The following is a 44277-nucleotide window of genomic DNA, read 5'->3' as shown; positions in this document are numbered from 1 at the left end:
AAACCATCTACGCCGGGTTATATGTAGAAAAACGTTCTTACCCCGTATGGGAAAATCCTGAACTGTAGCCTGTGGAAAGAAGCCCTTGGAATGAAGCTTGGCATCGTTATATCCATCAGGAAGTGTATTTAATTCCGTGAAGTAAAAGTGCAGTTCTTCGCCTTTAATCTCGTGCTTTGTTAAATCAAAATAGGTTACTAGTACTTCAGGAAGTAATAAATTGGCTATCGCTAATAATGAATCTGAGGACATCGAAAATCTTTATTTCAAAGTTCCCTCAATTTTAGTTACTCCACAACTTTTTGTGTTGAGCCGATCAAGGATCATTCTACAAAGTTACGTGTGAATTGAAATAGAATTATGGTTTTTGTTTAAACTGGATAAGGAATAATTCAAGCCTGTCATATCTAAAAAAACAAAAGCCTCTACATTTCTGTAAAGGCTTGTTTTGACTAAGCTCCTCTTCTTGGGCTCGAACCAAGGACCCTCTGATTAACAGTCAGATGCTCTAACCAACTGAGCTAAAGAGGAATTTATGTCTTGCCATTTTCGAAGTTTTACTTCTCAAACCAACCACTTAGGTTGCGTAGGCGGGTGCAAATATACTGTATTTTTAATTCGGACAAAACAAAATAAATGATTTTTTGAAAAAAAATTGAATCACAATTTTATTATAGCTTCATCCTCGTTAAAATAGCAAGTGCCGAAATCCTATTAACACCTATTCAAACACCTAAAAATCAAGTGTTTTAATTTACTTTTTTCTTGATTTTTTCAATTACTAAAGCCATTTTAATTTCTATTAACTTTTTAAAACGTCAACCCTTATTAAAAATTCTGTAACTTTATTTTTTTGGAATCGAATGTACATCTAATGGTATTATTACATATTTTTATTTTCCGCGTTTCTAATAAAATACCTCTCTTTCACTTAAAAGAATTAACAAACAAATTAAATTATTTTGAGCGACACTTTAAAAGTAACAATCATTCAAAGCGAATTGCACTGGGAAAATGCAGATGCCAATCTAAAAATGTTTTCTGATAAAATTCAGAATATTGAAACGGAAACCGATTTAATAGTTCTTCCCGAAATGTTTTCGACAGGTTTCTCAATGAATGCAGCCCACCTAGCTGAACCTGAAAATGGCAAAACTTTTCAATGGATGGTTGCGCACGCAAAAAATTACCAGACCGCAATTACAGGGAGCGTAATTATAACTGAGAACGAGAGGTTTTACAATCGTATGTTTTTTGTCTTCCCAGACGGAAGTTTTAAAAAATACGATAAAAGGCATGCGTTCACTTATGCCAAGGAAGACGAAATTTACACCGAAGGAACCGAGCGTTTGGTGTTAGATTACAAGGGCTGGAAGATTTGTCCGTTGATATGCTACGATCTACGTTTTCCCGTATGGGCTAGAAACACCAATGATTACGATGTATTAATTTACGTTGCTAATTGGCCTAAAAAACGAACTGTAGCGTGGGAAACCCTGCTACGAGCACGGGCTATAGAAAATATGACATACTGCATTGGAGTAAACCGAGTAGGACTTGACGGCAACAACCACGAATACGTTGGCCATTCTGCGGTTTACGACGTTTTAGGAAAACAAATTTCCTCATCAGCTTTCGACGAATTTATCGAAACAATCATTTTGGAAAAGGATCATGTTATAAAGAACAGAAACCAATTTCAGTTTTTGAACGATCGAGATGCTTTTAAACTCCTATAATTATAAATAGGGGCGTAAACATCTTTCGAATTACTTCAGTATGAAAGTTTCGTTTAAACTCCAATTGGCACGAACTTCAATTAACGTAGGATAGTAAATTATTTGTTCTGGCTCTAACCGGTTCAGGAAGTTTCCTGTGTCCCATCTTCCGTTTTGGCTATCGTCATAAATAATTCGCAAATAATATTTGTCTGGCGCAATTTCATCAAAAAACACTTTCTTTTTATCTGTTTCCTGGTCAGGCAATAAATTTAAATATTCCTCGGCTACGACTTCGTATTTTCTATTCAGCATTTGGACAATTATCGGAAACCTGTTTACATTAACCAGGTTTAAACTTAATGTTCCTTGATCTGAATTATTCGGGGTGTTAATATTGAACTGTAGCGTATCATTCGTTTGATCAAAAAAGTCGGTTAAGGCTCCTGGGAAAAGCTTTATAGCATAACCTTGATCCTCACTTTTTGGAAAAGCAACTTCAGCCAAATTATATTTTTGATTTAGCCTAACAATAGGTTTTATAAATGAAGAGTCTTTAGTTATAACCTGAAATTTTTCAAGGTCAAATGAGACCAATGGAGTATTGGCTCGGAGCTTAAATGTATCTTTTCGTTTTAATGTCCCGGTCTTGACTGCCGAAATATTCAGCGAATCTTTAAAAAGATCCCGCACTCGAACTGTCGCTGTATCAAGAACCGATTTATTTGAAACTTTAAATACCAAGGAGTCGGCATCAAAATTCGGTTTAAACCAATAGTGTAGTGTGTCTTTCTTTTCATCTTTAAATACCCTAAAATCATAATCAGAAGGAACCTTAGAAAGCATTTCGATGCCTACACCTTCAGCACGTCCTTCATATCCAAAAATGATATGATTTTTACCTACGTGATTCGGTCTGGATAGCTTATAATCAGGGGTTTCTTTGAAAAGCGTCAATAAGTAGGTAGAATCGGAAGGTATTGAAATTGCTTCTTTCACAAAGCCAATTTTATCGGTTTTTGGCTGAAAAATATAATCGTTATTTTTATCCTTTAACGCCATAAGAAAGTACTTCCCTTCCTTCAAATTGGTGAGTTCAAAATATCCAGTACTATCCTGAGTAATTGTTACGTAGGTCGGTTTTTCAGAATAAACCAAAGAATCCTTATAAGTTTCATTAGCTTCATATAAAACAATAGTTGTTGGAATTTCTGGCGCTACCAATTGTGCATCCCTTACCCGTCCGGCAACCTGTAAGCTATCGATATAATTTCCTGTTGAAAAAACATATTTAAAATATTCAAATTCGTTTCCTTCATTATTGTCAATTATACTTTTTCCGAAGTTAAAAGCGTAAGTTGTATTTGGCTTTAAAGTGTCGGTGATTTTTATTTTTAGAGTTTTTGAAGTGTTGAGTGGGGTAATTATAGGACTGAATTTCATCGGGGGCGAAATAACCAATTGCTTATCGATATCTTTCAGTTTAATGTACTCGTCAAAACGAATTTCAATTTCGTCTCCCTTAAAATTGATACTGTAATTTTCAGGGCTACTTCTTACAATAACTGGTGGAATAGTATCTCGTGGCCCACCTGATGGCGTTCCTTTTTTAGCACAATCTACAAACGACAGACTGAGTAAAAACAAAATGGGAATATAAAGTAGGCGGTGTTTCAAATTGAAGCCTTGTTTGTTGTTTGTCATCCTAATTATAAGGTGAATCTAGGTCCAAAAATACACAATAACCAATAACTACCGAAGAATATAATGCCCGTGTAATTTGTTTTTATTGAGAAGAATTAATTGCAAAAAAATGAAACGAAGATTATGATGTTTCCAAAAACAATGTTACGAAGTAGCAATGGTAGCTATGCTTATTTTTACATTTTCGCCTTGTAGCAATTGCATTGCACAGTTTTCCAGGGTAGCACCTGTGGTAATAATATCGTCTACCAATAAGATATGTTGATTTTTAACGTCCTCTATTTTTTGGTTAAAAAACACCGCTTCTGAATCAAATCGTAAAATTCGATTTTTAAAAACTTGCGAACCCGATTTTGAAATCTTCACTAAAATATCATCTCGATAGGGTACTTCTAAAGCGTTGGCAAGCTCCTTTCCAAATCCTTCTACTTGATTATAGCCACGTTTTTTTAACTTCTGCCCATCCAATGGTACTGGAATAACCATATTTACTTCTCGATATTTCGGGTTTTCCGAAAGTTCTGCCCCCAACCATTCACCAAAAAAAGAACTTAATTCCTTTTGCCCTCTATATTTTAACCTGTGCATGAGCTCTTGAGTTAATCCTCTTTTCTGAAATTGAACGAGCGCTGTGGCATTTTCTACCGGAAATCGTCCGTAAAATTTGTTCTTAAGGAAATCATTTTCTACATTGTGAAAGTTTGCCAAGGGAATTTGATGTCTACATTCCACACAAAGTAGCTTCTCTCCCTGAGAAAGTATATCTTCGCAGCCCTCGCATATCCTTGGAAAAAGCAGATTTAACATATTTTAAGAATTTTTACCATTTCATAAACACTCGTATTTAATTTACCTGTATACATTTACGTCTAAAAGCAAATCTATTATACATGAACACTGATAACGAAAATAATAGTGGCAAATTCAAGATATTGGTAGGGGTACTATCAATTCTATTAATAGCTTTAGCTGTTTACACAGTCACCTTGTTCAATGACAACAAATCAAAAATTTCTACCCTTGAGAGTCAAAAAGCCGATATTGAGGAAGAACTTGAAGATTTGATTGCAAATTATGATGACATAATCAAAGATAACGAATTAAAGGACAAAGATTTGCTAGCGGCTCGCGAAAGAATATCAGTTCTTTTAGATTCGGTGAAAGATGCACAAGCTAATGTTACCTTAATTGAACGATATAAAGCAGAAATTAGCAAGTTAAAGAAAGAACGTACCAAACTTTTTAGAAAAGCAGATAGTTTAATAGCCGTTAATGAGAGGTTACTACTTCAACGCGACAGCACTTCTTCAGAGCTTGAAAACACGCGTTTGGTTATGGATTCTGTAAATCAAGAAAACCTTGCTATGAACGAAACTATTAAAAAAGCAGCAAGACTTCGAGCTACTGATATGCGCGGAGAAGCTGTTATTATTAGAAATAGCGGAAAAGTTGTAGACACAAGACGTTCAAGCCGTGCAGATAAAATTAGAGCCTGTTTTACCCTTGCCCCAAATGCTGTAGCCGAAAAAGGAAACAGAGTACTGTATGTACAGGTAATCAACCCAAAAAATAACGTTATGGGCGATAAAGCGGTCAAACAATTTGAAGAACAAAATTTAACTTACAGCGCATCTACGAACGTTTTTTATGAAAATGATGAGTTAGACGTATGTATTTTAATTAATGCTACCGATGCAGATTTAATTCGTGGTCAATACACAGTTAATTTATTTGATGGCGAAAACCAAATTGGAACTACCACAATGGATTTAAAATAACACCTTATCTAACTGATTTAAAGAAACATATTGCAAACTATTTATAAGAACCTCAAAAACCGATTGTTTAGTTTTTGAGGTTCTTCTATTTATTGTCAAACCCTTTGGGAGTTAGGGGGCTTTTCATATTTTTGCTAACTATGGCAAACAATGACGATCAATTTAAAAAAGTAGTATCCCACGCACGGGAATACGGCTATATCTTCGCTTCTAGTGAGATTTACGATGGCTTAAGTGCTGTCTATGATTATGCCCAAAATGGGGTAGAATTAAAGAAAAACATTCGCGAGTATTGGTGGCGCAGTATGGTGCATATGCACCAGAACATCGTAGGGTTAGATTCCGCGATTTTGATGCACCCAACAACCTGGAAAGCTTCCGGCCACGTTGATGCTTTTAGCGACCCATTAATAGACAACAAAGATTCCAAAAAAAGGTATCGTGCAGATGTTTTAATTGAGGATTACGCAGAAAAGCTTAATCAAAAAGCACAAAAAGAAATTGAAAAAGCTAAAAAACGCTTTGGTGACAAGTTTGATGAAGAAGAATTTGTATCGACAAACCCGAGAGTAATTCGGTATCTTGAAGAACAAAGAACTGTGCTGGAGCGAATGGCAAACTCTTTAGAAAAAGAAGATTTGGCAGACGTAAAAGCTTTAATTGAAGAGCTTGGAATCGCTGACCCAGATACTGGATCAAAAAACTGGACAGAAGTACGCCAGTTTAACCTAATGTTTGGAACAAAGCTAGGAGCTTCCGCAGAACATGCAATGGATCTTTACCTGCGTCCAGAAACGGCTCAAGGTATTTTTGTAAACTTTTTAAATGTTCAGAAAAGCGGACGAATGAAAATTCCGTTTGGAATTGCCCAAACAGGAAAAGCATTTAGAAACGAAATCGTAGCGCGTCAATTTATATTTAGAATGCGTGAGTTCGAACAAATGGAAATGCAATTTTTTGTGCGTCCAGGCGAAGAACTTAAATGGTATGAATACTGGAAAGAAATGCGTTTAAAGTGGCATCTTTCATTAGGAATGGGTGAAGAAAATTATCGCTTTCACGACCACGACAAACTGGCTCATTACGCAAATGCCGCAGCCGATATCGAATTCAATTTTCCTTTCGGATTTAAAGAATTAGAAGGAATTCATTCCAGAACAGATTTCGACTTGAAGGCTCACGAAAAGTTTTCAGGAAAAAAACTGCAATTTTTCGATCCAGAACTCAACGAAAGCTACGTGCCTTACGTAGTAGAAACGTCAATAGGTTTAGACAGAATGTTCCTTGCTGTTTTATCAAATTCACTTCAAGACGAAACCCTCGAAGACGGCAGCACACGTACAGTTTTAAAAATACCCGCTATTTTGGCGCCAGTAAAAGCTGCTGTACTTCCGTTGATTAAAAGAGATGGACTTCCAGAGGTTGCTCAGCAAATAATCGAAGATTTACAATGGGACCACAATGTTATTTATGATGAAAAAGATGCTGTAGGAAGACGCTACCGACGTCAAGACGCCGCAGGAACCCCATTTTGTATTACAGTAGACCACCAAACGCTTGAGGATGGCACGGTAACTATTAGACATCGCGACACTATGGAACAAGAACGCATCTCGAAAGACGAGGTGTCAAATAAAATAAAAGAAGCCATTTCATATAAAAAATGGCTTCAGTAAAAATTTTGTTCATAATTCAATAATCTAAAAAAGGAGGATAATTTATATCTTCCTTTTTTATTTGAATTTTTCAAAATATATTCAAAAGTATCACTTCTAAAGAGATCGATTTCAAACGAAATATTACGAACAATTAATATAGATTTAACCCACAAGCAGATGCGGATAGCGATGAATTAGTTAATTTTGAGTAAATCTCAAACGTAACTTACAATAATATACCTCTATATTACAACTAGTTGATATACCGTAATTTACATTTATTCGTTAAAAATTTAATAGCATAGACAAATGAAGTACGATCAAATTTCCAACAAACTCTTTATAAAAAACCGAAAAAACTTTATGACTCAAATGAAGCCTAAAAGCTTGGCGGTTTTCAACAGCAATGATATTTATCCTATTGGAGCAGATAGCACGATGCCATTCCAACAGGCACGTGATATTTTCTATTTAAGCGGTGTTGACCAAGAAGAGAGCATTCTGGTTCTCTTCCCCGATGCGCCAAACAAAGACCACCGCGAGATGCTTTTTGTTCGTGAAACCAACGATCATATTGCTGTTTGGGAAGGCGAAAAACTAACCAAGGAAAAAGGGTTTGAAGTAAGTGGAATTAAGTCGGTTTACTGGTTAACCGAATTCGATAAAATCTTCTTTGAAGTAATGACGCAAGCAGAGCGCATTTACTTCAACACCAACGAGCATTACAGACAAAATGTAGAAACTGAAACCCGCGAAGATCGTTTCATCAAAAAAACAAAAGCTAAATTTCCCGCACACAGTTGGGAACGAAGCAATCCTATTTTGCAACGATTACGATCAGTTAAGGATCAAATAGAATTGGATTTGATTCAACAAGCTTGCTCAATCACTGAAAAAGGATTTAAAAGAATCTTGAATTTCGTTAAACCAGGCGTTTGGGAGTACGAAATTGAAGCAGAATTTATGCACGAATTTCTTCGCAACCGTTCAAGAGGGTTTGCTTACACGCCAATCATAGCAAGCGGTAACAATGCGAACGTACTTCACTATGTTGAAAACAACCAAAAATGTAAGGAAGGCGATTTAATATTACTCGATGTTGGTGCCGAATACGCCAACTATTCAAGCGATATGACGCGTACCATTCCTGTAAGCGGTAAATTCACCAAGCGGCAAAAAGAAGTTTACAATGCTGTTTTAAAGGTGAAAAATGACGCTACTAGCATGCTTGTTCCTGGGACTTATTGGAAAGAATTTCACGTAGAAGTAGGTAAAATGATGACCTCAGCGCTATTAGATTTAAAGCTTTTAGACAAAGCCGACGTGAAAAATGAAGATCCAAATTGGCCTGCTTACAAAAAATATTTCATGCACGGCACCAGCCATCATATGGGCTTAGATACGCACGATTACGGCTTACTTTGGGAGCCTATGACAGAAAATATGGTTTTTACCGTAGAGCCAGGAATTTATATTCCCGATGAAGGATTTGGAGTACGCTTAGAAGACGATGTTGTTATTCAAAAAAACGGAGAACCTTTCAACCTGATGCGCAATATTCCTATTGAAGTGGATGAGATTGAAGAATTGATGAATAAATAAGTCTAAGAACCATAATTATAAAGACCTCACATAGCGATTTGACTTTGTGAGGTCTTTCATTTACCGTATGATTTTCAATTTCAAAAATACTCCGATAAATTACAATGTTGTGGGCGATGGTCCAACAATGATACTCTTACATGGTTTTCTAGAAAGCTCAAAAATGTGGGATCCACTCCTACCCGAGTTATCAAAAAACGGAAAAATCATCACCATTGACTTGCCCGGAATGGGAAAAAGCGGTGTTGTTTCTGAAATTCACTCAATGGAATTAATGGCTAAAGGTGTTGAGGCTGTTTTAGAACACCTTCAGGTTTCAGGAGCTACATTTATTGGACATTCAATGGGCGGATATGTAACATTGGCCTGCGCAGAAATGTTTCCGAATCGAGTTGGGAAAATGGTGCTCTTAAATTCATCTCCTGTCGCAGATTCCGAAGAACGAAAATTAAACCGAAATAGAGCCATAAAGATAATCGACAAAAATCCCCGTGCCTTTATTAGCATGGCAATTGTGAACTGGGCTGGAGAAGCTACGCGGGAAAAATTCTCAAAAGATCTTGAGCACGCCAAAAACAACGCTTATTTATTTCCAGTTGAAGGAATAAAGGCTGCACTAAGAGGGATGCGAGATCGAAAAGACCGAACTGAGATTTTAGAAGAATTTCCTAGAGAAAAATACATGTTTCTTGCCGAAGACGATCCAATAATCCCAGTTCAAGCCAACATAGAACTTGCAGAAAAATGCGGAGCAAAACCAATCATAGCTTCAGGTGGGCACCTCAGCATTATTGAAAATTTAGCAGCCGTTCGAGCATTTTTACTTTCGGTATAAATTATGCGAAAAGCATTAGTTTCTTCTTAATCTTTATTTTCAAGTGGGTTCCAGCCTCGTGCGATTAGCGGAATTTTAGTATTTGCACGGGTTATCAAATGTGTTCCCTCCTTTTCTTCAGTCATATGACCAATTATGGTAAGATGCGGATTACCTTTAACTTTCTCGAAATCTTCAGTTTTTATGGTAAACAGCAATTCGTAATCTTCGCCTCCGTTGAGCGCAATCGTTGTACTGTCTATATTGAATTCTTCACAAACCGTAATTACTTGCGGATCTAACGGAATTTTATCTTCATATAAATTACAACCAACTTCTGAATTTTTACACAAATGAATTATTTCTGAAGAAAGCCCATCACTTATATCAATCATCGATGTTGGTTTTACACCCAACTCTTTTAATAATGCTGGAATGTCCTTTCTGGCTTCAGGTTTTAACTGTCTTTCCACCAAATAAGAATAGGGTTCTAAATCGGGCTGTGAGTTTGGATTTACTAAAAACACTTGCTTTTCGCGCTCCAACACTTGAAGTCCCATATACGCCGCACCTAAATCGCCGGTTACCACAAGAAGGTCATTAACCCCTGCGCCACTTCGAAGGATAGCTTCACCTTTTTTAACCGTTCCAATGGCCGTAATGCTAATTAGCAACCCTGTCGTTGAAGAGGTAGTATCTCCTCCCACAACATCTACATTGTAAAATTTGGATGCAGCGGTAATTCCTGCATATAATTCTTCTAAAGCTTCTACAGGAAAACGATTGGAAACAGCAATTGAAACCGTGATTTGTGTAGGTTCGGCATTCATCGCATATACGTCTGATAGATTGACTACAACTGCTTTATACCCTAAGTGCTTTAACGGCATATAGCTCAAATCGAAATGTACATTCTCGAGTAAAAGATCTGTTGTAATAACCAATTCCATTTTAGAATCGCAAGCTATTACTGCAGCATCGTCGCCGATGCCTTTTACTGTAGATTTTTGGTTAATAGTGAAGTTTTTGGTTAGATGGTCAATAAGTCCAAATTCACCAAGGTTCTCGATTCCACTAGTTTCGTTTTCTCTATTTTCAAACATTTTGAATACATTTACGATTTCACGCCAAAAGTACGGCATCCCCTTCAATAAATGAAAGCTATTGAGAGATATGGTTTTAGTAGTTTATCTAAAACGCAATTTGTTATTTCTTAAATTAAAATAATGAAAGCCTGAAGTCTTTACTTCGCCAAAATCCCATCATTTGCTAAAACAGGAATTGGCACTACTTTTTCATCCGAAATACTATTGGATTCAAAAATAAATTTTCGTTCAAAGAGTGTATTTTCTGCAAAAAAAGTAACTAGATATTCATTGGTAAATTCTAAAACCTCATTAGCAATAAATTCAACTTTTACAGAATTCTGAGACTGGATATCTCCCAAGTTTTGACGAATGGTTGATGTTTTACGGTCAGCGTCACTACCTCTTGAAATTACTAGAACCATTGAAATTTCTTCTTTACGATTGTTGACAACATAAACATTCCAAAATTGATCGGTTAGCTCTTCATTCCATTCCTTAACCGCTACTATATGTACGTTTTCTACTTGAGGTATATCAATATCTTTTCGCATAATTAATCTTCAATTTTCCACATAATCCACACAATCAATAAGGCTATTAGCATGACTCCTAAAGAAATCCCTCCTAGCACTATTTTTATAGCTCCTACAATAAATGTAAGCACAGCGATTATAATTGCAACTATAACCAAAAAGGCAATAACAAGATATTTTTTCATAGTAATTTGGTCTTACGTTTATTTAAAGTACACTTTTAAACTGTTCCAAAAAGCGAACATCATTTTCACTGAACATTCTAATATCTGGAATTTGATGTAAAAGCATTGCAATACGGTCGATTCCTACTCCAAAAGCGAACCCTGAATATATTTCAGGATCGATGCCGCAATTGATAAGCACATTGGGGTCTACCATTCCACAACCACCAATTTCAAGCCAGCCAGTACCTTTTGTAATTCTGTGATCTGCTTCGGTTTCCAGTCCCCAATAAACATCTACTTCGGCACTTGGCTCTGTAAACGGGAAATATGACGGGCGAAGTCGGATTTTTGATTTTCCGAACATTTCAGAAGTGAAATATTGTAATGTTTGTTTTAAATCGGCGAAACTAACGTCTTTGTCTACATACAACCCTTCCACTTGATGAAAAAAGCAATGCGACCGGGCGGAGATAGCTTCATTCCTATAAACACGGCCTGGTGAAATAGTACGGATAGGCGGTTTGTTGTCTTCCATATAACGAACCTGCACAGATGAAGTATGCGTACGCAGCAAAATATCTGGATTTGTTTGAATGAAAAATGTATCCTGCATATCGCGTGCTGGATGGTATTCAGGCAAATTCAAGGCGGTGAAGTTATGCCAATCGTCTTCCATTTCGGGTCCTTCAGAAACGTTGAAACCAATACGTAAAAAGATATCGATAATTTTATTTTTTACGAGAGAAATAGGATGTCGTGAACCCAATGGAATCATTTCGCCTGGTCGAGAAAGATCACCATAAATTCCTTTGGCTTCAGCCTTGTTTTCAATAGCTTCTTTTAGAGAATCTACTTTTTCCTGAGCCGCATTCTTAAGGGTGTTTATAACTTGACCAAATTCCTTTTTTTGTTCGTTTGGCACGTTTTTAAACTCAGCAAAAAAGCTGTTCAAAATTCCCTTTTTTCCTAAATATTTTATCCGGAAATTTTCTATTTCTTCTTTATTAGTTGAGGAAAATGCTTCAACTTCGGAGATGTGATTTTTTATAGTTTCTATCATTTCAGATATTTATTTCTTGACCACGAATTCACGAATGATCAGATGTGTTATATTTTATTACTTCTGAATAATTACTAATTTATTTCGTCGATAAAGACTTGTGATAAATTCATTGTCTCATTAATCATAAAAATAAAAAATAAGAATGCAAAAGTAAAGAATTCAAAAACCCAATTCTTTTTTCTTTTGATAATTCTACGACTTAAATTTTAAGATCAAAACGGTTCAAGCGAAGTGAATAAGGGTTAAACCAAAATCACTATGCTATCACCTCCTTCTCCACAAAATACTGCACAATCGCTTCCTTCATTAAAACACTTTGCTCTCCAGCTTTTAGTGGTGGTAGTTGCTCTAAAACAGTGTAATGTGGCCAACCTTCTTCATCGAAATAGTCGAACTCATAATACCCATAAGGTTCTAAAAGTCGACAAATTGCAATGTGCATTAGGTTTAATTTTTCGTCTTTTTTAAATTTTCTATGAAGCTGCCCTAATTCCTGTAAGCCAACCAAATATATAATTGCATCCAAATCTAAAGTATCGCCATCGGCAAATCGGTCGCTCAGCAGTTTTACCACAGCTTCCCATTGTATTTTTAATTGTTCGTCGCGTGCCATTCTTCTTTATTTTTTGCAAAGATACGTTATCCACTTCTGAATTCTATTTTATGATTTCTGAAATGAAATATCCGTTATTAATTTTATTGTATATCCGTTTATTGCCAACGAAGAAAAAATTATACGAGTATCTGCGCCCCGAGCGTTAGTGAACTGGCACAGCAAACCAGGCGAACCAAAAACCTGATAATGCGAAAGATACCCCACAGATTAGGCCGATTAACGCAGAATAAAAAAAGTATTTGCTATTTGACACTTCATATAAAAGCTGTTGTAATGTCACAATTCACAACATTATGATATTTTTCGGATAATCAATTAATTTTTAAACTCACAGCGGAACGAGAAACTAAATGTTCCAAACCCGTACAGAACCCTTCGTCTTCGGTCAAGATATAGCATGCCCTTTGAAAAACAAATATTACAGACAGATGAAAAATACTATATTTATGAAAAATTTAAAATAAATGAATACCATCGACATTATTCTTGGTTTGATACTGGTTATTGGTTTTTATCTCGGTTTTAAAAAAGGATTACTGCGGGTGCTTGCATCTTTAATCGGATTAGTTGCAGCAGTATATTGCGCTATATATTTTTCAGATTATATTGAGGTTTATATTGTACGCTGGTTTGATTGGAGTGAAGATTTAACTCGCTTAGCCTCGTTCTTAGCTACATTTTTTATTGTGATTTTTATTTTTGCACTTGCAGGAAGGGTCTTAACCAAAGTCGCAGATTTTGCGATGATGGGACTTTTCAATAAATTATTGGGCGGCGTTTTTAATGTCTTGAAAATTGTTTTTTTGCTGAGCGTTATTTTTATGTTCGTTAATTCCTCCGAAAATTACAGCATCCTAACTCCCGAGAAACGTGACGCTTCAATACTGTACAATCCCATAGCAGCATTGGCACCAGCAATTCTACCAACGATTGAAAAACATATTGATGAATTTGACATTGAGGAAAGTTTAGAATTTCCAAGGGATACAACTTCAGATACCTTGCAATAATTAATTTGAAGTTGTTTCATGCCTCGTTAACCGCAACTCATCTCCCATATAAATAAGGATGGTTTGTGAAACTGAATACCCCATTTCTGAAAGTGAGTCTGAATAACCTCCCAATTGCTCATTATGCCAAGATTGTGGACTTCCAGTTTTGTAATCAATAATAGTTGCCGAACCGTCTGGATGAATGTTTATTCGGTCTGGACGAAGCACTTCTCCGCCTGAAGTAATAATGTCGCGTTCACAATAAACCGTATCTAATCCATTAAATAGAACTTCTAACTCCGGATGATTAATGATTTTTTGAACATTCCTTTTTAGTGTATTGAAATCCTCTTCGCGAAGTATGGAACGTTCTTTCAAATGCGCTAAAATTTTGGAAGCATCTTCTTGAACTTTTATTTTGGCCATAGTTTCGTGAAGCAGATTTCCTTCTAGAATTGCACTTGCCAATTCAAATTCTTGTATTTTCGAATCTGTTGGAACTAAAAACAATTTATGGTCTTTAGGGTCGCTGGAAATATAACTCGGAGTGGTTTGAGAAACGCTTCTTTCTTCTTTCACCACTTTTTCAGTATTCTCGCCAAATTCATAAATATATTGGTCAGCGTCCCATAGTGCCTTGCTTTTTAGGAATTCCATAAAAAGATGGTTGTAATTTAGAGGAATTCCATCTTTAGGCTCGGACGGCATTTCTGCCAACACATACAGTTTTTCAGCAGCTCGTGTAAGGGTTACATAGAGCATGTTGATGTTGTCCAGCTCCAATTCGCTTCTGTGTTCATGATACAAAAACTCTCCGATTGCACCGTAATTCGCTATTTCAGATTTATAGTTTATTAAAGCTTCGGTAAAATTGAATGCTTCATTTTCTAATGGGTACCAGAGCGTGTCCCATTTCGCATCATACAATTGAATATCGGCAAAAGGAAAAATTACCACAGGAAATTCCAATCCTTTAGATTTGTGAATAGTCATCAACTGTACAGCGTCAACTCCTTCACTTGCAGGGATGGAAGCCGAATCCTTTTTCGTTTCCCAATAATCCAGAAACAAGCCTTTATCCGCCATAGGTTGCGCACCAAATTCGAATACAAAATCCATAAATCCGAAGAGGTAGGCGTCGGCGGTTTCAGACAAATTGAACTGTCGAACTCCGTATTCAAAAGCTTCATAATTGGAAAGGGAACGGAAGTGCTTTAAGTTGAAATCAATTCCATATTCACTTAAAGTTTTTTGAAATTGTCCTTCAGATTTACCAATGAATTTGTAAAAGAAATCGTGTTTCTCTTCCAAAATTGCCCAATGATCGTGCAACAAGTCTAATAATTGAACTTTCGCTTCTTCGTTATTTGGATGAAGGGCAAGCGTAAGGCTCAATATCAAAATCTGGACTTTGGCTGAACTTTTAAGCAGTAAAGTTTCCGAAGAAATCACAGGAATTCCCTGTTCCATCAAATAGGAGCCTAAGTAAATTCCATCGGCTTTCTTTCGCGTTAAAATACAGATGTCGTTTGGCGCATAGTTTTTATCGAGAACTTCCAAAATTGTTTGATGCACTCTTTTAGAATAGACTTCTAGATTTAGAGATTTGCTTTGCTTCTCGATAAATTCCAAATTTACATATCCTTCTTTTTTGTGATTTCGATGTTGTTTGTTTCCTGAAACGTAAAGGTCTTGATGATTTTCACTTGCAAAATACTGAGAAATGAAAGTGAAAAACTGATTGTTGAAATCGATTATTTCCTCACGACTTCGATAATTCGTGTCCAATGCCATCACATTTTTAGTTTGTGACGGAAATGGATTTTCCTTGTCATAAATCGCCATGAATTGTTCTGGCAAACCTCCGCGCCATCGATAAATGGATTGCTTGGCATCGCCCACTAACAGCAAACTTCCAGGGATGTTGTTTTCCTTTTGGGCAAGTGCATTGTCTATCAACGGAATTAAATTTTCCCACTGTAGCTTAGAAGTGTCTTGAAATTCATCAATGAAAAAATGGCGATATTTTTCACCAAGTCGCTCGTAAATAAAAGGAGCTGGCTGATTTTTTATTTCCGTGTTTATTAAAGAATTAAATTCAGAAATAGGAAGAATATTCTTGTCGTTTTTAATGTTTTCAATTTCTTGATTCACCAAACTAATTACGGAAAGTGGTGTAATATTGTTAAGAATGTTATCGTATAAACTGAATTCACCTACCCTTTCTTTAATTTTTAAATAATTAGAAAGAAGGTCTGGAACAATACCCTCGATTATTGAAATAATTGAAGGATCTTCTTTTGCTTTGTAAAGACTTTTTCCAGTTTCTAAATTCTCCTGAAGCTTGTTGCCATAGACATTATAGTTTCCAGACTGTAATTTTAAAAAGTGATTTGGCAACGTGCTCCTCATGAAGTTTGAATGTTCCAATCCACTTTCCTCAATAAGCTGAAGGGTTTGGTTGGCAATAGCTTCAATTTCACCTTCGATATTTTTTCGCTTTTGAAACAATGTTCGTTTAAATTCTGAAAAATCATCCAATGACTTTTCTTTCAAAAGTGAAACGTGAGCTGCATTGGTTTCATCATAAATAAGTTTGGACGCTTGCACAATATCCCGGGCAATATCATACGATTTATCATCGTCCGTTTTTTCTAATGCAAAATCTAATAAAACACTAGTAATTTTGGGATTTTCGCCAGTTTTACTTAGAAGGGAATCTACAGCTTCTTGTAATAATTGCTGCGTATCTAAGGTAACTTCAAAGTTTTGGCCTAGTTTTAAATCTCGGGCAAAAGTTCGGATTAGTCGATGGTTAAAGTGATCGATTGTCTCCACACTAAATGCGCCGTAATTATGAAGTAAATTCCGAAGTATAGCTTTAGAACGGGTCTGAATTTCATCAAAATTAAGCCCTGTTTCTTCAGCAATTGCAGCCATAATAGGCGTTGGCGAAACAATGCTATTATCTTCGGAAAAATTTATCAAAGTCTCTACCAATCGCTGTTTCATTTCTGCCACAGCTTTATTGGTAAACGTAATAGCTAGCAGGTGTTTGTAATACCCGTCGTTGCCCGAATCGAAAACCTTTTTCAAGTATTCTTTAACGAGCGTAAATGTTTTTCCGCTTCCGGCAGAGGCGTTATAGATTAAAAATGGGGCTGAAGTTTCCAAAAATAGATTTTTGACTAAATTACAAGTTTTTATCGCTCAAAAGTTGAGTTTTTGTCTTGAGAAATCAAAATCTTATAAAATCTATAACACTTTAAAAAGAAGATATTGCATAGATTTGTGAATCTGAGTATTAATCAATTAAAAAACTATAAATTATGTCATTCGAATTACCAAAATTACCTTACGCACACGATGCGTTAGAACCAAATATCGACGCTCGAACTATGGAAATTCACCATGGTAAACACCATAACGGCTATACTAATAACTTAAATAGTGCCATTGAAGGTACAGACCTAGAAGGAAAATCTATAGAAGATATCCTGAAAAATCTAGATATGAGCAACAAGGCTGTCCGTAACAATGGAGGCGGTTTTTTCAACCACAGTCTTTTTTGGAAAGTAATGTCTCCAAACGGAGGTGGAAAACCAAGTGGAGATTTAGCAAAAGCGATTGACGATTCATTTGGAAGCTTTGATGCTTTTAAAGAAAAATTCTCAACAGCCGCAAAAACTCAATTTGGTTCTGGATGGGCTTGGCTTTGCGTTCATAAAGGCGGAAAGTTAGAAGTATGCGGTACTCCAAACCAAGATAACCCATTAATGCCAGATACTGGTTGTGGTGGTTACCCAATTTTAGGACTGGATGTTTGGGAGCACGCTTATTACTTAAAGTATCAGAACTTGCGTCCAGATTACGTTTCAGCATTTTGGAATGTTGTAAACTGGGATGAAGTTTCTGCTAATTACGCAAAAAACAAATAATTAGATATTTCTAATTATTAATAAATCCGCTGAAGGTGAAAATCTTTCAGCGGTTTTTTTTGTGTTATTTTTACAAATAATGAAGTATTGAACTTAATAGAATTCAAAAACTTTCTTGAAGCTGCATTTTAATTAAACACAACCTTATTATGAATAAAATCCCATTTGCTTCAATTGAATATGAGCTTAAAAAGCGGCATCAATATCCTTATAAATGGTTCCGAAAGCAAAATGACGAATGGGATCGCTATACCAAGTTTATATATCAGACTCCTAATTGGCAAACGTTAATTCAAAAAATTTCCCGTGTTGCGGAATCCGAAAAATTGGATAAACAACAAATTTTTCAATATGCTGCAAACCGATGGTATAATTTCTGGAGTGCAAAAGCGGTAGAACAAATTTTCACTCAGCTAGAAGGAATCGAACCAGCTTTGGATGCAAGAGATGCTGAAAAGGATTTTTATTTATTCGGCATTCCCTTCGATCATAAAACCTCTGTCTTTCCCAAACGATTCAATAATAGTTTTGATTATGCCCAAACCCACAAACCTGAACTGATAGAATGGCTTTACAAAAATCAAAGTACCCAAAAACGCTATCATCTTAAAAACCGACTGTTTCTTATCGTTTATGACAGTTCTGGTGCGCATTGGAAATTAAAAGCGGAAATCGCATTAATACATCAAGCAATTCATAATTATATTGGAAGTTTTACGCGCGAACAATTACATTCTGTTACTTTTGACCATTTACAAACATCGTTGAGCGATATTATCTGGGTTTACAAATGAACTACATAGGTTCCAAGCACAAACTTTCTAGTTTTATATATGAAACGGTTACCGAAACCTGTGGCAACGACCTTTCACAAAAAACATTTTGCGACCTTTTTGCAGGAACTGGAATTGTAGGCCGCGTTTTTAGACCACACGTAAAACAAGTAATTTCAAACGATGTTGAATATTACAGCTATGTGCTGAACCGAAATTATATCGGTAATCATTTTAATTTTGAATATCAATATTTTCTTGATGAATTGAACTCTCTAAGAGGAAATAAAGGGTTCATTTTTGAAAATTATTCCGAAGGTGGGGAAGCTGGACGCAACTATTTCACTTCAGAAAATGGGCAAAAAATCGATGCAATTCGGATTCAAATTGAAACCTGGAAACAAACTTCAAAAATTTCCGAAGATCAATATTTTTTCCTACTCGCTTCCTTACTGGAAAGTGCCGATAAAGTGGCCAATACAGCTTCTGTTTATGGTGCATACTTAAAACACATCAAAAAATCGGCTGCCAAACCACTCATTATAGGAGCTGCCACATTACAAGAAGATTTATTCAGTAAAGCTTTGAATAATCAAGAAAATCAAATATTTCAGAAGGACGCAAATCAACTTATCAAGGAAATAGCAGGCGATATTTTGTATTTAGATCCGCCATACAACGCACGGCAATACGGTGCCAACTATCATTTACTGAATACTATTGCAAAATATGATACCTTTGTACCTAAAGGGAAAACTGGCTTGCGAGATTATTATAAAAGTGATTGGTGCAAAACAGGTGAGGCACTTAAAAGTTTTGAAGAATTGATTGAAAACGCACAATTTTCATACATTTTCCTGAGTTATAACAACGAAGGATTAATGAGCCAAAATGAAGTGCAAAAAGTGATGGAGCGCTTTGGAAAATACAGTTTAAAAACCAAAGAATATCAACGTTTTAAAGCAGATAAAACTGAAAATAGAAATCACAGGGCCTCAAAAACCTTTGAATATTTACACATTCTAGAAAAAAATTAAAAAACTGACTATTGTGACACTTCGACTGCGCTCAGTGTCACAAAACTTACATAACTAATTCCCTGCAAGGACTCAAAGACCATAGTAGGCATTAAAAAATAAAAAGTAAAACCTACAAGGTTGGAAAAACCTTGCAGGAGGAATAAATAATAACAATAAATCATGTTCTCAGACAAAGCCAACAAAATCTTCGCCGAAGTAATAAACAAGTACCACGAAATAAACACCGTGGATCAACCTTTCAGCAATCCGTACGACAAAGACAGTGAATTAATTGAACATTTACTCTATCGTAAGTGTTGGATAGACACTGTGCAATGGCATTACGAAGACATCATTCGCGATCCGAATATTGATCCTGTTGGTGCTTTGAAGCTTAAACGCCAAATTGATGCTTCCAATCAGGATAGGACAGATATGGTGGAATACATTGACAGTTATTTCCTTGAAAAGTTTAAGGATGTAAAAGTGAACGACGATGCCACAATCAACACCGAAAGTCCAGCTTGGGGAATTGACCGTCTTTCCATTTTAGCCTTGAAAGTGTATCATATGAACGAAGAAGCAGAGCGGACCGACGCTTCACAAGAACACCAAATGGCTTGTAAGGCAAAATTGAATATTCTGTTAGAACAACGTGTTGACTTAAGCACAGCGATTAACCAATTACTTGACGATATTGCCCACGGAAGAAAGTACATGAAAGTTTATAAGCAGATGAAAATGTACAATGACGATGAGTTAAACCCAGTGCTTCGCGGCAAGAAATAACCTGTTCCAAACCCCAAAGGTTTAACTTGTCCGCCGATGCTTTTCTAGCGTAAGAGGAAAACCTTTGGGGTTTTCGAAACGAAATGTCCAAATCCACCCACATATTAGTTATTCGCCTCTCCGCAATGGGCGATGTGGCTATGGTTGTGCCAATCCTTCGTATTTTGGCGCAAACCTATCCCGAAGTAAAAATTGCCGTGCTGTCGCGCCCATTTTTCAAACCGCTTTTCACAGGAATTCCAAATCTCGAATTCTTGGAAGCCGATGTGTATGGGAAACACAAGCGGTTAGGACTTATAAAACTTGCTAAAGAAGCCAAAGCGCTTGGAGTAGATGCTGTTGCCGACTTACACAATGTAATACGCTCTAAAATAATCTCAGAATTCCTGAAGCTAAAAGGCCTTAAAGTTGCTTCAATCGACAAAGGAAGAGCCGAGAAAAAAGCGCTAGTTACGGCTAATGGAAATAGCATTGCACAGTTAAAAACCACCCACCAACGTTATGCCGATGTTTTTGAAAAACTCGGCTTTCCCCTAGACCTGAGCAAATACCCAACACCACCTCCACTGCGTTTAATTCCAAAATTAAATGCGCTGATGGGAGTTGAACCAAAAAAGTTAATCGGAATTGCCCCATTTGCGGCCCACGACAGCAAGATGTACCCGTTAGATTTAATGAAGGAAGTGATTGCCAATTTGGACGCATCAGAAAAATATAGAATCTTTCTTTTTGGTGGTGGAAAAAAGGAAATCGCACAACTCAAAAAGCTTGAAAATCCTTTTTCAAACGTAACTACTGTCGCCGGAAAGCTAACATTTGAAGAAGAGCTCGCCCTAATTTCAAATTTAGATTTGATGCTTTCTATGGACAGTGGCAATGGGCATTTAGCAGCCATATACGGAATTCCCGTAATTACACTTTGGGGCGTAACCCACCCTTTTGCAGGATTTACGCCGTTTAACCAACCGGAAAGCCATCAATTGGTTGCAGATAGGAAGAAATATCCGTTGATTCCTACTTCAATTTATGGCAATAAATTTCCAAAAGGATATGATGAAGCTATAAAAACCATTTCGCCAGAAGCGGTGGTTTTGAAAATAAGAGCCGTTTTATCGTAAAAGCAAATTGAATGTTAAAGTCCCCAGAGGTTTTGAAAACCTTTGGGGACTTTTTTTCAATAATTGCTGTCACCTAGCACTAGCCACCGAAGTGGATCCTAAGTAAACCGAAGCTATACATCATCATAATCCACAACCACTTTTGGGGTGGTAGGATGCGCTTGGCAAGTAAGTATTAATCCATCTGCAATTTCAGATTCTGTTAAAATCTGGTTTTTTCGCATTTCGGCTTTCCCTTCTGTTAAACGTGCAATACACGTACTGCAAATTCCACCTTGACACGAATACGGTGGGTCTAAACCTTCATCTAAAGCAGCTTCAAGAATCGATTTTGTTTGAGGCATTACAAAGGTTTCTTCATCATCATCAAGAAGTACTGTTATAGTCGTATTGCCATCGTGTTTTTCAACCAAAAGTCCTTTTTCGGCAGTAGAAAAAAGCTCGTGATGAATTTGCTTAGAATTAATGCCATTATATTTTAAAGTCGAAGAAACTTCATCTACCATTTCTTCAGGGCCACAGAGATAAAACGATTCATAAGAAGTTTTGGCATATTTATTTTTAAGAAAGAAATTAACCACAGAACGGTCAATTCTTCCAAATTTGGCATTGTCCTCTAGTTTGCGACTGAACACAAATTCTACAAAAAACCGATCGGGAAACTGTTCTTTCAGTGCCATAATTTCATTATAGAACATTGTTTCCTCCTTGCTCTGGTTTCCATACACCAACAAAAAGGAACTCTGCGGCATATCTTCCAAAGTGCTTTTTACCAATGAAAGTACTGGAGTAATTCCACTTCCCGCAGCAAAAGCGATATAGTGCCTTAAGTTTGGTTCTAATAGAAATTTGCCCGTAGGCGGCATAACTTCTAGCGTATCTCCAGCTTTTAATTTCTCATTTGCATAATGTGAGAAGGCACCTTTTTCTACTTTTTTTACACCAACCCTCAATTGCCCGCTTTTTGGAGAGGAACAAATTGAATAAGCACGGCGAATTTCTTTATCGCCATCGTGATGTTTTATGGTTATGTATTGTCCCGCCTTAAAAGAAAAGGTTTCCTTAAGATTTTCAGGCACATTAAAACTAATAGAAACTGAGTTTGGAGTTTCTTTTTTTACTTCCGAAATAACAAGCGTATGAAATTCGCCCATAACTAATCAATTTTTCGCAAAAGTACATAAGGAATTTAGGTATTTAAAGAAATTGAGCGCTTATTAACAGGGTATTTTTTTCGGAGTTTCATTAAGCAGATAATAAAAAGAAATGTATTTTTACCGCTCCTTAGCCGTTCTATATACTAAAAGAGAAGCTTTTAAGTTAGCATGTCATATAAAACTGGATGTATTTGGAAAGGAGCTCCAGCCAAACTCATGATTTAGAAACTCAAGTTACGATTGGCACGAAATTAAAAGTTCGCAAACTCCTAAACATTTCAAGAGATACTGGAATAAAATAAATAAATGAAGAGCATATATAAAATCACCCTTTTTCTTTTAGCTGTTGTTTTGTTAGCAGCCTGTTCACGCAAAAAGAATAACTGGAAAAACCGTAACCTTCAAGCAGTTGCAACAGAATTCAACACTTTGTATAATGGCAATGTGGCGTTTGATAATGGTAAGCGACAATTGGCACAAGGGTATCGCGATAATTTCTGGGAAATACTTCCTGTGGAACGAATTGATATTCAGGAAATGGAAGGTAAAGCACCACGAGCTTCTAAAAGTGGCGATTTTAACCGTGCAGAGGAAAAAGCTGCAAAAGCCATCCAAAAACATTCAATGTATATCGACGGACGCGAGTACAATCCCCAAATTGACGAAGCGTATATGTTATTAGGAAAAGCGCGTTACTACGATGGGCGTTTTATTCCGGCTATGGATGCTTTCAATTTTATCTTAGATCGTTACCCTACTAGCAATAGCATTAATATAGCGAAGGTTTGGAAGGCAAAAACCAATATTCGTTTAAACAATGAGGAATTCGCTATTGAAAACCTCAAAAAAATGTTCGCGCAAGCAGAGTTAGAGGAAGAAGAAGTTGCCGATGGCGCTGCAATGATGGTTCAAGCGTACATAAATCTAGATTCATTGCCACAAGCTTTGGACTACATAAAACTTGCCGTAAAAAACACGAAAGACAAAGAACTAAAAGGACGGTATACTTTTATTCAAGGTCAACTCTACAATCGTTTAGACAAAAAAGATAGTGCAAACTTGGCATTCGACAAGGTTATAGAAATGAACCGTAAAACATCGCGTTCGTACCTTATCAATGCACACATAGAAAAGGGAAGGAATTTTGATTACGAAAAAGGAAACCGGACCGCATTTATAGAGTTGCTCCAAGACCTTGCAAAAGATAGGGAAAACCGCCCTTTTTTAGACAGAATCTACAACCAAATTGGGCAATATTATCAAAATACTGATAGCCTAACCGCAGCAGTTGAATATTACAACAAATCCATAAAAGCCTTTAAACAGGATCGTATTTTACAATCTGTAAACTATAAAACACTGGCAGAAATTAATTTTGACAATGCGCAGTATAAAAATGCAGGTGCTTATTATGATAGCACTTTGGTTTTTCTTGAAAAAAACAGCAGGGAATGGCGTCGAACAACAAAAAAACGCGAAAACCTTGATGATGTAATTAAATATGAAGATATCGCTGTTTTGAATGATAGTATCCTCAATTTAGTTGCTATGACTGATGCCCAACAACTATCATATTTCACCGAATACACTTCCAAATTACGTGAACGAGCCGTAAGAGACTCTATAGAAGCTGCAAAGGATAAGCGAAAAATAGCAAATAATGAATTTTTTGAAAAAGGAAAAGCTTCTGCAGGACCAGGTAAAGGAAGTACTTTTTATTTCTATAATCCAACAACAGTTGCATACGGAAAAGGCGAGTTTAGAAAAATTTGGGGTGACCGCATACTTGAAGATAATTGGAGATTGTCTAGCAAAAGATCTTCTTTAGAATCTATCGAAGAAGAAGTAAAAGAAGAAACCCCAATAGCAGAAAATGAACTATTTAACCCTGAAACTTATATTGCAAGAATTCCGACTGATGAAAAGGTAATTGACAGCCTGACCAAAGACAGGGATTTAGCTTATTACCAATTGGGATTAATTTACAAAGAAAAATTTAAGGAATACGAATTGGCTGCGAATAGGCTCGAAAAATTACTTACTTACAATCCTGAAGATAGATTAGTAGTCCCTGCAGCTTATAACTTATTCAAGATTTATGAAATCTTGGAGCGTCCAGCAGATGCAGAAAGGTATAAGAACAATATTTTAACGAATTATGCCGATACGCGCTATGCCGAAATACTTCGAAATCCGAATTCGCAACTACCAACCGACGAATCCAGCCCTGAGTTTAAATACAAGCAACTTTACAAGGATTTTGAAGCTTCCAAATACGCTTATGTTATAGAACAAAGCGACGAATACATTACCATTTATAATGGCAATCCAATTGTTCCAAAATTTGAATTACTCAAAGCAACTGCAATAGCACGCCAACAAGGTTTTGAAGCCTATAAAAAGGCACTGAACTTTGTTGCCCTTAATTACCCAAATAGCGATGAAGGCAAGCAGGCGCAGGATATTTATACAACTGTTTTACCTACGCTTGAAAATACAGATTTCACCAAAGGGGACGATAGCAATAGCTGGAAACTAGTTTATAAGTTCAATAGCGCAGAAAATGATGAGGCCAAAAAACTAAAAGACTTGCTCGACAAAGCCATTAAAGAACTTAATTATACAAATATGTCTACTTCTTTGGACTATTACACACCAGAAACCCAATTGGTAATAGTTCACGGATTAAATTCTAAGTTAGGAACTCAAGGTTTCGGAGAAGTTTTAAGAGAACGGAAAGGCTTTAAAATTAAGAAACCATTCTTCGAGATTTCTTCACCAAATTATAAGCTTATCCAGATTCATAAAAACTTGGATGCGTATTTAAACAAAGAAGAAACCCCCTAACATTTTTAAAGTAAAATTGGCTTAACAAGCTTTAAACCAATAACGTTATGTTTTCAGATAAAAAAGAAAAGAAAAAAGGTCTAGAACCAAGTGCAGCTCAAAATAGAATCAACGAAGGAACTAAGCTAAAAGGTGATATCTCATCTACTGGATTTTTTAGAATCGATGGATCTGTGGAAGGTAATGTTAAAACACCATCGAAAGTTGTTTTAGGTAAATTGGGGGTTATAATAGGCAAACTTAGTTGTGAAAGCGCTGACATAGAAGGCAAATTTGAAGGCAACCTTCAGGTGTCTGGCACACTCACGCTTCGGTCAACAGCTATAGTTGATGGAGATGTAATTGTAGGTAAATTAGCCGTTGAACCTGGAGCTACTTTAAATGCTTCCTGTATAATGCAAGACGGAACGCCAAAAAGTTCTAATTCACAAACTGCATCTACTTCAAAAAATCAATCTGCTAATCGCCAGCAACAAGTGCAAAACACTGCTTCCGAAAAGGTAAAGTCAGATTAATCTTACACGTTAATTATGGATAAAAATAAAAAGGATGGCGGTAATAGATGGATTGCCCTTTCTGGTATTGGTATCCAAATGGGACTTACTATTTTTCTCGGAAACTTACTTGGAAAATGGTTAGACACTACTTTCAACAAGTCTTTTCTTGAACCTACAATCACTATTTTAGCAATTTTTATATCTATATATAGTGTAATCAAAGGAGTAAATAAAATAAATAAGTAAATGCTTCAAAAAAAAATTCTACAATACTCACTATATTGTACTTTACTTTTCGTTATAAGTTTCGCCGTTCATAGTTTTATCTTAGGGACCTTCGATGTACAGCACCCTTTCACTCTTTGGAAAATATATCTATTTCAATCTATAGCAACTTTGGTAATCTGCACAACATTTGAAGTGATTTACCAAACAATACCAAGCCTAAAAGATCAATTAGGCTTTTTTTATTTGGCGGCTATGTTTGCTAAGATAGCTTTGTTTTCACTGTTTTTTAGCGACATACTTTTTTCGTCATTGGTTCTTTCAAAAACAGATAGTGTTTCATTATTAATCCCAGTCTTTCTATTTCTATTTTTAGAAGTTATGATTATCGTAAAAATCCTTAACAGAAACAACTAAAATATAAATATGCATTTGTTTAGAGGATTTTATTTATTATTTCACTACTTTTGCGCCCGAATTAGGCAGGCATTATTTTTTTCAAAAGAAGCAATGAAAATATCAAATTATTCTATTAAGTTTTTCGGGGTACTATTAACTTGTTTACTGACTATCAATGTTTTTGCTAATGAGAGCACTGTACAAGAGCAACAAGGAGACGAAAGAATAAGTACCAAAGTTGAAATTGAAGAATATATTCTTCACCACCTTAAAGATTCGCATGATTTTCATTTGGTGTCGTATACTAATGATGCTGGTGAGCGCGTACACGTTGGTTTTCCACTTCCGGTAATTCTTTACGGCAACAACGGAATTACAACTTTTATGTCGTCTGAATTTCATCACGACTCTGACGGAAAAGTAATTGTAGAAAAAAACGGCAACCGATTTGTAAACTACCACGGTAAAATTTACGAATTAGAAGCAGGAGCAACAGAGTTAGCTTTAGATGCAGAGCATCATCCTGTAAACGCCTCAAAACCTTTAGACTTATCTATTACAAAGAGTGTTTTCGGGATTTTAATTGCAGGTTTGTTAATGCTTTGGTTTTTCTCTTCATTGGCTAGACAATATAAAAAGAGAAATATTCCAAAAGGATTTGGTCGCGTTTTAGAACCATTGGTAATTTACGTAAGAGACGAAATTGCAAGACCTAACATTGGCGAGAAAAAATACAAAAAATTTACAGGATATCTTTTAACGGTATTCTTCTTTATCTGGATATTAAACCTAATGGGCTTAACTCCGTTTGGATTTAACGTAACAGGACAGATAGCAGTAACTGCTGCCTTAGCAGTTTTCACTTTAATTATTTATGTAGTAAGTGGTAATAAAGATTTTTGGGGTCATATATTCTGGATGCCAGGAGTACCCATTTTAATTCGTCCAATATTGGCTATAATAGAATTGGTAGGAACCTTGATTATTAAGCCCTTCTCACTTTTAGTTCGTTTATTTGCAAACATTTCGGCAGGACACATTATATTAATGAGCCTTATTGCAATTATGATAAACCTAAAAGCAGATTTAGGCCCTATTGGTTCAACAGCTTTATCATTTGGTTTATCACTCTTTATTTTTGTAATAGAACTTTTAGTTGCGTTTTTGCAGGCATATATCTTTACCATGCTATCGGCATTGTTTATTGGTATGGCTGTAGCAGAACACGACCACGAACATGAGCACGATGCACACGGAAACGAAGTTGCAGATGCCGAGGATATAAGAGAGAATTTTATTTAGTAGCGTATTTTTTGTTTAATTAATTTATATACATTTTTTTATGGAAACAATGATTCCAAATTTAGTAGGTGCTGGTATTATCGTAATTGGTGCTGGTTACGGTTTAGGTAAAATTGGTGGAAGCGCAATGGAAGCTATTGCTCGTCAGCCAGAAGCTGCCAACAAAATCCAAACTGCAATGATTATTATTGCTGCACTTTTAGAAGGTTTAGCATTCGGTGCACTTTTCTTAGGAAAGTAGTCCAAAAAAACCAAAATTCATCCTCCTGTAACGGTTGGTTGCAGGAGATGGATTTTTAAAGAAAAAATTAATAACAAAAATCTTTACCTTAGGGTAAAAATATTATGGAAACATTATTAAACGATTTTTCGCCCGGGCTGTTTGTAATGCAAACGGTTTTACTAATAGTGCTTATTTTACTAATGGTAAAGTTTGCTTGGAAACCCATTTTAAACTCTTTAAGTGAAAGAGAAGAAGGAATTCAAGGAGCATTAGACGCCGCTGAAAAAGCAAAGCTTGAAATGCAAAACCTTCAAGCAGATAACGAAAAGTTACTGCAAGAAGCACGATCAGAGCGTGAAACAATGCTAAAAGAAGCGCGCGACATAAAAGCAAAAATGATTTCTGAAGCTAAAGAAGAAGCTAAGGATGAAGCCGATAAAATGATTACTCAAGCACAGGCTGCCATTGAAGGCGAAAAGAAAGCTGCAATAGCCGAAATGAAAGCAACAGTAGCAACCCTATCATTAGAAATTGCAGAAAAAGTTTTAAATCACGAACTATCCGATAAGGAAAAGCAATTACAGCTTGTAGATCAAATGTTGGGGAAAGCCAAACTTAATTAAGGTAAGGCAAAATTAAATTAACAATTCATGAGCAACAGGGCAGCAATTAGATATGCGAAAGCGATTTTGCAAAGCACAAACAAAAACAACACAGGTGCTGTTTTATTTGGAGACATGCAATCCGTTTACGATACCATTCAAGGTAGTAGAGAATTGCAAACAGTTCTTCAGAGTCCCGTAATCAAGGCCGCTGAAAAAAAGCAAGCCTTGTTATCAATTTTTAGTGGACAATCTGAAACCACACATTCACTAATCAATCTTTTAGTCGAAAACAAACGAACTTCATTATTAAGTAAAGTAGCAAAAAGTTACATCGACCTTTATAATGATATGCAAGGTGTTAAAGTGGCAAACGTAACTACAGCTGTTCCGTTATCGTCAGATTTAGAAGCGAATGTAATATCAAAAATTAAAGAATTGACTGGAAGCGAAAAAGTCCATTTAAAAAGTGACATAGACCCAAATATTATTGGAGGTTTTATTCTTCGAGTTGGTGATGTTCAATACGACGCAAGTATTGCAAACCAATTCCGAAAATTAAAAAAGGAATTCAGTAAATCAATATAACGTAGATACACGACGCATCGTGTATCCACAACAACACATACACGATGCATCGTGTATCACATCAACAATAGATGCCTTGTGGCATCCCCGTTAAAAGTAACCGCGCAAGGTAGAGTGCGAAATTAAATATCAAAATGAAATTAGATTTAGTCTAACATCATAAATCTAACATCTAACATCTAAAGAAATGGCAGAAGTAAAACCAGCTGAAGTATCAGCAATTTTGAAGCAACAACTCACAGGTTTTGAAGCAACCGCTTCCCTAGACGAAGTAGGAACTGTATTGACCGTGGGTGACGGTATTGTTCGGGCATACGGACTTTCTAACGCCCAATATGGCGAATTAGTAGCTTTTGAAAGTGGCCTCGAAGGTATTGTATTGAACCTAGAAGAAGACAACGTTGGTATTGTACTTTTAGGTCCATCTCAAGATATTAGAGAAGGTTCAACAGTAAAACGTACACAACGTATTGCATCTCTTAATGTAGGTGAAGGTATTGTTGGCCGTGTGGTTAATACACTGGGTTCGCCGATTGATGGTAAAGGACCAATCACTGGCGAAACTTACGAAATGCCTTTAGAGCGTAAAGCACCTGGAGTTATTTACCGTCAGCCGGTAACTGAACCACTTCAAACTGGTATAAAATCTATCGATGCAATGATTCCTGTTGGCCGTGGTCAGCGTGAACTTGTTATTGGAGACCGCCAAACGGGTAAATCCACTGTTTGTATCGATACCATTTTGAACCAAAAAGAATTTTATGATGCAGGGGAGCCTGTATATTGTATATATGTTGCCATAGGTCAAAAAGCCTCTACAGTTGCGAACATTGCACAAGTATTGGAAGAAAAAGGCGCAATGGCATACACAACTATTGTAGCTGCTAACGCTTCAGACCCTGCGCCTATGCAGGTGTATGCACCCTTCGCAGGAGCTGCGATTGGCGAATATTTCCGCGATACTGGTCGTCCAGCATTAATTATTTATGATGACCTTTCAAAACAAGCAGTAGCATACCGTGAGGTTTCTCTTTTGCTTCGTCGTCCACCGGGACGTGAGGCATACCCTGGAGACGTTTTCTTCTTGCACTCAAGATTATTAGAACGTGCTGCTAAGGTTATTGCAGATGATGGTATTGCAAAAGAAATGAACGACCTTCCAGAATCATTGAAAGGAATCGTGAAAGGGGGTGGATCATTAACAGCACTTCCAATTATTGAAACACAAGCAGGTGACGTTTCTGCTTATATTCCAACTAACGTTATTTCGATTACCGACGGACAGATTTTCTTGGATGGAGATTTGTTTAACTCTGGTGTTCGTCCGGCTATTAACGTAGGTATTTCGGTATCTCGTGTAGGTGGTAACGCGCAGATTAAATCGATGAAAAAAGTAGCAGGTACATTAAAACTAGATCAAGCAGCCTTCCGTGAACTAGAAGCTTTCGCAAAATTTGGTTCAGACCTAGATGCCGCAACCTTAAACGTAATTGAAAAAGGAAAACGTAACGTTGAAATTCTAAAACAAGCGCAAAACGATCCGTATACAGTTGAAGACCAAATTGCAATTATTTATGCAGGTTCTAAAAACTTAATGCGTAATGTGCCTGTAAACAAGATAAAGGAATTTGAAAGAGATTATCTAGAAATGCTTAACCTAAAGCACAGAGACACTTTGGATGCTCTAAAAGCAGGTAAGCTTACTGATGACGCAATTGATGTAATGACATCTGTTGCTAAGGATCTTTCAGCGAAATATAAGAAGTAAAAATCTCCGTGACCCCTGTGTCTTCGTGGTTTTTTTGCACCACAGAGACACAGAGAACACAGAGTTACAATAAATAAAAATGGCAAATCTTAAGGAAATACGTAACAGAATATCATCCGTAAGCTCTACGATGCAGATAACAAGCGCCATGAAAATGGTATCTGCTGCAAAGTTGAAGAAAGCACAAGATGCAATTACGGCGATGCGTCCCTATTCTGAAAAACTTACTGAATTACTACAGAATCTGAGTGCCACTCTTGAGGAGAATGCAGGAGGGAAATATTCAGAACAACGAGAAGTAAACAAGGTTTTGGTTGTTGCAATAACTAGCAACCGTGGATTGGCCGGAGCTTTTAACAGTAATATCGTTAAAGAAGCTCGTAATTTGGTCGGTAACACCTACGCTGGAAAGCAGGTTGACTTTATGACCTTAGGAAAGAAAGGAAATGACATCCTAAAGAAAGGAAACACCATTTTAGAAAATAACAACGATATTTTCGACAACCTTTCCTTTGAAACCACTTCCGAAATTGCTGAAAAGTTAATGCAACTCTATTCAGAAGGAACCTACGATAAAATTGTATTAGTTTACAATAGCTTTAAAAATGCAGCGACTCAAATTGTAATGACTGAGCAGTTTTTACCAATTATGCCTGCACAAAACATAGAAGAAGCAGACACATCAGATACCTTCTATCTTTTTGAACCATCAAAAGAAGAAATTGTAGAAGCATTAATTCCTAAGAGCCTAAAAACACAATTGTTCAAAGCTCTTCGTGATAGTGTAGCAAGTGAGCACGGCGCACGTATGACTGCAATGCACAAAGCAACAGACAACGCCACCGAACTTCGAGATGCCTTAAAATTACAATACAACAAAGCACGTCAAGCAGCAATTACCAACGAAATCCTAGAGATTGTTGGTGGTGCAGAAGCATTGGCAGGATAGCTTCGGTAAGTTTCGCCAAATGTAGAAACACCTAGCTACCTTAGTTTTTATAAAATTATTGAACCCTTCCAGAGTTTTAAACTTTGGAAGGGCTTTCTTTTACTCCAATTCTTACTTCTTCAATTAATTGAACATTATTGGTATTTGAGCTCTGTAAAGCGTTCAAACTCTCCTTCTTCAGAAACCGCGCAAAAGTGAAAAATTACCTAGATTTTTTAAAAAATATCGCATTCTACGGAAACCCGTAAAAATATACCAAAACATCAACCTACATTTGATCCCATAAGGAAGTAAGCAAGTCGCTAATAAGCTTTAATTAAAAACTATAGCAAGAGCGAACTTCCAAAATTAAAAGCCCCTCCCTCGTGTTTCCATAAGTTTTAGGGGGAGGTGGTTTTGTTTTTGAAAAACATATTGATGGAAAAATTGCCTGATTACGGGAAACCTCAAAAAAGACTGGATAGAATTAAAGACTTTTAACCAAAATATAACCAAACAATTTAAAACCGAGTTTATCAACTCATTAACCTTAAAAAATAAAATTATGACCAAACATCATCTTCAATCTCAGATCAAGTCAACAAGTACAGCCTATATACTGTTCTTCTTTCTATTTGGAACCCACTACGCCTATCTCGGCAAATGGGGGCTACAATTCCTATTCTGGTTCACCCTCGGAGGACTAGGTGTCTGGGGCTTAATAGACCTTTTTACTATGTCCAGTAAAGTCGAAGCCCACAACGCCAATATATATCGTCAAATAGACGAAATTGATAAAAGAGAGCGTAATGACGATCAAGCTAGACAAATGGCAATGATTGCTGCGGCTAGAGGAAACTCATAGTAATAAGATTAGAGTATATCTTAAACAAACTGTATTCACAACAATGTCAAAACTAATGGCCCCTCTCTCGCCTTCCATAAGTTTAGAGGGAGGTGGTCTTGTTTATCTATATTGAAAAATAGTTTCGAGGATAAGGATATTTCAATGAAGAAATATCAAATATTAATGTCGAAGCAAAAAAGTATTTACGTTAACCAGAAAAATTAAAATTATGAGAATTATTAAAGTTCTAATAGTAATAACGCTTGTTGTAACCTCCTTTAGCTCTTGTACATCTTTCGATGATAAAGTAAAAGAATACAGAGATATTAATGATGAAATAGCAAAAATTCAAGATAAGATTTTAGATGGAACGATAAACCAAGGAACTGGAGTGGAACAAATATCAGAATTAAAACTGAAGTTAAATTCGTTTGACAGTGAGGTTTCAGAACAATATGCCAGTGAAGAAAAAGTAAAACAAGAAATAGAGCAGGAAAGAAAAAGGCTAATAGAAAAGAAAAGGCTAGATTCAATTGAAGAAGCTAAAATTGCGTATGAAGAGGAGTTGAGATTAAAAAGAGAGGTTGCAGAAATGATTAGAATGGAAGAAGAGGCTGAAAGAATAGCCTATCTTGAAGAGCTTAAAGAACGAGGAGTCTTTCTTGTAGAATTCGATGACATAACTTATGAAATAAATCAAAAAGACTGGAATGATTATAAAATTGCGGAAGACTATGATTCACAGAAAATAGTAAATGAAACAAAAGACATCATTAGATTCATGGGAAATCAAAAGGTAAATAACTTGGCAAATTCAATGTACCGAACTTTGACTTCAGGAATTTCCAAAGAAGGAATCACCTTAAAAGCTCTCGAAGGAATACAGATTTACAACGTTTTAACTACAGGAGATCCACAATTTAATTAAAGAGTATTTTTGGTAAGGATAAGACACTATCCCGCTAAGTGTGTAAGTTTTAAAATAACAGGGGTTAGACTTTTTAAAGTCTGACCCTTTTTTCATAGATCGTTAGGAACTGATTTAAAATAATGCCCTAGTTTCTCACGGGCATTGACCGCTTTTGGGTGTATACAATTTTTCTTAGGGACAACCTCATAAAGTGTGCTTTTTCATTCTTACAATCACATCACTAACTCTTTAGCTGGCACAAGCAATCCCAGCCTTGTCCTCACAAGTAAATCCAAAACTTCATCAACAAAAAGAAATAAACAACAAACCCCAAACAACAAAACCCCACAATTAACCCCCCATCAAAGAAGGATTCGACTGCTTTTTGAAGGTTTCATACATTTTAGGAGTAATCAGCTTCTTAGAAAGCAGTAAATCTAAATAATACGTTGAATTTGGGCCGTGGGTTTTGGCAACCATCTTCTGCCCTATTTCAAAAACCCCAGGTCTATTCTTCGGAAATATCCGAAACATCGTAATATTGGTTTCCATGGCATCTTCATAATGCTCATTCTCAAACTGAATGTACATCAAGTTCTGATAGGCTTCCACACTCTTCGGGTTCAACGCAATAGACTTCTTTAGCGTCTCAATAGCCTTATCCGGATCGCCATTTGCACGGTAAGACAAGCCAAGATTATAAAAAGTTTTAAAATCTGGCGCATCACCCCTACTCGCTTCTATCAGGTGTTGGTGCGACTCTTTCAAATCCCCTTCCAAACTATAAAGAATCCCAAGGTTATTATGCGCAGCCGTATGAATTGGGTAGGTTTCGAGCGCTTGTTTGTAGTAAAAAATGCTTCTTTCAATCAACGAATCCTTTTCAGTTTGCTTCAGCTCTTTCGCCGATACTTTACCAAATAAATCGTTTGCCAAAAGCATATTCAACTTAACAGATTTTGGAGCAACTTCAATGTCTCGTGTTACTAAGGTTTGCAAATCGTACCAATCTAAATTCCTAGAAAAGGTCTTCGCCGAACCAGCCAAAACAATAAGCCCTGTAATTCCCCAAAAAACATAATTCAACTTAGGAATACGCACTTCTTCTTTTAAAGTGATGTCAATTTTGCTCAATTTCAGCAATAACCAACCCACCACAATACAAAATCCCAAAGAAGGGATGTACGCAAACCGTTCTGCAATAATACCCACAGCTGGCTTTACAAGGTTTGCATACATAGAAATGGTTATAAAAAAGAACGCCAACCCATACACCAAAACCGATTTGGTTTTTAGTTTCCAAATTGTAAGAATTGCAAGCGGAATCACAACTAGCATTCCAAGCCACACATATAAATGCTCCCACCCAACGATGCTCACGTGGTCGTACCCGTAATAACTTAACAACGGATGCGGCACAAAAAGCAATTTGATATAATAAAACACCGAATAAAATGCCATCGGAATCCTTTCAATAAAGCTTGCTCCATTCACAAACAGAGGGTTTTCAATAAACAGCAGACTTCTGCTTCCGGAACTCTCAATAAGTTGAGTATTTATAAGCCTAAAAATAATAAGTGGCAACAACGAAGCGACAACAATCTTCAAATGCACCTTCCAGTTTACATTTTCGAAAAAGTAAATGGTCAACGGAATTATCGCCAAGAAAGTAAGCGAAGATAATTTAGACAAAAACGACAATACCATAAAAACAAAAACTCCCGCAAGCCAACCCCAATGTTGCTTGCGAGCGTATTTAATGGCACTTGCCATAGCCAACAAAGCAAACAGGAAGCACAACAGCTCATCCCTGGATTTAACGCTACTCACCACTTCTGTATGAATGGGATGTACTATAAAAAGAACGGTAATTACCAATGGCAGCAACCAATGATTGTTTTTAAAAAGTGAATTTAAAATCTTAAAAATTAATAAGCAGGTAAGAATATAAAGAAGTAGATTGATAAGATGACTAACAAACGGTATGGCTCCAAATATCTGATGCTCAACTGCAAAAGAAGTCAACGTTACAGGCCGATACCCATAACCCTGATCGACAGATTCAATATTTTTTGACTTAAAAAGTGCTGATATTCCCGAAATCCCTTTCGCCACCTTTTCGTTATTTACAATAACGTACTCATCGTCAAAACCATAATTATTCAATAATGAATTTCCATAAATAAGAAAGCAAAGTCCTACAATTAAGTAGCCAATTAGCTTAGAATGATTCTTTGACATATTTGAAGGTGGTTGATAACGGTAAATATACGCAGAAATTGAAAACAGCCTTTACAATGTAAATTTTAGCCACTCAAAAACATTCATAAAATTGTATGGTTACTTATATTTGGATTCATAATTAGAAGCATCCCAAACCTGATAAAAATTGATATACCTCAACGCCATATCATATTATTTTCCAAATAATTCAGTTAACAATGAATTTATAATAGAAAAGTATTTGGAATACGGCGGCGATGCTTCCCTTGAAATTACACCCGAATCTATTTTTCAAAAATGCGGAATAAAGAAGCGATATATCGCCAATCTTGAAGACTCCGCAAAGGATTTGGGAAATAGAGCCGCCAACAAACTTTTAGACGAATGGAACATTGATAGAGCTACGGTAGACTATTTGATTTTCGTAAGTGAAGCCTTCGAATACAAAGGGCCTTCTACAGCGGCTATTATGCAACAAGACTTAGGGCTCGAACAAGATATTGGCACTTTGGATATTCTTCAAGGATGCACCGGTTGGGTCTATGGATTGAGCATTGCGAAAGCTGTAATTATGGCGGGATTGGCAAAAAACGTTTTACTTATCACTTCCGATGTTACCACAAGGGTAATCCACCCAGAAGATATTGAACTGAGCAGTATATTCAGTGATGCCGCAGCAGCCTGTTTAATATCTTCCGAACAAAAAAAAGACGGAATAAACACTTCAATAAGCGATTTTGTTTTTGGAACCGACGGCAGTGGCGAAAGCCATTTATTCGTTGAACGATCTGCAACCAAAAACCCGGCAGATATTCCATATCTTAAGCAATATGAAGATATTCCGTCGGGTTTAAAGTGGGGACGATTGCGGATGGATAGCGCAAAAATATTTTTATTTGCAATCAGGCGTGTCCCAAAATTGGTTAAAGCTGTTTTGGAAAAAAACCAAATGAACATTGAAGATATCGATTATTTTGTATTTCATCAAGCAAATGGATCGATGCTCGAATTTCTTCGGAAACGCATGAAAATACCGAAAGAGAAATTCATCAATTCAATTGAAGAAGTCGGGAATACCGTTTCAGCAACAATTCCAATTGCTTTAAAAGAAATGGTCGATCAAGAAAAAATAAGAAAAGAACATAAAATCTTAGTAGCCGGTTTTGGAATCGGTTTTACTTGGGGAGCAACCATATTAACCAAATAACTTTTTAATGAATAACATCGGAGAATTTATAAGTACCCTAGAAACCGAATTTGACGAACTAGCTCCAGGAACTTTAAAACCAGAAACAAAATTTAACGATTTGGACGAATGGAGTTCCATGTATTCGCTCATAATCATCGCCCTAATCGATACTGAATACGAAGTAACCATTTCAGGTGAAGACCTTATGAGCATCAGCAAAGTAGAAGAACTTTACGAAATGGTAAAATTAAGAATGAAGCAATAATGGCGTTTTTTTCTATTCAAGATATAGCCGTAAAAGGTATCGCAGCAGCAGTACCATCCAATATGGTTTCCAACTGGGATTACGACCTATTGACCGAAAGTGAAAAAAAATTACTCATTAAAACCACAGGAGTTGAACAACGCAGAATGGTTTTACCCGGAATGACAACTTCAGACTTATGTTTTGAAGCAGCCGAGAAACTTCTGAAAGAACTCCATTGGAAAAAGGAAGAAATTGAAATTCTCATCTTCGTTTCTCAATCCACAGATTTCTATTTGCCCGCAACCGCAATCATTTTACAAGATAGACTCGGTTTATCCAAGTCCTGCATGGCTTTTGACATAGGTTTAGGCTGTTCAGGCTATGTTTACGGACTTTCCGTTATCTCCGGAATGATGAAGGCCACAGGGCTTAAAAAAGGCCTATTAATGGTTGGCGACATTTCTACAGCAACGTGTTCAAATGAAGATAAAAGCACCTATCCCCTATTTGGTGATGCAGGAACCGTCACGGCTTTACAATACGAAGAAAACGCTAAATCAATAAGTTTCGACCTAAACAGTGATGGCTCTGGAAAAGATGCAATTATCATTCCCCACGGCGGCCTTCGGAATCTAGCTTCTCCTGAATCATTTGTAAAAGAAGAAATAACACCAGGCATTGTCCGTTCTAAAATGGATTTGGCGCTCAATGGACTAGACGTATTTAATTTTTCGATTAAAGAAGTCCCAAATTCACTAAAGGAATTTCTTGAAAAAATAGGAACCACAACTGAATCCTACGATTATTTTGTAATGCACCAAGCCAACAAATTAATGAACGAAACCATTCGTAAAAAAATGAAGTTCGCTCCAGAAAAAGTGCCTTATTCTATTTCGAAATATGGTAACACAAGTTCAGCTTCCATCCCTTTGACGATTGTAAGTGAATTATCTAACGATTTGAAAAATTCAGAAAAAAAACTACTTCTCGCGGGTTTTGGGGTTGGTTTATCTTGGGGTTCGGTATCTTTAAATCTGAAAAATGTAGTGCTCCCAGAAATCATAGAATTATGAATCCATTTTCCCTCGAAAATAAAACAATATTAGTTACTGGCGCTTCTTCAGGAATTGGAGCAAAAACCGCAGAAGTTGTCGCTAATCTAGGAGCCACAGTAATTCTAACAGCTAGAAACGAAGAACGATTACTTGATGTTTTAAAAAAACTACCAAAAGGAGAACATCAAATTATCCAAGCCGATTTAACTGATGATGAAGCTATAAATGAAATTGTAAAACAAGTTCCAAACATCGACGGAATCGTTCATAGCAGTGGAATTGTAAAACACTACCCCGTAAAATTTATCAGTAAAAAACAAATCAAGGAAATCTATGAAATTAATTATGAAGCACCCGTAGTATTGACAAGTTCACTTTTAAAATCGAAAAAAGTAAACAAAGGTGCCTCGATAGTTTTTATGTCATCAATTGCTTGTAATTTTCCAAATAAAGGAGGTGCGCTTTATTCAGGCACCAAGGCAGCTATCAATAGCTTCAGTAAAACTTTAGCTTTAGAACACGCCCCACAAAAAATACGCAGCAATGTAATTCTAGCTGCAATGGTAAAAACACCGCTATTTGACGAAGCTGAAAAAACCGTGAGCAAGGAATTAATGAACAAGCACGGAAAGCAATATCCGTTAGGTTTTGGCGAACCGGAAGATGTAGCCAATACCATCGCATTTTTGTTATCTCTAGCTTCAAAATGGATTACAGGAACTGAAATAGTAATGGATGGCGGACTTAGCGCAGGTATGTAAAATGGAATATTCTATCATCATCCCAGTATTTAACAGCGAACAATCCCTTTCGGAATTGAAGCAGCGTATTAGTACCGTTTTTAAAAATATTTCAGAAGAATACGAAATCATTTTTATCGATGATTTTTCCCAAGACAACAGCTGGAATGTGTTGGTTGATTTAAAAAACGAAAGCCCAGATAAAGTCCGACTTTTTCGGCTAGGAAAAAACTTTGGACAACACAACGCCACTATTTGCGGGTTTCACCAAGCAAAAGGCAAGTGGGTCATTACCATGGACGACGACCTACAACAAGCGCCTGAAGATATTCCGTTGTTAGTTGAGAGGCAAAAACAAACAGGAGCAAATGTGGTATATGGCATCGGCAATGAAAACCATCCACTCTTCCGAAAATTAAGTAGTAATGCTTATAAAAAGTCGGCAAAACATCTTCACGGATCTTTCGGGAATGGCTCATCATTCCGACTTGTGGACGGAACTTTGATTGACAAACTAAAGCATAACAAACAACATTTCAATTTTATTGATGAAATACTGCATTGGCATACCAACTTCATCGAGTGTGTAAAGGTTTCGCATGCACCTAGAAAATATGGAAACTCCGCCTATTCTCCTAAAAAACTCTGGACACTTGCCAACAACAATACCTTGAATTATAGCAATTGGCCACTTAAATTGATGATGTATTTTGGAGGCATTTTTTCTTTCATTTTTGTATTAATCGGAGTTTATTTCATCGTTAAAAAGCTGGTTTTTGATGTGGCTGTTCCTGGATTTACAGCCTTAATAGTTTCAATCAGTTTTTCAGCAAGTTTGATGCTATTGTGCTTCGGAATTTTGGGATATTATTTGAAAAACATCCTTTCAAGACTCAATCAGCAACCTGCATATTTCATTAAAGAGGAATTATGATCATCAGAAAATACGGAATTACGCTTCAGCGATTAACCGAAGCTGATATAGAATTAGTACGCCATCACCGCAATAGCGAACTTATTAGAAAGCGAATGTTCTATCAAAAGCTGATAACTGAAGAAGAACAAAAAAAATGGTTTCAATCCATCAATAACGACTTCAACTATTACTTTTTAATTCTTCACGAAGAAAAAAAAATCGGACTTATTCACGGCAATATTGAGTCTTACGAAACTGGAATTTCGCGAGGAGGTATTTTCATTTGGGAACCAACGGCTATGCAATCACACCTGCCTATAATTGCTTCGGTATGCGCTACAGATTTACTTTTCTTTTTGGTGAAAATAAAACGAAGCTTGGCCGAAGTTCGAGCAGATAATAAAATTGCATTGGAATACAATCAAAAATTCGGTTATCAAATTGTTGAAGCACTTTCTGATGACGAAAAATATGTACTAGAGCTTACTCCCGAAATTTATTTAGAAACAGCTAAAACCATTCGAGAAATGGTGAAAAAAATAAATAACGACCCTTCCGAATTATCTTGGAATGATGTTGAACTTCCGAGAGAGAAACCAGCTGGGCTCTATGACAACCTTCCTTCTCATTTGGCTGAGTATATAAAGTTTAAGCCTTAATTCTTATAATTATAGTCCAACACCCTACTTTTAAGACTTAAAACCAATTTTCTGAATGCAAATGGAAAGTTGAAAAAGAGCGTAATTATTCCCAAAATAATTTTGACTTTCAATTTTGAAAAAGGGAATTTCAACTTCGTATAAAAGTTTACATTGGGCTTTTCAAAATCATATCCCAATTCTGAAGCCACATCATAAGTAGCGAATTCTAGTTGCTCAATCTGTTTCTTTGTGAGTTTTGTTTTCCACTTCTCCATTATTTTTGGGTCAATGGGTTTCATCAGGCTTTCGTGTTTCTTCGTAATGGCTTTGGTATAATCTTCAAATAGCTTTACAGTGTTTTTCCGATACGCCATCATCTTTGCATCGAAATCTATTTCTAAGAAATGACAAAGGGATTTCATTGTTTCTTCTGGTTTCAAAACCAAATCTTCATACTTGAGCAAGTAGTAATTATTCGGATAGACTGCTTTAAGTCCTGAAAGGTTTTTGTTGTACCGAGACCATAAATAGCCAACCATGAGCGCATCTTTTCTATTAAAAGTAATTATCTGCCCACTCCCAGTACCTCGCGGATCCCGCACCATGTGAATTAATTTGGCGTTAGGATTTATCCGCATCATTCGTTTAAAGAAATGCGAATATATTGGATGCTTGTCGCCGTATAGTTCTATCGACTTCGTTTTAAAAGAAGCGTTGTAACTCGCACGTATTCGATTGCAAGCCTCGTCAAAACCCGTCACTTTTGGTGGCTGCGAAAAAGATTCTTCCACTGTTTTTCGAGGAACTTTCCACATAAGCCGAAATGAACGGTCTACATACACATCGTCAATGAAGTTTTGAATCGTTTTATCGTTCCAATCGGTTATATGCTTGTATTCCCGCTCTAAATGAAGCACAAAAAACGACTCTGGCGGCACGACAATGTTTGGGTGCGCATCCAGGATATAGGCAAGTAAAGTGGTTCCAGAGCGGCCAATGGCCATAACATAAAAGTTCTTGCTCATTGGGTTGAAATAAATGGCATGCTGGGTTTACTTTTCAGTTCGCGCAACCATATTGGAAGTTTGTAATACAACCGTAATTTATCACGTTCAAAAAGTAATTCTTTCGGAATTTTCTCGTTTTTTGGAACAATTAAAGTAGTCTGCTCATAACCATATCTTTTGGCGAAACCGCTACAATATTTTTCTAAAGTTTCAATATTGGCTTTAGATAGTTTTTCCTTCCATTTATCTTTAAAAGAATTATCAATCGGTTTTGAAAGGTTTTTATGAACTTTAGCAATTCCAATTTCTCTCACGCTACGAACCTTTTCGCTTGGAGAACGTGCTACATAAGCAGAAATAGCTTTCGCAATACGTTCGTTATAGGTAAGCATATCCTGATGAAATTCAAGACTGAAAAAACTGGTTATCCGTTCCAATTCGCTTTTTGGATTTTCGAGTAAATCTTCATAGCGAAGGGTTATAAAGTTGTTAGGTGAAAGTTGCTTCGTTTTTTCAATTTCTGAATTAGTCAGTATCCAATTCATTCCCAATTTATAAACAGACGCTCCTTTCTGAAGGTTGAGAATAGAACTTACATTTCCGCGGAAATCCCGAATTAGATGAATAAACTTTGCATTTGGAAATACTTCCTGAAGCAGAGGAATCATAATAGCATATATTGGATTTTTATCTACAATAAGCGCTGCAGTTTCCTTGCTATGAAATGAATTTGAAGAAACATACACTTGCTTACAAATTTCGCCGTAAGTGGTATTTTCGGGTAGTTTTTCAAGTCTTTCTATTAGCGCATCTTGGTCTAATTCCCAAAATAAAACCATTTTCTGCTCTTTAAATAAATCTTTGACAAACTGGGTTTTTAAGCTTTTGTTCCAAATAGTTTTACTGTGATATTTGTTCTTTAAGTGAAGTACAAATCGAGATTCAAGTGGCGCACAAATATTAGGATGAGAATCTAACATAGTCTGAAGCAACGTGGTACCTGAACGATCTTTTGCCACCAAAAAGGCTATAGGAGCTTTGGTTGGCTCAATATTTACTTCAGTTAAACTCATTCAGTTCTTGGTGCTTTGTTGAGAAAGTCATTCCCAAAATGTAGTTTCAAATATAGTCTTTTCAAAGAATCTTCTCGCCAGACTCCTATTGTGAGTTTTGCAAATTAGTTTACTTTTGAAAGTATAACCCTTCCCATTTCTTAGTAAGTATGATTCCATTGCACCAACCTTTTGTTTCAGGTAATGAAATAAAATATATTGAAGAAGTCATCAATAGCGGTGCGCTATCTGGCAATGGAAAATATACCCATTTGTGTCACCAATTTTTCAACAGGGAATTTGGTTTTACTCACGCCAAGCTTACCGATAGCTGTACCGCAGCATTAGATATGGTTTCTATCCTGTTGAATATTTCTCCTGGCGATGAAGTCATTGTGCCTTCCTATACGTATATTACTTCGGCCAATCCGTTTGTTTTAAAAGGCGCAAAGATTGTTTATGCAGATTCCCATCCTGACAATCCCAATATCGACCCGTCCCAACTTCCAAAATTGATTACTAAAAAAACGAAAGCCATTGTCGTGATGCATTATGGTGGAATTGCGTGCGAAATGGACGAAATTATGCGCATTGCCAATTCTCATAAAATCTGGGTAGTAGAAGATGCCGCGCACAGTTTAGGTGCAACTTATAAAGGTAAATTTTTGGGAAGTATTGGCCATTTTGGAGCCTTTTCTTTCCATTCCACAAAAAACATAACTTCCGGTCACGGCGGCCTTTTAGTTATTAACGATGCACAATTTGTAGAACGGGCAGAAATAATTTGGGAAAAGGGAACCAACAGAAAAATGTTTCTAGATGGCGAAGTAAACAAATATGAATGGTACGATGTAGGGCTTTCTTTCTACCCTTCGGAAGTAACTGCGGCTTTTTTATGGGCGCAACTTCAAAATCTTTTACATATTAATGCAGAGCGTGTAAAATCCTGGAATTATTATTATAACGCTTTAAAAGAAGTATCAGGCATCGAGGTCATAAAAGTGAAGGATTACGAAAAGCACAACGCTCACCTATTCTGTCTAAAAACAATAAATCAAGAAAAGAGAAATATCCTGCTGCAAGCACTGAAAAAAAACGGTATAATGGCTGCTTTTCATTATTTACCTCTTCATTTAAGTCCGTTTGCAAAAACTGAAAACCCCTTACATTTAAAAGAAGCTGAAAGATGGGCGAATGGTTTGGTGCGAATTCCGCTTTATTTCGGGATAACAAAGGAAGCGCAAGATTTTATAATCAGTCAAATAAAAACAACAGTGAAAGACTGGTAGTGTGGTCTTCCCAAAAAATAGGACAGTTTACGTTCCGAAAAGCCTTTTTATAATTGCGAGCAAAATGAAATAAAAATAGCCGACCAAATTTTAGTGTTTGAAGACGGTTCGCGATCTGGAACACGGCAAGCACTAAAATTTTATGTCGGCTTAATACTGTTAACCCGTTGTGCATTTTAAATAATGCTGATTTTAATGTTGTTGATGTTTCTCCCGAAGATGAACTTATTGATATATTGAACAGTTGTCAGTGCA

43 protein-coding genes, 1 tRNA gene and 1 pseudogene are annotated in these 44277 nt (G+C 36.5%); 31 read left to right on the top strand and 14 right to left on the bottom strand.

The window, feature by feature from the left end; all coding sequences use genetic code 11:
- Together BLW28_RS13600 and BLW28_RS13595 are read right to left on the bottom strand one after the other, a co-directional pair.
- Nucleotides 1–252: ISAon1 family transposase N-terminal region protein (locus BLW28_RS13600; RefSeq protein ID WP_092842579.1), on the bottom strand; the 252-nt coding region annotated here is incomplete at its 3' end.
- Nucleotides 253–457: 205 nt separating this feature from the next.
- Nucleotides 458–531, bottom strand: a tRNA-Asn gene (locus tag BLW28_RS13595).
- Nucleotides 532–962: 431 nt separating this feature from the next.
- On the opposite strand from BLW28_RS13595, the gene BLW28_RS13590 reads away from it, so the two are divergent.
- Nucleotides 963–1739, top strand: a complete 777-nt coding sequence (locus tag BLW28_RS13590) for an amidohydrolase (protein WP_073221120.1) — start codon at nt 963–965, stop codon at nt 1737–1739.
- Nucleotides 1740–1769: 30 nt separating this feature from the next.
- Here BLW28_RS13590 and BLW28_RS13585 read toward each other — a convergent pair whose 3' ends face one another.
- Nucleotides 1770–3422 (bottom strand): Ig-like domain-containing domain, encoded by a 1653-nt coding sequence (locus BLW28_RS13585; protein WP_073221122.1) that lies wholly within the window; start codon nt 3420–3422, stop codon nt 1770–1772.
- 144 nt (nt 3423–3566) lie between these two features.
- Nucleotides 3567–4229, bottom strand: a complete 663-nt coding sequence (locus BLW28_RS13580) for a ComF family protein (protein ID WP_073221125.1) — start codon at nt 4227–4229, stop codon at nt 3567–3569.
- A gap of 83 nt (nt 4230–4312) precedes the next feature.
- Between BLW28_RS13580 and BLW28_RS13575 the strand changes: the two genes are divergently transcribed.
- The 4 genes from BLW28_RS13575 to BLW28_RS13560 all read left to right on the top strand — a co-directional run bounded on the left by BLW28_RS13575 (nt 4313) and on the right by BLW28_RS13560 (nt 9295).
- On the top strand, nt 4313–5200 hold the full coding sequence (locus tag BLW28_RS13575; RefSeq protein ID WP_073221127.1) for a hypothetical protein: 888 nt from the start codon (nt 4313–4315) through the stop codon (nt 5198–5200).
- Nucleotides 5201–5340: 140 nt separating this feature from the next.
- Complete coding sequence (locus BLW28_RS13570; protein WP_073221130.1) at nt 5341–6876, top strand: glycine--tRNA ligase; 1536 nt, start codon at nt 5341–5343, stop codon at nt 6874–6876.
- Between the two features lie 291 nt (nt 6877–7167).
- On the top strand, nt 7168–8460 hold the full coding sequence (locus tag BLW28_RS13565; RefSeq protein ID WP_073221133.1) for an aminopeptidase P family protein: 1293 nt from the start codon (nt 7168–7170) through the stop codon (nt 8458–8460).
- A gap of 67 nt (nt 8461–8527) precedes the next feature.
- Entirely contained in the window at nt 8528–9295 is a 768-nt protein-coding gene (locus tag BLW28_RS13560) for an alpha/beta fold hydrolase (protein ID WP_073221136.1), read from the top strand.
- A 26-nt stretch (nt 9296–9321) separates the two neighbouring features.
- On the opposite strand, the gene thiL is transcribed toward BLW28_RS13560, so the two are convergent.
- From thiL to BLW28_RS13540, 5 genes are all read right to left on the bottom strand, one after another.
- Nucleotides 9322–10377 (bottom strand): thiamine-phosphate kinase, encoded by a 1056-nt coding sequence (gene thiL, locus BLW28_RS13555; protein WP_073221139.1) that lies wholly within the window; start codon nt 10375–10377, stop codon nt 9322–9324.
- A 140-nt stretch (nt 10378–10517) separates the two neighbouring features.
- Nucleotides 10518–10913, bottom strand: a complete 396-nt coding sequence (locus tag BLW28_RS13550) for a hypothetical protein (RefSeq protein WP_073221143.1) — start codon at nt 10911–10913, stop codon at nt 10518–10520.
- A 2-nt stretch (nt 10914–10915) separates the two neighbouring features.
- Nucleotides 10916–11080 carry a hypothetical protein gene (locus BLW28_RS15810; protein WP_177165897.1) on the bottom strand — a complete coding sequence of 55 codons (165 nt, stop codon included), beginning with the start codon at nt 11078–11080 and terminating at the stop codon, nt 10916–10918.
- Between the two features lie 22 nt (nt 11081–11102).
- The gene (gene pheS / locus BLW28_RS13545) at nt 11103–12122 is read right to left on the bottom strand and encodes a phenylalanine--tRNA ligase subunit alpha (RefSeq protein ID WP_073221146.1); all 1020 of its coding nucleotides are present in this window, start codon (nt 12120–12122) and stop codon (nt 11103–11105) included.
- Between the two features lie 259 nt (nt 12123–12381).
- Nucleotides 12382–12738: a hypothetical protein gene (locus tag BLW28_RS13540; protein ID WP_073221150.1), complete on the bottom strand. Its 357-nt coding sequence runs from the start codon at nt 12736–12738 to the stop codon at nt 12382–12384.
- Nucleotides 12739–13205: 467 nt separating this feature from the next.
- On the opposite strand from BLW28_RS13540, the gene BLW28_RS13535 reads away from it, so the two are divergent.
- Nucleotides 13206–13751: a CvpA family protein gene (locus tag BLW28_RS13535; RefSeq protein WP_073221153.1), complete on the top strand. Its 546-nt coding sequence runs from the start codon at nt 13206–13208 to the stop codon at nt 13749–13751.
- Here the strand turns inward: BLW28_RS13535 and BLW28_RS13530 are convergent, their stop codons facing one another.
- Nucleotides 13752–16907, bottom strand: a complete 3156-nt coding sequence (locus BLW28_RS13530; protein ID WP_073221156.1) for a UvrD-helicase domain-containing protein — start codon at nt 16905–16907, stop codon at nt 13752–13754. It abuts the gene before it with no gap.
- Between the two features lie 155 nt (nt 16908–17062).
- Here BLW28_RS13530 and BLW28_RS13525 point away from each other — a divergent pair, with 155 nt between their 5' ends.
- The 5 genes from BLW28_RS13525 (at nt 17063) to BLW28_RS13505 (ending at nt 21370) form a co-directional block, all read left to right on the top strand.
- The gene (locus BLW28_RS13525; RefSeq protein WP_073221160.1) at nt 17063–17671 is read left to right on the top strand and encodes a superoxide dismutase; all 609 of its coding nucleotides are present in this window, start codon (nt 17063–17065) and stop codon (nt 17669–17671) included.
- 149 nt (nt 17672–17820) lie between these two features.
- A complete protein-coding gene (locus BLW28_RS13520) occupies nt 17821–18465 on the top strand; it encodes a hypothetical protein (protein ID WP_073221165.1) in 645 nt (214 codons plus the stop codon).
- Nucleotides 18462–19481 carry a DNA adenine methylase gene (locus tag BLW28_RS13515; protein WP_073221168.1) on the top strand — a complete coding sequence of 340 codons (1020 nt, stop codon included), beginning with the start codon at nt 18462–18464 and terminating at the stop codon, nt 19479–19481. Before BLW28_RS13520 ends, BLW28_RS13515 begins: the two co-directional genes overlap by 4 nt.
- Before the next feature lie 162 nt (nt 19482–19643).
- Nucleotides 19644–20252: a DUF4254 domain-containing protein gene (locus BLW28_RS13510; protein WP_073221171.1), complete on the top strand. Its 609-nt coding sequence runs from the start codon at nt 19644–19646 to the stop codon at nt 20250–20252.
- Between the two features lie 83 nt (nt 20253–20335).
- A complete protein-coding gene (locus tag BLW28_RS13505; RefSeq protein WP_073221175.1) occupies nt 20336–21370 on the top strand; it encodes a glycosyltransferase family 9 protein in 1035 nt (344 codons plus the stop codon).
- 113 nt (nt 21371–21483) lie between these two features.
- Here the strand turns inward: BLW28_RS13505 and BLW28_RS13500 are convergent, their stop codons facing one another.
- A complete protein-coding gene (locus BLW28_RS13500) occupies nt 21484–22524 on the bottom strand; it encodes a ferredoxin--NADP reductase (RefSeq protein ID WP_073221178.1) in 1041 nt (346 codons plus the stop codon).
- A 309-nt stretch (nt 22525–22833) separates the two neighbouring features.
- Between BLW28_RS13500 and porW the strand changes: the two genes are divergently transcribed.
- The 13 genes and pseudogenes from porW (at nt 22834) to BLW28_RS13440 (ending at nt 33681) form a co-directional block, all read left to right on the top strand.
- Entirely contained in the window at nt 22834–25374 is a 2541-nt protein-coding gene (gene porW, locus BLW28_RS13495; RefSeq protein ID WP_073221181.1) for a type IX secretion system periplasmic lipoprotein PorW/SprE, read from the top strand.
- Nucleotides 25375–25421: 47 nt separating this feature from the next.
- Nucleotides 25422–25889: a bactofilin family protein gene (locus tag BLW28_RS13490; protein WP_073221184.1), complete on the top strand. Its 468-nt coding sequence runs from the start codon at nt 25422–25424 to the stop codon at nt 25887–25889.
- Nucleotides 25890–25904: 15 nt separating this feature from the next.
- A complete protein-coding gene (locus BLW28_RS13485; RefSeq protein WP_073221186.1) occupies nt 25905–26117 on the top strand; it encodes an AtpZ/AtpI family protein in 213 nt (70 codons plus the stop codon).
- Nucleotides 26118–26513: a DUF6168 family protein gene (locus BLW28_RS16170; protein WP_092842578.1), complete on the top strand. Its 396-nt coding sequence runs from the start codon at nt 26118–26120 to the stop codon at nt 26511–26513.
- Nucleotides 26514–26606: 93 nt separating this feature from the next.
- Nucleotides 26607–27797 carry a F0F1 ATP synthase subunit A gene (gene atpB / locus BLW28_RS13475; protein ID WP_073221244.1) on the top strand — a complete coding sequence of 397 codons (1191 nt, stop codon included), beginning with the start codon at nt 26607–26609 and terminating at the stop codon, nt 27795–27797.
- 49 nt (nt 27798–27846) lie between these two features.
- Nucleotides 27847–28038 (top strand): ATP synthase F0 subunit C, encoded by a 192-nt coding sequence (atpE, locus tag BLW28_RS13470; protein WP_073221247.1) that lies wholly within the window; start codon nt 27847–27849, stop codon nt 28036–28038.
- Nucleotides 28039–28142: 104 nt separating this feature from the next.
- A complete protein-coding gene (locus BLW28_RS13465) occupies nt 28143–28643 on the top strand; it encodes a F0F1 ATP synthase subunit B (protein ID WP_073221192.1) in 501 nt (166 codons plus the stop codon).
- Nucleotides 28644–28670: 27 nt separating this feature from the next.
- A complete protein-coding gene (gene atpH, locus BLW28_RS13460) occupies nt 28671–29210 on the top strand; it encodes an ATP synthase F1 subunit delta (RefSeq protein WP_073221195.1) in 540 nt (179 codons plus the stop codon).
- Between the two features lie 187 nt (nt 29211–29397).
- Nucleotides 29398–30978 carry a F0F1 ATP synthase subunit alpha gene (gene atpA / locus BLW28_RS13455; RefSeq protein WP_073221198.1) on the top strand — a complete coding sequence of 527 codons (1581 nt, stop codon included), beginning with the start codon at nt 29398–29400 and terminating at the stop codon, nt 30976–30978.
- Nucleotides 30979–31057: 79 nt separating this feature from the next.
- On the top strand, nt 31058–31927 hold the full coding sequence (gene atpG / locus BLW28_RS13450) for an ATP synthase F1 subunit gamma (protein ID WP_073221201.1): 870 nt from the start codon (nt 31058–31060) through the stop codon (nt 31925–31927).
- Between the two features lie 544 nt (nt 31928–32471).
- Nucleotides 32472–32627, top strand: a pseudogene (locus BLW28_RS16025) (TM2 domain-containing protein); the annotation flags it as partial.
- Nucleotides 32628–32642: 15 nt separating this feature from the next.
- On the top strand, nt 32643–32771 hold the full coding sequence (locus tag BLW28_RS16080; protein ID WP_262481122.1) for a hypothetical protein: 129 nt from the start codon (nt 32643–32645) through the stop codon (nt 32769–32771).
- Nucleotides 32772–32982: 211 nt separating this feature from the next.
- Nucleotides 32983–33681, top strand: coding sequence for a hypothetical protein (locus tag BLW28_RS13440; protein ID WP_073221207.1), 699 nt, complete (start codon nt 32983–32985; stop codon nt 33679–33681).
- A 333-nt stretch (nt 33682–34014) separates the two neighbouring features.
- On the opposite strand, the gene BLW28_RS13435 is transcribed toward BLW28_RS13440, so the two are convergent.
- Entirely contained in the window at nt 34015–35904 is a 1890-nt protein-coding gene (locus BLW28_RS13435) for a tetratricopeptide repeat protein (protein ID WP_073221212.1), read from the bottom strand.
- Between the two features lie 148 nt (nt 35905–36052).
- Here BLW28_RS13435 and BLW28_RS13430 point away from each other — a divergent pair, with 148 nt between their 5' ends.
- The 6 genes from BLW28_RS13430 to BLW28_RS13405 are packed head-to-tail and all read left to right on the top strand — an operon-like array spanning nt 36053 to nt 40692.
- Nucleotides 36053–37093 (top strand): 3-oxoacyl-ACP synthase III family protein, encoded by a 1041-nt coding sequence (locus tag BLW28_RS13430; RefSeq protein ID WP_073221216.1) that lies wholly within the window; start codon nt 36053–36055, stop codon nt 37091–37093.
- Nucleotides 37094–37100: 7 nt separating this feature from the next.
- A complete protein-coding gene (locus BLW28_RS13425; protein ID WP_073221219.1) occupies nt 37101–37340 on the top strand; it encodes a hypothetical protein in 240 nt (79 codons plus the stop codon).
- Entirely contained in the window at nt 37340–38395 is a 1056-nt protein-coding gene (locus BLW28_RS13420) for a ketoacyl-ACP synthase III (RefSeq protein WP_073221223.1), read from the top strand. Before BLW28_RS13425 ends, BLW28_RS13420 begins: the two co-directional genes overlap by 1 nt.
- Nucleotides 38392–39138 carry an SDR family NAD(P)-dependent oxidoreductase gene (locus BLW28_RS13415; RefSeq protein WP_083540829.1) on the top strand — a complete coding sequence of 249 codons (747 nt, stop codon included), beginning with the start codon at nt 38392–38394 and terminating at the stop codon, nt 39136–39138. Before BLW28_RS13420 ends, BLW28_RS13415 begins: the two co-directional genes overlap by 4 nt.
- Before the next feature lies 1 nt (nt 39139).
- Nucleotides 39140–40051 (top strand): glycosyltransferase family 2 protein, encoded by a 912-nt coding sequence (locus BLW28_RS13410; RefSeq protein WP_073221227.1) that lies wholly within the window; start codon nt 39140–39142, stop codon nt 40049–40051.
- Nucleotides 40048–40692, top strand: a complete 645-nt coding sequence (locus BLW28_RS13405; RefSeq protein ID WP_073221230.1) for a hypothetical protein — start codon at nt 40048–40050, stop codon at nt 40690–40692. The genes BLW28_RS13410 and BLW28_RS13405 overlap by 4 nt, the downstream gene beginning before the upstream one ends.
- On the opposite strand, the gene BLW28_RS13400 is transcribed toward BLW28_RS13405, so the two are convergent.
- Both BLW28_RS13400 and BLW28_RS13395 read right to left on the bottom strand, forming a co-directional pair.
- The gene (locus tag BLW28_RS13400; protein ID WP_073221234.1) at nt 40689–41699 is read right to left on the bottom strand and encodes a sulfotransferase family protein; all 1011 of its coding nucleotides are present in this window, start codon (nt 41697–41699) and stop codon (nt 40689–40691) included. The two genes, BLW28_RS13405 and BLW28_RS13400, sit on opposite strands and share 4 nt — an antisense overlap.
- The gene (locus BLW28_RS13395) at nt 41696–42754 is read right to left on the bottom strand and encodes a sulfotransferase family protein (protein ID WP_073221237.1); all 1059 of its coding nucleotides are present in this window, start codon (nt 42752–42754) and stop codon (nt 41696–41698) included. The genes BLW28_RS13400 and BLW28_RS13395 overlap by 4 nt, the downstream gene beginning before the upstream one ends.
- 149 nt (nt 42755–42903) lie before the next feature.
- On the opposite strand from BLW28_RS13395, the gene rffA reads away from it, so the two are divergent.
- The gene (gene rffA / locus BLW28_RS13390; RefSeq protein WP_073221240.1) at nt 42904–44022 is read left to right on the top strand and encodes a dTDP-4-amino-4,6-dideoxygalactose transaminase; all 1119 of its coding nucleotides are present in this window, start codon (nt 42904–42906) and stop codon (nt 44020–44022) included.
- Nucleotides 44023–44277 lie beyond the last annotated feature (255 nt).

This window comes from Aequorivita viscosa (assembly GCF_900106795.1).
Classification (GTDB): domain Bacteria; phylum Bacteroidota; class Bacteroidia; order Flavobacteriales; family Flavobacteriaceae; genus Aequorivita; species Aequorivita viscosa.
Note: the sequence above shows the minus strand (reverse complement) of the source record. Positions and strands in the feature narration are given on the sequence as shown.

Bases quoted from the DNA above. Each gene is read 5' to 3' on its own strand.
- BLW28_RS13585 (WP_073221122.1), bottom strand. From the start codon at position 3,422: ATGACAAACAACAAACAAGGCTTCAATTTGAAACACCGCCTACTTTAT.
- BLW28_RS13580 (WP_073221125.1), bottom strand. From the start codon at position 4,229: ATGTTAAATCTGCTTTTTCCAAGGATATGCGAGGGCTGCGAAGATATA.
- BLW28_RS13575 (WP_073221127.1), top strand. From the start codon at position 4,313: ATGAACACTGATAACGAAAATAATAGTGGCAAATTCAAGATATTGGTA.
- BLW28_RS13570 (WP_073221130.1), top strand. From the start codon at position 5,341: ATGGCAAACAATGACGATCAATTTAAAAAAGTAGTATCCCACGCACGG.
- BLW28_RS13565 (WP_073221133.1), top strand. From the start codon at position 7,168: ATGAAGTACGATCAAATTTCCAACAAACTCTTTATAAAAAACCGAAAA.
- BLW28_RS13560 (WP_073221136.1), top strand. From the start codon at position 8,528: ATGATTTTCAATTTCAAAAATACTCCGATAAATTACAATGTTGTGGGC.
- thiL (WP_073221139.1), bottom strand. From the start codon at position 10,377: ATGTTTGAAAATAGAGAAAACGAAACTAGTGGAATCGAGAACCTTGGT.
- BLW28_RS13550 (WP_073221143.1), bottom strand. From the start codon at position 10,913: ATGCGAAAAGATATTGATATACCTCAAGTAGAAAACGTACATATAGTA.
- BLW28_RS15810 (WP_177165897.1), bottom strand. From the start codon at position 11,080: ATGAAAAAATATCTTGTTATTGCCTTTTTGGTTATAGTTGCAATTATA.
- pheS (WP_073221146.1), bottom strand. From the start codon at position 12,122: ATGATAGAAACTATAAAAAATCACATCTCCGAAGTTGAAGCATTTTCC.
- BLW28_RS13540 (WP_073221150.1), bottom strand. From the start codon at position 12,738: ATGGCACGCGACGAACAATTAAAAATACAATGGGAAGCTGTGGTAAAA.
- BLW28_RS13535 (WP_073221153.1), top strand. From the start codon at position 13,206: ATGAATACCATCGACATTATTCTTGGTTTGATACTGGTTATTGGTTTT.
- BLW28_RS13525 (WP_073221160.1), top strand. From the start codon at position 17,063: ATGTCATTCGAATTACCAAAATTACCTTACGCACACGATGCGTTAGAA.
- BLW28_RS13520 (WP_073221165.1), top strand. From the start codon at position 17,821: ATGAATAAAATCCCATTTGCTTCAATTGAATATGAGCTTAAAAAGCGG.
- BLW28_RS13515 (WP_073221168.1), top strand. From the start codon at position 18,462: ATGAACTACATAGGTTCCAAGCACAAACTTTCTAGTTTTATATATGAA.
- BLW28_RS13510 (WP_073221171.1), top strand. From the start codon at position 19,644: ATGTTCTCAGACAAAGCCAACAAAATCTTCGCCGAAGTAATAAACAAG.
- BLW28_RS13505 (WP_073221175.1), top strand. From the start codon at position 20,336: ATGTCCAAATCCACCCACATATTAGTTATTCGCCTCTCCGCAATGGGC.
- BLW28_RS13500 (WP_073221178.1), bottom strand. From the start codon at position 22,524: ATGGGCGAATTTCATACGCTTGTTATTTCGGAAGTAAAAAAAGAAACT.
- porW (WP_073221181.1), top strand. From the start codon at position 22,834: ATGAAGAGCATATATAAAATCACCCTTTTTCTTTTAGCTGTTGTTTTG.
- BLW28_RS13490 (WP_073221184.1), top strand. From the start codon at position 25,422: ATGTTTTCAGATAAAAAAGAAAAGAAAAAAGGTCTAGAACCAAGTGCA.
- BLW28_RS13485 (WP_073221186.1), top strand. From the start codon at position 25,905: ATGGATAAAAATAAAAAGGATGGCGGTAATAGATGGATTGCCCTTTCT.
- BLW28_RS16170 (WP_092842578.1), top strand. From the start codon at position 26,118: ATGCTTCAAAAAAAAATTCTACAATACTCACTATATTGTACTTTACTT.
- atpB (WP_073221244.1), top strand. From the start codon at position 26,607: ATGAAAATATCAAATTATTCTATTAAGTTTTTCGGGGTACTATTAACT.
- atpE (WP_073221247.1), top strand. From the start codon at position 27,847: ATGATTCCAAATTTAGTAGGTGCTGGTATTATCGTAATTGGTGCTGGT.
- BLW28_RS13465 (WP_073221192.1), top strand. From the start codon at position 28,143: ATGGAAACATTATTAAACGATTTTTCGCCCGGGCTGTTTGTAATGCAA.
- atpH (WP_073221195.1), top strand. From the start codon at position 28,671: ATGAGCAACAGGGCAGCAATTAGATATGCGAAAGCGATTTTGCAAAGC.
- atpA (WP_073221198.1), top strand. From the start codon at position 29,398: ATGGCAGAAGTAAAACCAGCTGAAGTATCAGCAATTTTGAAGCAACAA.
- atpG (WP_073221201.1), top strand. From the start codon at position 31,058: ATGGCAAATCTTAAGGAAATACGTAACAGAATATCATCCGTAAGCTCT.
- BLW28_RS16080 (WP_262481122.1), top strand. From the start codon at position 32,643: ATGTCCAGTAAAGTCGAAGCCCACAACGCCAATATATATCGTCAAATA.
- BLW28_RS13440 (WP_073221207.1), top strand. From the start codon at position 32,983: ATGAGAATTATTAAAGTTCTAATAGTAATAACGCTTGTTGTAACCTCC.
- BLW28_RS13435 (WP_073221212.1), bottom strand. From the start codon at position 35,904: ATGTCAAAGAATCATTCTAAGCTAATTGGCTACTTAATTGTAGGACTT.
- BLW28_RS13425 (WP_073221219.1), top strand. From the start codon at position 37,101: ATGAATAACATCGGAGAATTTATAAGTACCCTAGAAACCGAATTTGAC.
- BLW28_RS13420 (WP_073221223.1), top strand. From the start codon at position 37,340: ATGGCGTTTTTTTCTATTCAAGATATAGCCGTAAAAGGTATCGCAGCA.
- BLW28_RS13415 (WP_083540829.1), top strand. From the start codon at position 38,392: ATGAATCCATTTTCCCTCGAAAATAAAACAATATTAGTTACTGGCGCT.
- BLW28_RS13410 (WP_073221227.1), top strand. From the start codon at position 39,140: ATGGAATATTCTATCATCATCCCAGTATTTAACAGCGAACAATCCCTT.
- BLW28_RS13405 (WP_073221230.1), top strand. From the start codon at position 40,048: ATGATCATCAGAAAATACGGAATTACGCTTCAGCGATTAACCGAAGCT.
- BLW28_RS13400 (WP_073221234.1), bottom strand. From the start codon at position 41,699: ATGAGCAAGAACTTTTATGTTATGGCCATTGGCCGCTCTGGAACCACT.
- BLW28_RS13395 (WP_073221237.1), bottom strand. From the start codon at position 42,754: ATGAGTTTAACTGAAGTAAATATTGAGCCAACCAAAGCTCCTATAGCC.
- rffA (WP_073221240.1), top strand. From the start codon at position 42,904: ATGATTCCATTGCACCAACCTTTTGTTTCAGGTAATGAAATAAAATAT.